Below are 57,671 nucleotides of genomic sequence, written 5' to 3' on the forward strand. Positions count from 1 at the left end.
GTCGCGCCGGCCTTGCCGCCAGTGCGCCGCCACGTCGTACGCAACGCCTGCCGGGGCGAAGTCGAAGGTCGCCGCCGTGTCGGGGGCCAGGGTCAAGGCCAGCAGGTCGAGCAAAGTGCTCTTGCCACAGCCGCTGGGGCCGACGATGGCCAGCGCCTGGCCGGCGCTCAGGTGCAACCGCTCGACCTGCAAAGTGAAGCGCTGCTCGCCGTCGCCGCGGCGCTTGCCCAACTGGCGCACGGCGATCATGGCAAGGTCGACAACGGCACGCGGTACAAGGCATCGCCCGGTGCCGCGTTACCGAAACGGACCCAGTTGCCGAGGTCGTTGTGGAAGGTTTCGTACAGACGAATCTTCGAGTCGAGCTCGTCGATGAAGTCCTCCTGTTCGGCCACCGACAGCGACAGCCACAGCTCCTGGGTCATGCTCAACGACTTGCTGCGGTACGGCAGGCCCTCCAGATACTCGCCCAGCACCCCACTGGCAGCCAGGTTGGCGCCTTGTTTCAGGGCGCCGGGGTCGCGGCTCATGTAGGCGCTGGCACTGGCGATCTCGTTGAAGAAGTCGCCGGGCGAGCTGCGGGTCTTGCGCGCGGCGTCGACGATCAGCTTGAGCGACTGCTGCAAGTCGTTGAGCTGCAGCTTGGTCAGCATCACGCACACTTGCAGGGCCGGCAGCGCCGGGTTGCTCAGGTCGCGGTCGGCGGTCCAGGCGCTGACCAGTTGCGGCGCCTGGCTGGCATGCTGGCGGCCGAGAAAATCCATGTGCATGGCGTAGCCGATGGCCTGGGTCTTGGCTGCCAGGCTCGGCGCGGCGCCCAGTTGCGGCGCGGCTTGCGCCTGGCCTTCGCGCACCTGGTGGGCCAACTCGGCGAAGGTCGAACCGATCTCGCGCACGCGCTCGCCGAACTGCGTCACGTCGCCCCCGGGCACCGACACGTAGAGGTCGCCGATCTGCGGGTTGGCGTCGGCGGTCAGCACCCGGTACTGGGTTTCGGCGCTGGCATGGTTGTTGGCGCCGGCCGGGGTGCGCAGGTGCAGGGCATAGACCTTGATCTGCTTGCTCAGCGCCGCCTGGCGCACCTCGGCTTCGTTCATGTGCGTACTGCTGAATGGATCATTCTTGCGCAGCGCCCCGGCGTCGCTGACCAGCAGCACGATGCGCCCGCCGTAGCCGGACCAGTCCATGCCTTCGACGGCCTGCATGACGCCGGCGAAGGCGTCTTCGTTGAAAGACTGGCTGGACACCGTGGTGGCCTTGACCGTACTGGCCGCGCGCAGGAAGCGCGCCGGATCGCGGCCCTGTTCCAGGCTGACCAGAGTCTTGCTCAGGTATTCCAGGCCCGGTGTGCGCTCTACGCTGTTGCGAAAGCCCACCAGGCCGAAGCTTACGTTGTCCAGCTCGCCACGGGCGGCCAGTTGCCCTTGCAGTTCGCTGACCACCTGGCGGACCCGGTCGATGTAGGGCTGCATCGACACCGAGGTGTCGACCACCAGGACGATGCCGGTGCGGAAGGCATTGTCGCCCGCCGGCGCGGCGCTGACGGCTCTTGCCGTGGCAGCGGGCGCAGGTTCGCGCGTACCGCTGGCGCCGCTGCCAGGGTCGATGGAGGCGATGTTGAGCAATTGCACGGGCTGGCCGTTGGCGTCGAAGCTCTCGCGGAAGTCGAAGATCGGCATCAGGTAGAACTGGCTGGCGGCCACCGCGCTGGTCACAGGCTCCAGGGCCATGACCTCGGGCACTTGCTCGGGCGTGCTCTGCGCCTTGGCCAGCACCGCCTCGGCCTGCTGCGGCGCGTCGAGCAGACGCTGCACGTCGTCGGCCTGGCGCAGGAACATCGACGGCGCGCGCCCGGAGCGCTCGGTGAAGGTCAGCACCAGGCTCTGCTTCCAGTCGCTCAACCGATCGGCGGCGATCCAGCCTTCGCGCTGCCCGTCGCTGGCCGCGCCCACCTGTACCCAAGGCTGGCCGTCGACGGTCTTGCGCTGGTAGACGTACAGCACGGAAAACGCCGGCACGACGCTGCCGTCGCTGGCCCCGGGCGCATCGACCAGGCGTGCGTCGGGCTTGCTCAGCACGCGCTGGAACAGGGTCTTCTTGCCAGGCATCAGCAGCGGGCGGTCGCCTTCGGCATCGGCGTCGGCCAAGGGCGTGGCGGTGCTTTGGGCAGGCTGGGCGGTGCTTGGTGGCGCGGGTTCGGACGTGTCGCGCAGCAGCCAGTAACCGCCGGCGGCCAGGCAGCCCAGCGCGGCGGCGATGGCCAGGCCCAGCAACGCCTTGCGCGCAGGCTTGGGCGCAGCGCTGGCAGGTGCGGGGCCGGACGGCGACGGCGTGCTCCAGTCGGCCGGACCGCGCTTGCCCACCGCGGACGCAAGCGACGCAGGATTTTGCGTGGCGGAGGCATTGCCGGACGGCGCGGCCGGCTTGTCCAGGCTGTATCCGGGTGTCAGCGGTGCAGCCGCGTCGGCTTGAGGCGAATTCGCGGCCATGCCTGCCGAAGCGGCCGCCACCTGCGCCGCCATGCCTTCCGGCGTCAAGGGTGCCAGCGCCTCGTGGGCGCTCAGCGGACGGAACACCGTGGCGCCATCGTCCTGCACCGGCAGACGGTCGAGCGCCGCCAGCAGCGCGGCGGCGTCGCTGAAGCGTTCGTCAGGCGACTTGGCCAGCAGGCGGCTGAGGATCGGCTGGTAGCGGCCATGGCGCACGGGCAGCTCGGGCAGCGGCTCGGTGAGGTGCGCCAGCGCGGTCGACAAAGCGTCCACGCCGGCATAGGGCAGCTCGCCGGCCAGCAGTTCGTAGAGCACCACCCCCAACGCATAGAGGTCGGCACGGCCGTCGATGTCCAGCCCTCGGGCCTGCTCGGGGCTCATGTAGCTCGGCGTGCCGACGGCGAAGCCGGCCTGGGTGAACTGGGTACGGTCGTCCAGCGACTTGGCGATGCCGAAGTCCGACAGCACCGCCGTACCATCGGCGCGGAACAGGATGTTGGCCGGTTTGACGTCGCGGTGCACCAGGCCCTCGCTGTGGGCATAGCCCAGCGCCTGGGCGATCTGACGTACGTACAGCAGCCCTTCTTCAGGGGCCAGGCCGGCGTCCAGACGCTCCTTGAGCGTGCCGCTGGGCAGAAACTCCATGGCCATGTAGTACAGGTCGCCGACGTTGCCGATGTCGTGGATGGTGGCGATGTGCGGATGGGACAAGCGCGCCAGGGTGCGGCCCTCGCGCAGGAAGCGCTCGCAGAAGGTCGGGTCCTGGGCGAGGCTCGCGGCCATGACCTTGAGCGCCACCTTGCGCTGCAAGGAACGCTGGGTCGCCAGGTACACGCTGGCCATGGCGCCTTGGCCGATCTCGCCCTCGATGTCGAAGCCGGGGATGTGCATGTCGGAGGTCATCGGCCGGTGCCTGCCTTGATCACGATGGCGGTGATGTTGTCGGGCGCGCCGCGGGTCAGGCCGAGGTGTACCAGGCTGCGCACCACCTGGTAGGGGTCGGGGTGGCCGAGCACGCCGGCGATCTCGTCGTCTTCGGCGGTGCGGGTAAGGCCGTCGCTGCACAGCAGGTAGGTGTCGTTGCGCTCGATGTGCAGTTCCACGCTCTGCAACTCCAATCGCTCCTGTACGCCGATGGCACGGGTGATGATGTTGCCGCGTGGGTGCTCGCGGGCCTCGGTCTCGCTCAGCAGGCCGCTGTCCTGCAATTCCTGCACGTAGCTGTGGTCGTGGGTGAGGCGCTGCAGGCGGCCACCGCGCAGGCGGTACAAACGACTGTCGCCGGCCCACAGGGCCACACCCCGATCGCCCTGCACGCTCAGCACCACCACGGTGCTGCCCATCAGGCGCACGCCGCGGCGCAGGGTTTCGGCGCGTACCGCGCAGTTGACCTGGGCCAGGCTGTCGCGCAGCGCCTGGGTGCGCGCGTCAAGGTCGTACGCGGTGGGCAGGTGGCGCAGGCTGTCGACCGTCAGGCTGCTGACGTAGTCGCCCGCCGCATGCCCGCCCATGCCGTCGGCCACGGCCCACAGGCCTTCGGCGGTCAGCTCCAGGCAGGCGTCTTCGTTGATCTGGCGAACCATGCCGGTGTGGCTGTAGCTGGCCGCGGTGTACTGCAGGGCGGTCATGTGCACGCTGCCTCTTTACCCAGGATGAACCCGGCGAAATCTTCACTGCGCGGCAACCCCGCGCAACGCATCAACCCCGGCGCGATGCGCGCCGAGCCCTGCCCCCACCACAGGCTCATGCCAATGCAGGCAGCCTCGGCCAGGGCCAGTGTGCGCGTCTGAGGCTGCTCGGCCGGCAGCCGTTCGAGGCCGCCCGGTACTGTCTGCGCAACGATGCGCGCCGGCACGTCGAACACGCCCAGGGCATCCACCGCTGCGATGAAGGCTTCGAAGCTCGCGTCTGATTCGAGGCTGGCGAGCAACAAGGCCTCGGCCCGCTCGAACCAGTCATCGTGGCCACCGACCACGGCGGCCAACGAGGCCTGCGGGCCCAACGATTGCGCTACGGTCAGGGGAAAATAGCGCCCCACCCGGTCGATGCTTGGCATCACCACTCCCACCATCGCCTGCGGCCCACACACGCCAGGCGCCAGGGCGAAACGCCACAACGGGCTGACCAGGTAGGCCTCCAGCCAGGCTTCGCCCAACTGCCGGCGGCAGGTCTGTAGCCCAGCGGCCAACCACTGGTCCCAGGGTTCGATGAAGCTCGCACTCAGGCCGCGGCTGACGAAGTCGCCGCGGCAGGCCAGCTTGCCGTAGAAACCCACTCCGCTCACAAACGCTCCGGCAGGCTGAAGCCGTTCAGCACGCGGGCGCGGAACGGGTTGAAGGCGCTGCTTGCACGCAGCTCGTAGGACACGCTCAGGCCGTCGACCCGCAAGCGCAGATTGAAGCGCTCCGGGGAGCCGGCACTGACCAGGTCGGACTGCTCCAGCAAGCGGAACCAGGCCCATGGCCCCTCCAGCGTCTTGCCCGAGCGGCCGCTGGCCGCAGGCGGGGTGATCGACAAACGCACCACGCCGATGCCGTTGTTGTTCGGCCATTGCACCGCGACCGGCCGGCTGGGGCCGTGGTCGTAGCTGACCTGCTGGCCGTCGAGGTCGAGAAGGAACTGGGTGATGGACGCGTCCATGGCCACCGGCTTGAGCTCGAAGCGCACCAGCGGCTGGGTGCTGCCGGTGTTGCGGAAGAACGCGTCGCGGATGTTCGCCGCACGTTGGAAGGTGCCCAGGACGTTGGCGCTGATGCCCAGCTTCTGCGCCGCACCCGGCTGCCAGCTCCACGGCGAGGTACTGCTGTTGACGTAGGGTTGCAGGTACTTGCGGAAATAGTTGTCCATCACCCCGCCGACCCCGAAGAACAGGCCGAAGTCTTCCAGGGTGGCGTCCTGGCTACTGCCGGGCGCCAGCGGATAACGCCCGCCCAGCGACTGCCGATAGACGTTGACCACCTCGCTCTTCCAGGCCGCATTGAGCTGATTGCGCACGCCGCCCATGACCACCGCGTTGGTCGAACCGACCACCGAGCCGACCATGTCCTGGACCACTTGCGGCTGCCGCGCCGCGCCCGATGAGACGCGCTGCGCCGCGGCCTGGGCTTGGTTCTTGGCCTCGCCCAGCAACGCATCGCCGCTGGCGCCGACCATGGCGCTGACCTGCACGTACAGGGCGTTGAGGTCGGTGAGCAGACCGTCGATGGGCACCGCCCCGCCTTCGCCGCCCTCGACCAATGCGGCCAGCGGCGCGAAGTGCTCGGTGACCGGGTCACGGGGCGCCACCTGGGCCGGCGCATCGGCAGCCGGTGCCTCGCCGAGCAGACCGCCCAAGCGCTGGCGCAACTGATCGACCCCGGCCTCTTCGACCTTGGTCTTGGCTTTGTCGAGGGCGTCGGGCTGTTGCAGGTTGGTTTCCACGGCCACCGTCTGCAACAGCTTCTTCAGCGGCGAGGCCGGGCCGGAGAGCACGCGCAGCACGTCGGCGGCCTGCGCGACGCTGGTCACCGGCACTACGTCGAGATCGGCCAGCAAGGCGTCCCACTGGCGGATGTAGTCCTGGTAATAGAGTTGGCGCACATCGTCGGCCAGGCGCTTGGCATCGCCGGCATCGCTGATCTCGCGGCCCAGCACCCAGCGCTCTTCGGCCAGGGTGGTGCTCTGCGCCAGGCTGGCGGCGAGAAACGCCTGGCGGTAGCCCTTGACCGTGAACAGCCCCGGCAACGGCTCGCCCAGAGGCTTGCCGCTCTTGCGCCGCAGCACCAGAGCGGCATCGCGCCCGGCCGCTTCGCTCAGGCGCACATCGCTCACCCCAGGCGGTAACGGCTGGCGCTTGACCCGGTCGTACACGCGCTGGGCCACCGGCAGTTGCTGCAACTGCCGGCGCACATCGTCGATCAGATGCTGGTCGAGCCGTGCATTGGGCGGGCGCCGCTCGAACAGCGCATCGAGGTGCCGTTGCAGGTCCTGGCGTTGTTCGGGGGCCAGGTCGCGCGGCAAGGCGCGCTCCCAGTCCAGCAGCACCCAGGCCCTGATGAAGTCGGCGTCGTAATGGTCGCTGTCGGCGAGCATCAGATAGGCCTTGAGGCCTTCGTAGAGGTAGTCCGACGACTGCGCGCCGTACAGTTGCTCTTCGATGCGCGTCACCAGACGCGGCGCGAACACCGCGATCAGCAGCTTGCGGTAGACGCTGGCCGATTCGCTTTCGAGCATGTCGCCCTGATACAAGCCCAGCCCCTTGGCCCAGGCCGGCGGATCGTCGGCCAGGTGGCGCGCGGCGTTGAGCAGCGGCAACACGTCGAGCACGCTGCGCTGCGCCGGGCTCAGGGCCTGCACGCTCTGCCCCACCGGTTGCAGACGCTGTTCGACTTGGGCGATGTAGGCTTGGTTGGCGCGGTAGCTCAAGGCCCACAAGGTGCCGACCACCAGCACCAGCAGCACGCTCAAGGCCAGCGCGCCACGGGTCAGCCAACGTCGCCTGCGCTCGACCTTGGGGTTGCTGCCGGCAAGGCCACGCTCGGCGAAGGCGACGTCACTGAACAGGCGCTGGATGAAATAGCTGCGTCCGCTGCCGCTCTGGCGCGCCAGTTGCGCGCGGTCCAGGCCCATGCTCTGCGCCATGCTGCCGATCAGCCGGTCGATGGGGCTGCCTTCCTGGGTGCCGCTGGTGAAGTACACGCCGCGCAGCAGCGCGCGGGTTTCGAAGGCGTTGGGCTTGAACACGCCGTCGAGCAAGCGTTCCAGGCTGCCGCGCAAGGCCGCGAACTGTTGGGCGAAGCCGTATACCAGATCGCGTCGGCTGGGGTCGCGCTCCTGCTGCAGGCGCTCGATCAGGCGCTGGTTGAGGCGTTGTTCGAGCAAGGCGAACTCGCCGGCGAACTGCCCCAGCGGGCCTTCGCCCTTTCCGCCGTCGTCGTCGAGGGCAAAGGTCATGCCCCAGACCTGGGCGCGCTCTTCCTTGCCCAGGTTGTCGAAGAACTCCATGAAGCCGGGTACCAGGTCGAGCTTGGTCAGCATCAGGTAGATGGGGAAGCGCACTCCCAGCCGTTCGTACAATTCCTGGATGCGGGCGCGGATCGCCGCGGCATGGGCAGCGCGCTCGGCCTCGCTGGCCAACAGCAGGTCGGACAGGCTGATGGCAATGAACGCGCCGTCGATGGGCCGGCGCGAGCGCTGTTGGCGCAGCAGGTCGAGAAAGCCCAGCCAGGCTGCCTTGTCGACCTGGGCATGGCTGTCCTGGGTGGTGTAGCGCCCGGCGGTGTCGAGCAGCACGGCCTGGTCGGTGAACCACCAGTCGCAGTTGCGGGTGCCGCCCACGCCGCGGATGGCACCTTCGCCCAGTTGCGCGGCAAGGGGGAAATGCAGGCCGGAATTGACCAGCGCGGTGGTCTTGCCCGAACCCGGCGGGCCGATGATCACGTACCACGGCAGCTCGTACAGGTTGCGCCGCTCATCGCCGCCCAGGCGCGCCTTCTTCAGCAGCGCCAGAGCCTCGTCCATGCGCTGGCGCAGAGTGCTCAGCTCTTGGGCAGTGGCCGCGCTGGCAGGGTCTGGCGGGGTCTGTGCAGCCAGGCTTTGCAACACCTTGGCCGCCTGCCGCCGGGCTTTGACGATGGCGTAGACACGCCAGGCCAGCCAAGCGGCGAACAGCAGGCCGATCAGCGTCCAGCGCGCCGCAGGGCTGGCCAGCACGTCGAACAGCGGGCCGACGAACCAAATGAGCAGGCTCAGCGCCACCAGACCCAGCAGGGGCACGAGCCAACGCACCACGAATCCGAACAACGCCTTCACTCCACACCCTCCGCCAGAACAGTGATTTCAACCCGGCGGTTCTTCGCCCGCCCTTGCGCGGTAGCGTTGGAGGCCAAAGGTTCGGTGTCGCTCAAGCCCTTCGCGGTGAAGCGTTCGGGCTGCCCGGTGCGCGCGGCGAGCATGGCCCGCACTTCCTCGGCGCGAGCTTGGGACAGTGCCCAGTTGGACGGGAAACGCAGCGTGGCGATCGGCTGGTTGTCGCTGTGGCCGGTGATGCGCACGTCGCCCTTGACCTTGTCCACTGCGGCGGCGATACGCGTCAGCAAAGCTTGGTAGTCGCCCTTGATGCTGGCGCTGGCGCTGGCGAACAGTTCGTCGCCACGGATGGTCACCACCGAGCGGTCGACCGCGTCTTCCACGGCTACCCGGCCGGCCTTGATGTCCTCGGCCAGGAAGCCGGCCAGGCGCGGCCGTTCGATCGGCTTGGGCTGGGTCACCGGGCGGTCCATGGCCTGTACCGGAATCTCGCCCAAGGCGTGGATGCCACGGAACACCGGCTCGGCGTCGGAGGCCAGCATCAGGCGCAGACCGAGCAGTGCCAGCAGCAGCAAGGCCAGGGCGCTGGCCAGCGCGACCCAGGCCGGCACGAACTGCGCCAGCCGATCGCGCTTGGCCATCACGCCGCGCCAATGCGGCGACAGCTCGCGCTCGGCCTCGCCACGGGCACCGCGGATCGCCGCCGCAGTGCGCTCGCGCAGGGCGTCGAGCTGGGCGCGGCCACCGGGCATGACCCGGTAACGGCCTTCGAAGCCGAGGCTGGTGCACAGGTACAGCAATTCGAGCAGGTTGAGCCGCTCACGCGGGCTTTGCAGGCAGTGCTCGAGCAGCTGAAACACTTTTTCGCCGCCCCAGGCCTCGTTGTGCACGGTGATCAGCAGGCTCTGCTTGCCCCAGTCGCTGCTGCTGCCCCAAGGCGTGCTCAGCACCGCTTCGTCGAGCGCGGTGCACAGCGCATAGCGCGCCAGCAGCACTTCGTTGCGCGGCACCCCGGCTGCTTCGGCGCGGGCTTCGAACTCGCGCAGGTAGGCCAGCAACTGCGCGCGCAGGCTGGCCGGGGCCGGATGGGCCAGGGTGTTGCGCAACCGCGTGAGCAGGCTCAGCAGCGGGCCGGCTGCCTGCTCCAGCGGGTTGAGGCCTTCGCCCTGGCCGGGCGCCAGCGGCTCGCCGGGCATGCTCAGGGGCACGGCCGGCGCGGCGTGGGCCGGTTGCGGCGCACGGCCACCGGGGCGCGGCATGAACTGGGTGCGGTCGTTGCCGCTCGGCTCGTCGGGCTGCATCGGTGCTTATCCTCGGATGGCCCAGAAGGCCAGGCTCAAACCTGGGAAATCGCCTGCCACGTAGAAGGCGAAGCCACCACTGTTCTGCAGCATCTGCCAGTGCTCGCTGCCACGGTCGAGCTCGAAGTAGGTGGAGCCGGCATGGAACGGAATCTGCCGTGGCGCCACCGGCAGCGGCAGCAGGCCGATGCCCGGCAGTTGCAGGTTGACCAGATCGCGGATGCTTTCCACCGCACCGATCTTGCTCTGCTGGCCGAAGCGGCTGCGTAGGGTTTCGCTGGGCACGTCGGCACGCACCACGAGGATGAAACTGGCGCTGTCGAGCAGGCTGCGGTCGGCCAGCATCGCCACGTGGATGCCGTAGGCCTTTTCGACGATGGGGATGGCCACTGCCTTGCTGTCGATCAGCATCGACAGGGCTTCGCGCAGCGCGGTCATGACCGGCGTGAAGGTGGCCAGCAGGTCGTCGTGCTGGTACATCGGGAAACTGTCCGGGCGCCGTGCGTCGCGGGTGAAGGTGGCGAACTCCCCGGCCAGCGCCAGCAGTTCGCTGTACAAGCGTTCCGGGTGCACCGGGCTCAACTGGTTGAGGTGCTCGATCAGCGGCTGGGCGCGGTTGACCAGTTGCAGCAGCATGAAGTCGGCGATTTCCGAGGCGCCGCCATTGGCCGAGGCCACCACGCGGCCGGCCAGTGCCTCGCCACGCTGGTGCAGCAAGCCCAGCAGCTCGCTGCGAAAGCCCGACAACTGGGTGTTGGCGGCCACGTCGAGCAACGGTGGAATGTAGCGCTCGTCGAGCACCAGGGCACGGTCGGCGCGGCGTTCGCGGATGCGCACCACACCGAGCGCGGCGTGGTCGCTCAGGCCGTCTTCCTCGCGCAGCAGGCGCAGGGCGCGGCTGCCCAGGGCTAGGGCGGCACGGTTCTCGAATGGCGCATTGTCGTCGCGCACTTCGCTGACGCGGCTGACGTAACGCGCACCTTCCATCGGCTCGCCGGCCTCGACGGTGTCGCGCGCGCCGGCGCGCTTGAGCGCCAGGCCCAGGTACACCACACCGTCGCGCAGGTCTTCGGGAATCTCCAGAGGCGGCGGCGGCAGGTCGTCGCGGGGGATGTCGAAGGGCGTGCCGTCCGGCAGCAGGCCGCGGGCGCTGAGGATGGCCAGCTTGCCCTGGCTCAGCAGGCCCTGGTCGACGAGCAGCTCGGAAAAGCCCCAGGCCGCCGCCTGCAAGGGCCGGCTGCGGGCATCGACGAAGTTCTCCAGGTAGCGGTCCTGCTGCTGGAAATGCTGAGTGGTGACGAACATGCCTTCCGACCAGACGACACGATTGTTCCAGGACATGAGAGCTCCGGTGGCCTAACGGGCAGGCGCAGGTTGGGGGGCGGCTTCGGCGCTGCGCACGGCGCGCACATCGAGGCTGATCTGATAATCGCGCGGCGGCACGGGCAAGACGCTGCGCCATTGGGCGCGGTCGATCTCGCGATAGCCCACCACCAGCCCGACCTGACGCGTGGCCGGGTCCAACGGGCGGCGCAGGTGCATTTGCTGGCCGGGGCGTAGCAGCACTTCGTCCTGGTCGATGAGGTCGGCGCCGAGGGTGGCCTGGGCGCGCTCGGCCAGGGCGAAATAGTCGGCGCGCTCGAAGGCGGCGGCGTTCTTCAACTCGAACAGGCGCACGCGCACCGGGGCCGGCTCGCCACCGCCGCCGGGGTTGAGCCCGGCGGCGGCGCTGAAGTACAGGCTCACGTCGGACGCGGCGGGTGCCGTAACCTCGGCTTGCGAAGCGTCCTTGCTGCACGCGGCGAGCAGCGACAAGCCCGCAATGGCGGCCCAGCGGGTGAGGTGCATCTTGGTAGTGGTCACGGGGTGGGGATCATCCTGATCGGCAGGCTCGTTCAATCGCGCGCTGGGCGAGTGGTATGGGCTTCGTAGGCGCGACTGAATTCGCGGCCGAACAAATCGTGGAAATCGTCTTCGGCTTCACGGGACATCTGCTCGTACAGCGCGGTGAACTGTTGCCAGCAGTGGGCCTGGCGCGAGCCGCCGAAGACCTTGGCCAGGCCCGAGGGCGGGGCCAGGCGTGCTTCCAACTGGCCGGGCTCGAAGCGCGCCAGCAGGTGCTCGATGGCCGCCTGCATACCGGCCATGACCGCCAATTGGTGGGCGCGCAGGTCGTCGAAACTGTCGCGCACTGCCTGGTCCGGGGCCATGAACGCGGCATTGCCGTGACGCAGCAGCAACAGCAGCGCTTCGTCGGCGTTGGGGGCGAACTTCAGCGGGTTGTTCTGCACCGGGGCGATGCTGGTCTGTTGCAGGCGGAACTCGCCTTTAAGGCTGCTGCGCGCGCGCAGCACGTCGATCAGGCCCTCGACCATCAGCCGGTAGCTGCGGCCCAGCGCTTCCATCTGCGCCTGGGCCTGGGCGGCGTCGATGCGCAGGTGTTCGATGCCTGCGCCGCGCAGGAAGGCGGTGAGTAGGTCGTCCGGGTTGGCGGTGGCCGGCGCGGCCGGTACGGGGGCCGGCTGTGGGTTCGACGCGGTGGCTGGCGCTGGCTCGGGCTGTGGACTCGACATGACGACCGGCGCTGGCTCGGGCGGCGCTTCGGGGACGGACGGCGGCTGTGGCGTCGGTGCCGTCCACGGCTCGGGGCCAGCGGTGGCCGATGCGGGCGGCGTGGCGACGTCGGGCGGCGCGATGTCGGGCATGGGCGCAGGTGCAGTATCGAGCTCGGTCGCAGGTATTGCAGGCGCGGCGGCAGGTGCCAGCGCATCCCAGTCTGCCGGAATCAAACCAAGCGGTCCGGGCGCGGAGACGACAGGTGCCGGCGGCTCGACGATCGGCGCAGACGCAGGGAGCGGCGTAGGCGGCCGGAAATCGTGCTGCTGGGCCGGCACATGGTCGGGTTGGCTAGGCGCGGGCACGCTGGAAGGGCCGAGGAAGTCGAACAGGTCGGGCAAGGTCTGATGGCTGCGGGCGCTTGGCGCGAACGCTGCGGCGGGTGTCGCAGCGACCCCTGCCTGATGAGCCATGAGGGCCTCGAAACTGGCTGGCTCGGCCTGTCCCGGCAACGCGCCAGCCGGCGCTGAATCGATTCTGGCTTGTATCTCGTAATCACCGATACGAATAACTTCGCCATGTTGCAACGGCTCGCTGTTTCCGCGTCGCAATTTGACGCCGGCATTCACCAGTTCGCTGCCGTTGGTACTGTCATCAGTCAAGTAATACCGCCCGTCGCGGTATTGGATGGTGCAATGCCGCGACGACACTAAACGCTCCGGATCTGGCAAAACCCAGTCGTTGTCCGAGTTTCTGCCGATCGTGATAGCACGCTCGCCCACCGTGAACTCCGAGGTTTGTCCCGGGGTTATCTTGTGGTAACTGGTGATGGTAAGGCAAAGTGCCATCGCGCCTCCTGCATGCGATTCAATATACCGTCCGCCAATGGGTGCGAATCAGCTACAAGGCCAAGAAATACTTAGCTCGGTATTTAACCAGCCGGTTAAAGGTTAGCGAGTGACATCAATGAGTACGGCGCTGAAACTAACCTGTGACACCGCCCCCGGTAATGCCCCAAAAGCGTTACGCAATTTTTAAAGGCGCGTCGGGCCGCGCTAGCTTACCTTGACAGCATTTACGAAATAAACCATAAATGCGCAACTTCACCACCGCGGCATGATATCACTTGGATATCATTTTGCTTTAATTAATCGAACTGCGCACACGTTCACAAAAAATCCATCTAGCACTTCAAAAACCTTCATCACGAACTGACAAGGACGGCGTTCTTCGGTGAATAACTCGCAGCTCTTGGCGCCTGTTTCCGATGACTTCCCGTGCGGAACAGACCTCGAATACGACGCACAATTCCTTCAGCTCGAGCGGGATGCGCAAGGCCGCCCCGAGCGCGTCATGGGCGATGCCGTGCAGCCTGCCGAACCGCCCGACTGGCGCCAGATCGAGCAAGCCTGCCAGGCGCTGCTCGAACGCAGCAAAGACCTGCGCATCACCCACTTCCTGACCCAAGCGCGCCTGGCCCTGCACGGCGTGCCGGGACTGGCCGCCGGCCTGGAACTGATCCGCGCACTGCTCGCCGACTACTGGCTGCACCTGCATCCGCAGCTCGATGCCGACGACAGCAACGATCCCACCGTGCGCATCAATGCGCTGGCCGGCCTGACCAGCGACAACACCCTGAGCCTGCTGCGCGACGCCGTGCTGGCCCGTTCGCGCACCTTCGGCCAGGTCAGCTTGCGTGGCGCCGTACAGGCCGCCGGTTTCCAGGCCGGGGCGCAAGCGCCTCTGAGCGTCGAGGAACTGAGCGCCGCCCTGCGCGACACCGACCCGGCCCTGCTGGCGCAGACCCGCGATGCCCTGGATACGGCCCTGAACGCCTGCGAGGCCATCGAGCAACGGGTCAACGAGCAGGTCGGTTCGGCCAGCGGCGTCGACCTTACCCCGCTCAGCCAGTTGCTGCGCCAAGGCCGCCAGGTGCTGCTCGACTACGCCAACCTCGATGCCCCCGGCCCCGACCACGCTCCGGCCGCCGTCCAAGCGGCCGACGCGCCTGGCGCCGATGCCCCGGCCGCTGCCCGCCCCGCCGCCCGCGCCGGCGAGATCAACAGCCGCCAGGACGTGCGCGCCAGCCTCGACAAGCTGCTGCAGTACTACGCCCGCCACGAGCCCTCCAGCCCCCTGCCGGTGCTGTTGCGCCGCGCGCAGAACCTGGTGGACGCCGACTTCGCCACCATCGTGCGCGACCTGATCCCCGATGGCCTGTCGCAGTTCGAGAACCTTCGTGGCCCCGAGCCCGACTAATACCAGCCAACCCCATTGCGTAACGCCCGCACCCACACCACACCGCCTCGAAGGCGACCAGGAGGAACAACGTGGCGAAAGACAGCTCCCAGAAGTTCATTGCGCGCAACCGTGCGCCGCGGGTGCAGATCGAATACGACGTCGAACTGTACGGCGCCGAGAAGAAGGTCCAGCTGCCGTTCGTCATGGGCGTGCTGGCCGACCTCGCTGGCAAGCCGGCCGAGCCGCTGCCGGCGATCGAGGAGCGCAAGTTCCTGGAGATCGACGTCGACAACTTCGACGCGCGCCTCAAGGCCATGCAGCCGCGGGTGGCCTTCAACGTGCCGAACGCGCTGACCGGCGAAGGCAACCTGAGCCTGGACCTGACCTTCGAAAGCATGGACGACTTCAGCCCCGCCGCCGTGGCGCGCAAGGTCGACGCGCTGAACCAACTGCTCGAGGCACGCACCCAACTGGCCAACCTGCTGACCTACATGGACGGCAAGACCGGTGCCGAAGACATCATTCTCAAAGCCATCAAGGACCCTGCCCTGCTGCAGGCCCTGGCCAGCGCGCCCAAGCCCGCTGACACCGAGCCCAAGGCCTGAGGAGCCCCGCCATGAACGACGCCCAGCGCGACAACCAGGCCCAGCCGGCCAGCACCGAACAGACCAGCGACTTCGCAGCCTTGTTGCTGCAGGAGTTCAAGCCCAAGACCGAACGCGCCAAGGAAGCCGTCGAGAGCGCCGTGCGCACCCTCGCCGAGCAGGCCCTGGCGCAGACCAACCTGGTCTCGGACGATGCCATCGGTTCGATCGAACAGATCATCGCTGCCATCGACGCCAAGCTCACTGCCCAGGTCAACCAGGTCATCCACCACCCCGACTTCCAGCAGCTGGAAAGCGCCTGGCGCGGCCTGCACTACCTGGTCAACAACACCGAGAGCGACGAGCAGCTGAAGATTCGCGTGCTCAATGTGTCGAAGAAAGACCTGCACCGCACCCTGAAGAAATTCAAGGGCACCGCCTGGGACCAGAGTCCGGTGTTCAAGAAGCTCTACGAGGAAGAGTACGGCCAGTTCGGCGGCGAACCCTATGGCTGCCTGGTGGGCGACTACTACTTCGACCAGTCGCCGCCCGACGTCGAACTGCTCGGTGAGATGGCCAAGGTCTGCGCCTCGATGCACGCGCCGTTCATCTCGGCCGCCGCGCCGACCGTGCTGGGCATGGGTTCGTGGCAGGAGCTGTCCAACCCGCGCGACCTCAGCAAGATCTTCACCACCCCCGAGTACGCCGGCTGGCGTTCGCTGCGCGAATCGGAAGACGCCCGCTACATCGGCCTGACCATGCCGCGTTTCCTCGCCCGTCTGCCCTACGGCGCCAAGACCGATCCGGTTGAGGCCTTCGATTTCGAGGAAGACACCGACGGCGCCGACAGCAGCAAGTACACCTGGGCCAACGCCGCCTACGCCATGGCCGTCAACATCAACCGCTCGTTCAAGCACTACGGCTGGTGCTCGCGCATCCGCGGCGTGGAATCGGGTGGTGAAGTGCAGGGCCTGCCGGCGCACACCTTCCCCACCGATGACGGTGGCGTGGACATGAAGTGCCCAACCGAAATCGCCATTTCCGACCGTCGCGAGGCGGAGCTGGCGAAGAACGGCTTCATGCCGCTGCTGCACAAGAAGAACACCGATTTCGCCGCGTTCATCGGTGCGCAGTCGTTGCAAAAGCCCGCCGAATACGACGATGCCGACGCCACTGCCAACGCCAATCTGGCGGCGCGCCTGCCGTACCTGTTCGCCACCTGCCGCTTCGCCCACTACCTCAAGTGCATCGTTCGCGACAAAGTCGGCTCTTTCAAGGAAAAGGACGAGATGCAGCGCTGGCTGCAGGACTGGATCCTCAACTACGTCGACGGCGATCCGGCGCACTCCACCGAAACCACCAAGGCCCAGCACCCGCTGGCCGCCGCCGAGGTCGTGGTCGAGGACGTCGAGAACAACCCCGGTTACTACAACTCGCGCTTCTACCTGCGCCCGCACTACCAGCTCGAAGGGCTGACCGTGTCGCTGCGCCTGGTATCGAAGCTGCCTTCGGCCAAGGGCGCCTGAGGCATCCCCCCGGCCGGCGCGGCCACATCCGCACCGGCCTAATGCACCCCGAGACGAAACGCTGGAGACATCATGGCAGTAGACATTTTCATCAAGATCGGTGACATCAAGGGCGAGTCCATGGACAAGACCCACAAGGACGAGATCGACGTGCTGAACTGGCACTGGGGCATGGCCCAGTCCGGCAACATGCACTTGGGCGGCGGCGGCGGTGCCGGCAAGGTGAACATCCAGGACCTGTCGCTGACCAAGTACGTCGACAAGTCCAGCCCCAACCTGATGGCGCACTGCTCAAGCGGCAAGCACATCGACAAGGTCAAGCTGACCGTGCGCAAGGCGGGCGGCGAAAGCCAGGTCGAATACCTGGTCATCAACCTCGAAGAAGTGCTGATCAGCTCGCTGAGCACTGGCGGTTCGGGCGGCGACGATCGTCTGACCGAGAACATCAGCCTGAACTTCGCCAAGGTCACGGTCGACTACCAGCCACAGAAAGCCGATGGCAGCAAAGACGGCGGCGCGATCAAGTACGGCTGGAACGTACGCCAGAACGTGAAGATCTGACCTTCCGTTTCGCCGGTCGCCCCGCCTGCGTAGGCGCGGGCAGCCGGCGCTCCGATCCACCCGCCAAGGCCCCCACGCACACCGCCGCCTCGCCAAAGGACTTCCTCCGTGCTCACCGACCTCGCCGCGCGTGACCGCCTGCAACCCTCGCTGCTCGATCGTCTGACCGACGACGACCCCGGCAATCCGCAGGAAGCTCCCGACAAGCGCGTGCTGTCGCTGCAGCAACTCAAGGCGTCGGTGCTGCGCGACCTGACCTGGCTGCTCAACACCACCGCCCTGCTCGACGCCGACACCACCCTCGGCACGCCCGCAGGCGCCTCGGTGCTCAACTACGGCCTGCCGGCACTGGCCGGCAACAGTGCCTCGAGCATCGACATCGGCCTGCTGGAACAGATCATCCACCAGGCCATCGTCACCTACGAACCGCGCATCCTCGCCCATACCCTGCGCGTGCGCGCCCAGGCCGCGCCCGGCGAGATGAACGCCAACGCCCTGAGCTTCGAAATCGAAGGCGACCTGTGGGCGCAACCCGCCGCCCTGCCTTTGCTGTTGCAGACCGACCTCGACCTGGAGTCGGGTCAGGTCCGCGTGGCGCCGCTGCTGCGCAGGAGGCGCGCATGAACCCACGTCTGCTGGAGCTGTACAACCAGGAGTTGCAGCACATCCGCGAAGGCGCGGCAGAGTTCGCCAAGGAATACCCCAAGATCGCCGGGCGCCTGACCCTGTCGGGCATCGACTGCGCCGATCCTTATGTGGAGCGCCTGCTCGAAGGCTTCGCCTACCTCACCGCGCGGGTGCAGCTCAAGCTCGACGCCGAGTACCCGACCTTCACCCACAACCTGCTGGAAATCGCCTACCCGCACTACCTGGCCCCGACCCCGTCGATGACCGTGGTGCAGTTGCAGACCGACCCCAACGAAGGCTCGCTCGGCGAAGGCTTCCCATTGCCGCGCGGCAGCACCCTGCGCGCCAACCTCGGCCGCGACTCGCAGACCCCGTGCGAGTTTCGCAGCACCCAGGACGTTACCCTGTGGCCGCTGGAAGTGGCCCGCGCGCAGTATTTCGGCAACCCCGGCGCGGTGCTCGGCCGCCTGGCCAGCAGCGCGCCCACGGCCCGTGCCGGCCTGCGCCTGACCCTGCGCAGCGGCGCCGAGATGCCGTTCGCCAGCCTGCCGCTCACGCATTTGCCGCTGTACCTGCACGGCAACGACGAGACCCCCTATCGCCTCTACGAGCAACTGCTGGGCACCGCCTGCGCGGTGTTCGTGCGTCAGCCGGGCGCCGATTGGGTGGAACGTCTCGACCCGCAACAGGCCCTGCGCCCGTGTGGCTTCGACGACCGCGAAGCGGCGCTGCCGGTGGTGCCGCAGGCGTTCCAGGGTTACCGGCTGTTGCAGGAATACTTCGCCCTGCCGCAGCGTTTCCTGTTCGTCGACTTCGCCGGCCTTGGCGCCGCCGTGCAGCGCTGCGACGGCCATGAGCTGGAAGTGCTGGTGCTGTTCGAGCGCTTCGACGCCAGCCTGGAAAGCGGCGTCGGCAGCCAGCAGTTCGTACCCTTCTGCACCCCGGCGATCAACCTCTTCCCACGGCGCCTGGACCGCATCCACCTGAGCGACAAGGTCAACGAACACCACGTGGTCGCCGACCGTACCCGGCCGGTGGACTTCGAGATCCATTCTCTGCAAGAGGTCACCGGCCACGGCACCGGCCCGCAGCAACCGTTCCTGCCCTTCTATGCCGTGCGCGACCCGTCGCGCTACGGCCGCGACCAGGCCTATTACGTGGTGCGCCGCGAGCCGCGGGTGCTGTCGAGCGAGCAACGGCGCAACGGCACACGCTCCAGTTACGTGGGCAGTGAAACCTTCATCAGCCTGGTCGATGGCCAGCAGGCGCCCTACCGGCACGACCTGCGCCAACTGGGCCTGAGCGCGCTGTGCAGCAACCGCGACCTGCCGCTGTTCATGGCCGTGGGCGATGCGCGCAGCGACTTCAGCCTGGCCGACAGCGCGCCGGTCAGCGCCATCCGCTGCCTGGCCGGGCCCAGCCGGCCGCGGGCCAGCCATGCCCACGACAACCGTGCCTGGCGCCTGATCAGCCAGCTGTCGCTCAACTACCTGTCGCTGACCGAGCAGGGCCAGGGCGCGGCGGCGCTGCGCGAACTGCTGCGCCTGTACGGCGACAGCCAGGACAGCGCGCTGCAATTGCAGATCGAAGGCCTGCGCGAAGTCAGCTGCACGCCCTGCACGCGGCGCCTGCCGATGCCCGGGCCGATCGTCTTCGGCCGCGGCCTGGAGATCGTCCTGACCTTCGACGAGAACGCCTTCCGCGGCACCGGCGTGTTCCTGCTGGGTGCGGTGTTCGAGCGTTTCCTGACCCGCTACGTGTCGATCAACAGCTTCACCGAAACCGTGCTGCGCACCACCGAGCGCGGCGAGATCATGCGCTGGACGGCCAAGCCCGGCCGCAGGCCCACCCTGTGAGCGGCCAAGCCGAGCGTGATGCGGCGGGCACGTTGGAGGCCATGCAGGCCGAGCCCTGGCAGTACGATTTCTTCCAGGCCCTGCGCCGCCTTGAGAACGAGCACCGCCACCTGCCGCGCTTCGGCCATTCGCGGCGCCTGGCCGACGAGCCGGTGCGCCTCGGGCAGCGCCTGGACTGCGCCTTCGCCCCGGCCACCCTGGCCGCGGTGACGCCCGCCGCGGTAACGACCGCCGGCGAACATGCGCCGGCACGCCTGGAACAGTTCTTTTTCGGCCTCGGCGGCCCCAACGGCCCGCTGCCGCTGCACCTTACCGAGTACGCCCGCGAGCGCCAGCGCAACCATGCAGACGCCACCAGCAAGGCCTTCATGGACGTGTTCCATCACCGCCTGCTGAGCCTGTTCTACCGCGCCTGGGCCGAGGCCCGGCCGACCGTCAGCCACGACCGCCCCGAAGACGACTATTGGGCCACGCGCCTGGCCGCTCTGAGCGGTCGCGGGCAACCTGCGCTGCAAGGCCAGGGGCCGCTGCCGGATACCGCAAAGCTGCACTATTCCGGGCACCTGGCCGCGCAGACGCGCTACCCCGACGGCCTGTGCGGCATCCTGTCGAACTACTTCGGCGTGCCGGTGCGCCTGGAGGAGTACGTCGGCCAATGGCTGGCGCTGCCCGAACGCAGCCAGCTCGGTGTGCGCGCCAGCCGCCTGGGCGCCGATCTGTGCCTGGGCCGCCACGTGTGGGACCGCCAGCACAAGTTCCGCCTGTGCCTCGGCCCGCTGACCCTGGCCCAGTACCACGCGCTGCTGCCCGGCGGCCGGGCCTTCGTCGAGCTGGTGGCCTGGGTCGCCGAGTATGTCGGCCAGGAACTGGACTGGGACGTCGAGCTGACTCTGCAACGTGAACAGGTGCCGGCGCTGCGATTGGGCAGCGGTCGGCGCCTGGGTTTCGACACCTGGCTCGGCGAGGTCCGCCGCGACGCCAGCGACCTCAAGCTTGCCCACCACTACGCCACGCTGCCCGTCCCCGACACAAGGAGTCCACACCATGGGTGAAATCAGTCGCGCCGCGCTGTTCGGCAAACTCAACCCGCTCGCCTACAAGGCCATCGAGGCCGCCACGGTGTTCTGCAAGCTGCGCGGCAACCCCTATGTGGAGCTGGTGCATTGGCTGCACCAACTGCTGCAACTGCAAGACAGCGACCTGCACCGGCTGATCCGCCAGTTCGACCTCGAGCCGGCGCGCCTGGCCGCCGACCTCACCGCCGCACTGGACCGCCTGCCGCGCGGCTCGACCTCCATCACCGACCTGTCCTCGCAGGTCGAAGAAGCGGTCGAGCGTGGCTGGGTGTACGGCAGCCTGATGTTCGGCGAAAGCCAGGTGCGCAGCGGCTACCTGCTGCTCGGCGTGCTGAAGACGCCCAGCCTGCGCAATGCCCTGCTGGGCCTCTCCGGCGAGTTCGCCAAGCTCAAGGTCGAGGCCCTGAGCGAGCGCTTCGCCGAGTACGTGGGCGACTCGCCGGAAAACAACTTGGCCGCCAGCGACGGCTTCAGCGCCGGCGCGCCGGGCGAAGCCAGCGGCGCCGTGGCTCCGGCCGCACTGGGCAAGCAGGAGGCCTTGCAGCGCTATACGGTCGATCTGACCGAACAGGCGCGCAGCGGCAAGCTCGACCCCATCGTCGGGCGCGACGAGGAAATTCGCCAACTGGTCGACATTCTCATGCGTCGCCGGCAGAACAACCCGATCCTCACCGGCGAGGCTGGCGTGGGCAAGACCGCCGTGGTGGAAGGTTTCGCCCTGCGCATCGTCGCCGGCGATGTGCCACCGGCGCTCAAGGACGTCGAGCTGCGCAGCCTGGACGTCGGTCTGTTGCAGGCCGGAGCCAGCATGAAGGGCGAATTCGAACAGCGCCTGCGCCAGGTGATCGAGGATGTGCAAGCCTCGCCCAAGCCGATCATCCTGTTCATCGACGAAGCCCATACCTTGGTCGGCGCCGGCGGCGCGGCCGGCACGGGCGATGCCGCCAACCTGCTCAAGCCGGCCCTGGCACGTGGCAGCCTGCGTACGGTGGCCGCCACGACCTGGGCCGAATACAAGCAGCACATCGAGAAGGACCCAGCCCTGACCCGCCGCTTCCAGGTGGTGCAAGTGGCCGAGCCGAGCGAAGCCAAGGCGTTGCTGATGATGCGCGGGGTGGCTTCGACCATGGAACGGCATCACCAGGTGCAGATCCTCGACGAGGCGCTGGAAGCGGCGGTCAAGCTGTCGCACCGCTACATTCCGGCGCGCCAGTTGCCCGACAAGTCGGTCAGCCTGCTCGACACCGCCTGCGCCCGTGTGGCCATCAGCCTGCACGCAGTGCCGGCCGAGGTCGACGACAGTCGCCGCCGCATCGAAGCCTTGCAGGTGGAGTCGCAGATCATCGCCCGCGAACACAGCATCGGCGTCGCCATCGGCCAGCGCCAGGCGCACACCGAACAGGCCCTGGCCGATGAGCGATCGCGTCTGCAGCAGCTGGAACAGCGCTGGGCCGACGAGAAAGCCCTGGTCGAGCAGCTGCTCGCCATCCGCGCCCAACTGCGCGAGCGTTGCGGCGAGGTCGAGCAGGCCGACGACGCCCTGCGCGACACCCTGACCGATCTGCAACGGCGCCTGAGCGCGCTGCAAGGCGAAACGCCGCTGATTCTGCCCACCGTCGACTACCAGGCCGTGGCCTCGGTGGTGGCCGACTGGACCGGCATCCCGGTGGGGCGCATGGCGCGTAACGAGATCGAGACCGTGCTCAACCTCGACCGCCACCTGGCCCAGCGCATCATCGGCCAGGACCATGCCCTGCAAATGATCGCCAAGCGCATCCAGACCTCGCGCGCCGGGCTCGACAACCCCAACAAGCCCATCGGCGTGTTCATGCTCGCCGGCACCTCCGGGGTGGGCAAGACCGAGACTGCCCTGGCCCTGGCCGAAGCGCTGTACGGTGGCGAGCAGAACCTGATCACCATCAACATGAGCGAATTCCAGGAACCGCACACCGTCTCCACCCTCAAAGGCGCGCCGCCCGGCTATGTGGGTTACGGCCAAGGCGGAGTGCTGACCGAAGCGGTACGCCGGCGTCCGTACAGCGTGGTGCTGCTCGACGAAGTGGAAAAGGCCCACCCCGACGTGCACGAGCTGTTCTTCCAGGTGTTCGACAAGGGCGTGATGGAAGACGGTGAAGGCCGCCAGATCGATTTCCGCAACACGCTGATCCTGCTCACCACCAACGCCGGCACCGATTTGCTCGCCCAGCTGTGCAAGGACCCGGCCGCCCTGCCCGACCCCGACAGCGTGGCGCGCCAGCTGCGCGGCCCGCTGTTGGAGATCTTCCCGCCCGCCTTGCTCGGCCGCCTCGTGACCATCCCCTACTACCCGCTCAGCGACGCCATGCTCAAGGCCATCACCCGCCTGCAGCTCGAACGTATCCGCGCACGGGTCGAGCACACGCACAAGGTGGCGCTCAGCTACGACGAGGCCGTGGTCGATCTGATCGTCTCGCGCTGCAGCGAAACCGAAAGCGGCGGCCGGATGATCGACGCCATCCTCACCAACGGCCTGCTGCCGGACATGAGCCGCGAATTCCTCACGCGCCTGCTCGACGGCCATCCGCTGGGCAACGTGCACATCGGCTGCCGCGACAACGCGCTGCACTATGATTTCCGTGCACTGTGATTTCCGTGCCGCCTGACAGGACCTGACATGCTGTTCACGCAAATCACCCGCCTGGCGCAGGTCACCAGCCCCCTGGGAGCCAATGCGCTGATCCTCGCCGAGATGACCGGCAGCGAAGAGCTGGGCCGGCTGTTCGAGTTCGAGCTGCAACTGACCAGCGACGACCCGGCCATCGACCTCAACCAACTGCTCGGCAAACCCATGTGCCTGAGCGTGCAGTTGGGCGTGGGCGCGCAGCGCTACTTCCACGGCCTGGTGGCGCGTTGCAGCCAGTCGGTCGACCGTGGCCAGTTCGCCAGCTACCGCGTTACCCTGCGCCCCTGGCTGTGGCTGCTCACGCGCACCAGCGACTGCCGCATCTTCCAGAAGCAGAGCGTCCCGACCATCGTCAAACAGGTGTTTCGCGACCTCGGCTTTTCGGACTTCGAAGAGCAACTGAGCCGCAGCTACCGCGAGCGCGAGTACTGCGTGCAGTACCGCGAGACCAGCTTCGACTTCGTCAGCCGTCTGCTCGAAGAAGAAGGCATCTACTACTTCTTCCGCCACGAACAGGACCGCCACGTGCTGGTGCTGGCCGACGCCTACGGCGCCCATCAGCGCGTGCCGGGCTACGAAACGGTGCCGTTTTTCCCGCCCGACGGCCAGCACCGCGAGCGCGACCACATCAACGACTGGTATCTGGCCCAGGAAGTCCAGTCGGGCTCGCTGGAGCTGAACGACTACGACTTCCAGCGCCCCAGCGCGCGCATCAACGTGCGCTCGGCCATGCCGCGGCCCCATGAAGCCGGCGACTACCCGCTGTTCGACTACCCCGGCGAATACGAACAGGCCGAGCATGGCGAGCACTACGCCCGGACGCGCCTGGAGGCCTTGCAGACCCAGCACGAACGGGTCGAACTCAGCGGCAACGCCCGCGGCCTGGGCAGCGGCCACCTGTTCAACCTCAGCGGTTTCACCCGCACCGACCAGAACCGCGAATACCTGATCCTGGCCGCGCGCTACCACGTGTTCCAGGAGCGTCTAGAGACCGGAGGCGGCAGTGGCAGCGCGCAGTTCCACAGCAACCTCAGCTGCATCGACGCGCAGCAGAGCTTCCGTCCCCTGGCCAGCACCCACCGGCCGCAGGTACGCGGTCCGCAGACGGCCATCGTGGTGGGGCCGGCCGGCGAAGAGATCTGGACCGACCAGTATGGGCGGATCAAGGTGCACTTCTATTGGGACCGCCACGACCAGTCGAACGAGAACAGTTCGTGCTGGATTCGCGTCTCGCAGGCCTGGGCCGGCAAGAACTGGGGCTCGATGCAGATTCCGCGCATCGGCCAGGAGGTGATCGTCAGCTTCCTCGAGGGCGACCCCGACCGGCCGATCGTCACCGGCCGGGTGTACAACGCCGAGCAGACCGTGCCCTACGACCTGCCCGGCAGCGCCACCCAGAGCGGCATGAAGAGCCGTTCGAGCAAAGGCGGTTCGCCGGCCAACTTCAACGAAATCCGCATGGAAGACAAAAAGGGCGAAGAGCAGCTGTACGTGCATGCCGAACGCAACATGGACAGCGTGGTGGAGCAGAACGAAACCCTGTCGGTGGGCGCCAACCGCACCCAGTCGGTGGGCCAGATGGAGCAGATCACCATCGGCGCCAGCCGCCTGCGCGCGGTGCGTTTCGACGACGTGACGCTGGTCGGTGCGAGCAAGTCCGACAGCGTCGGCGTCAGCTACCTGCTGGAAGTCGGCAACGTGCTGCGCCTGGTGTGCGGCAAGAGCGTCATCGAGCTCAACGCCAGCGGGCAGATCAACATCAGTTGCGAGCAGTTCAGCTTCCATGCCAAGCAGGACGCCGAGATCAATACCGGCGGCACCCTGGACCTCAACCTCGGCGGCGAAGCGCAGACCAGCGCCGAAGGCCAGGGCGTCCAGAAAGACATCGAAGCCGCGGTCAAGGGCTTGTTCCCCGATAGCGGCCAGTGACGAGACCCCCATGACCTACCGCCTCAACGAGTTCCGCTTCGACCTGCCCGATGCCACGTGCCATGACACCAGCATCAACATCCTGCGTTTCGACGCCCTGGGCACATCGTTGATCGTCAGCCGCAGCCTGCTGGGCGAGGACGAAACCCTGCAAAGCAATTTCGACGGCCAGTTGCAGCGCCTGCAGCAACAGGTCAAGGACCTGCGCTTGCAGCCCGTCACCGCAATCAAGGTCGGCCAGGCCCAGGACGTCGACGCCCTGGAACTGGGCAGCCAGTTCAGCAAGGGTACGGACAAGGTCTACCAGTACCAGCTGGCCTTGCTGCTGCCCGGCACGCGCAAGTTGTTCGCCTTGAGCTACGTCAAGGCCCAGCCGTTGGGCGACGTCGAGGCCGCGCATTGGGCGCAGATCAAGCGTTCGCTCGACTTCGACAATCTGAGCTGACGAGCACGCCGATGTCCGACGCATTCTGGGCCGCCCGCGAAGGCGATGCGCTGCTGCACACCTCGATGCTGGCCGACGTCGTCGGTGGCGTGCTGGAAATCGCCGCCACCGCCGCCATCGGCGCCCTGGCGACCGCCGCCGTGGCCGCCGCGTTCGGCCTGACGGTGGCCACCGGCGGGCTGGGCTGTTTCGTGCTCGGTGCGGTGGTGGGTGTGGTGGTCGGTGTGGCGATGGCCAAGACCGGCGCCGACACCGGGCTCAGTCGATTATGCGAAGGCATCGGCAATGCCCTGTCGCCGCCGACCGTCCAGGCCACCATCGCCACCGGCTCGCGCGACACCCACATCAACGGCAAGCCCGCCGCACGCGCCGCCGGCATCGTGCTGGCGCCGCTCACGCCGCTGCAGAACGAGCAGGCCGTCGACCAGGCCCAGGCCAATACAGAGGAGGAAACCTTCCTCGACATGGCCAAAGGCTTTTTCTCGCAGCTGTGGCGCCCCACCGTCGCCAGCCCCGCGCCCAACACCCAGGAAGCCAACGACGACAAGGTCCTGTGCAGCAAGCACCCGCCCATGCCGCCGCAATACCTGGCCGAAGGTTCGAGCAAAGTCATGATCAACGGCCACCCCGCCGTGCGCAGTGGCGACCGCAGCACCTGCGAGGCGGTGGTGGCGGACGGCGGGCTGGTCTCGGACAACGTGCGCATCGGCGGGGAGCCGATCGTGGTGCGCGAGATCCGCAGCGGCAAGACGCCGGGGGTGGGGCTGGCGGTGTCGGCGTTGATGCTGTTGCGTGGGCGGGGGAGCAAGTTCTTCAGCCGCTTCGGCTGCATGGCGATCGGCGGTGCGACCAGCTACGTCACCGGGCAGGTCAGCGGCGCGCTGACCCGCGCCATGAGCGCTTCGCCCAATCCGGTGCACGCCGCCACCGGGGCCAAGGTGCTGTGTGGCGACGACGACCTGGACTTCAGCGTGCAAGCGCTGATGCCCATCGACTGGCAGCGCCTCTACAACAGCCTCGACGAGCGTGCAGACACCCTGTTCGGCAAAGGCTGGAGCACGGCCTATGAAGTCGGCATCGTCATCGCCCACGACGCAGACGGAAACGAACTGCTGACCCTGCACGACGAACAGGGCCGTGAGGTCGACATGGGCGCCATCGCGCCGGGCGAAGCGGTGTTCAGCGCCGGCGAGGGCCTGAGCGTGCGGCGCGACGTTGGCGGCGACGTGCTGACCGAAAGCCGCGACGGCCTGTACCAGCTGTTCCAGCCCACGCCCGGCCAGCCGAACGTCCTGCGCTTGAGCCAGATGGGCGACCGCAACGACAACCGCATCCACCTCGACTACGACGACCACCAACGTCTGAGCCAACTGCGCGACCGCTTCGACACCGTCTGCGTGCGGCTGCACTACAGCGCGCAATGGCCACGCCGGGTCGCGGAGGTGGTCGAGTGCGTCGCCTCGCAGGTGCCGCGGCGGCTGGTCGGCTATGGCTACGACCAGGCCGGCAACCTGGCCCAGGTGGTCGATGGCCAAGGCCAGGTGCTGCGCACGTTTGCCTACGACGCCGCCCAGCGCCTGAGCGAACACCGCACCCGCAGCGGCCTGCGCTGCTTCTACGAATGGGCGCCGTGTGGCGACCGTGCGCGGGTGGTGCGGCACTGGACCGATGCCGGCGACAGCTACCGGATCGAGTACGACACCCAGGCCGGCACCACCACGGTCACCGACGGCCTGCAACGCACCAGCGTGCACACCTGGAACGCGCAGTACCAGATCACCTCGCACATCAACGCGCTCGGCCAGTGCTGGCGCTTCGAATGGGACGAAGAGCGCCAGTTGCTCGGCGCCATCGACCCGGGCGAAGGTATGTGGCGTTTCGCCTATGACACGGCGGGCAACCTGCTCGAACGTCTTGACCCGCTCGGGCGCAGCGACGCCACGACCTGGCTGGAACACTGGTCGTTGCCGCGCACGCAGACCGATGCTGCCGGCAACGTCCAGCGCTTCGCCTACGACCAGCGCGGCAACTGCATCGCGCACACCGACCCACTGGGCGGCAAGACGCTGTACCGCTTCGACGCCCAAGGCTGCGTCACCCAGATCATCGATGCCCTGGGCGCGCGGCAGACCCTGGAATGGGACCTGCGCGGCCTGCTGCTGCGCCAGACCGATTGCTCCGGCCATGCCACGCGGCTACGCCATGACGCCAACGGGCATCTGCTGAGCATCACCAATGCTCTAGGCGAAACCACCCTCTACCAGCACGACCCCTCGGGTCGGCTGTTGCAGATCACCCAAGCGGATGGGCGCATCGAGCGGTACCAGCACGATGCGGCGAACCATCGGCTGCGCTACGTCGATCCTGCCGGGCACGTCACCGCCAACACTTACGACCGCCGTGGACAGCTGCTGACCTCGCGCGATGCGTTCGGGCACTGCGTGGAGCATCGCTACGACGACTACGGCCGGCTGATCGCGACCCGCAACGAAAACGGCCAGGCCTATCGCTTCGAGTGGGACGCCGCCGACCGGTTGATCGTCGAGCACAACCTCGACGCCAGTTGCCGGCGCTACGCCTACGATCTGCAAGACAACCTGGTGCGCGTCGACTTCCTGCCCGTCCCCGGCAGCCCCGACGCGCCCATCGTGCACGAGATGCGTTTCGATGCCGCAGGCCGGTTGCTGGCACGCACCACGTCCGATGGCTGTACCGAATACGCCTATGACCCCCTCGACAACCTGTTGCGCCTGCGCTTCACCGACAAGCATGGCGTCAGCCAGCCGTTGGCGTTCAGCTACGACGCCCTGGGCCAGGTGCTCGAAGAACGGGCCGCCTCCGGCACCCTCGTCCACGAATACGACGCGGTGGGCAACCTGGCGCGTACCGGGCTGGCGGACGGGCGCTGGATCAATCGGCTGTACTACGGCAGCGGGCACCTGCACCAGGTGAACGTCGACGGCAGGCTGGTCAGCGACTTCGAGCGCGACCGCTTGCACCGCGAAACGCTGCGCACCCAGGGTGCCCTGGTTACCCACAGCGAGTACGACAATGCAGGCCGCCTGCGCGCACGGCTACGGCGCACCGCCGGGCAGCCGGTGCAGCGCCTGCCGGTGGCCGAACGACGCTGGGCCTACGACCTGCTGGACAATCTGGCCTCGCGCTACACCCGCAACGGCGCCGGCGACGCCTGGAAAACCCTCAACCACGATGCCACTGGCCGTATCGTCGCCTGCGAAGAGACCCGCCGGGGCCGCCCCGAACACCTGCGTTACGACCCGGCTGGCAACCTGCTCGACCCTGCGCAACCGGGCGCGGGCCGAGTACAGGACGATCGCCTGCTGGCCTTCGAAGACAAACGCTACCGCTACGATGGCTTCGGCCGGCTCAGCGAAAAGCGCAGCCGCCAGTACGGCATCCAGCACTTCGAGTACGACGCCGAACACCGGCTGATTCGCATACGGACCCTGCAACCGGGCCGCGAGCGGCTGCTGCACCTGCGCTACGACCCCATGGGCCGGCGCATCGCCAAGACCGAAACGACGCTCGACGGGCTGGTGCTCGGGCACACCGACTTCGTCTGGGACGGGCTGCGCTTGATCGCCGAGCGGCGCAACGGCCACTTCACGCTGTATCTGTACGTCGACGACGGCCATGCGCCGTTGGCACGCATCGATGGCATAGGTGCCCACCAATGTCTGCGCCACTACCACACCGACCTCAACGGCCTGCCCGAGCAACTCACCGACGATCAGGGCGAGGAGCAGTGGCGCGCCAGCTATGCCACCTGGGGCCGCAGCTACGAAGAACACCGCGCGGCGGGCTTCGCCGACGAGCAGAACCTGCGCTTCCAAGGGCAGTACCTGGATCGGGAAAGCGGGCTGCATTACAACCTGTTCCGCTACTACGACCCGGATGTGGGCAGGTTCACGCAGCCTGATCCGATCGGCTTGGCGGGTGGCTTGAACCTGTATGCGTATGCGCCGAACCCGTTCACCTGGATCGATCCGTGGGGGTTGCTCAACGAGGGGGAGACAGCGGGGTATGGGGCCAAGGCGCACAGGAACGATGGGCGTGACGCGCATGAGGTCATGCGCAACAAATTCCTCGAGGACAAGGGCCTCATCAAGAAAAAACGGCGTATGCGTGGCAATCCCTCCATTGCCCTCAGCCCGGCGAATCACAAGGACGTACATAAGGAAGAGCATCGCTTGCGCGGACTGATGGGGCTCAAACCCAACCAAATGCTACGCAGTGGCAAACTTGAGATCAGGCTCATGTCCCAAGCGATTTACAACTCCATGGTCTTGACCAACAAGATGACCACTCAACAACTACGAACCGCCAGGCGGTACGCCACGTCATTCGCTAAAAGCAAGGGGTGCTATTGAATACCAACGCCAACAAGATCGTATGGTCCGACCAGGATGCCGGTTTCGGCCAAGTCGGCGGAGGCGCTTTTCTAGAAGACATCGCGCTGTGGCCGCTGGCGCCATCTTCAGGAAAGATGATGACGCCATTGATCACGCTCAGAGAAAATTTTCTACCTGTCCGGTTTCTTCCCGAAGGCATGGCGCTGACGGTGTTCATTGCGGTGGATGCACGCGATGGCACATTCGATTCGTCCATCCAGCACCGCTATACCGTCAACCTGCAAAGCGAACTGGAAGCGGTTCGCCAAGGGGGTTACTCGCGTGTCCTTTTACACAAGCTGAGTGAGCAGGCTCTTTGGCCAACCTCGGACACAGTGGTCATACCCCCTAAGTTCATTGACTTCGTGGAGATGACTGATACAGAGGTTGAGGCCGATCTGGTAGATGACCGTAACGGTCTTTGCATCAGCAGGCCGGTGGGTCGTCGCTTCTGGCTCCAGGAAGCGATTGGCGAGTCGAGTCGATACAGCTTTCTCATGCAATTGATGGAATACGACATCGCTGAGTGGAGCCCTGTGCATGCCGGCCTGATCGGTAGGGGCATCGGCTATTTGTACGTGGACCGACAAGCCCGCCGTGGAAAACAAGGCGACGAAGGCGGTTATTTCTTCATCCAGCCTGCGCTGGAGAACTGTCCGACCCGCCCAGAGTTTTCTTCGGGCCGGGACCAGCATCTTTCCGCTATTCCTGCCTACCAGCGACCCTATCCGGTCATCTACCAGGACCGGTCGATGCCTGAAATCCTGAACCCCAACAAGATCGTCTTTTCCGATCAAGACGCCGGACTCGGTCAGGTCGGCGGCGGTGCTTTCCTCGAAGACATCGCGCTCTGGCCGCGGGTGCCCGACACTGGCCAGTTGATGACGCCGCTGATGACGTTGGGCGCACGCTTCCTACCGGAAGACTTCGTGCCCAAGGGCATGGCCATTTCAGTCTTCATTGCGGTCAAGGAAAACGACGGCTATTTCAACGAGTCGGTGCAACGACGCTATACCGCACACCAGCAAAGCGAATTGAAAGAGGTAATAGAGCGCGGTTACTCGCGTGTCATTCTGCACACATTGAGCGAAGAGGCATTATTGCCGCCCTCCGAGACGATGATCCTGCCCAGCCGGTTCATCCACTTCCAGGCCATGAGCGAGGAAGAACTCGCAGAAGAAGTGCAAGAAGAAGACTGCGGCCTGGAACTGAGCAAACCCCAAGGCCGCGCTGGCTGGTTGCAAGATCCGATCTTCCCACCTGAGCATCACAGCCTGTTAATGCAGTTGGCGGAATACGACATCGCGCAGTCAAGCCCGGCGCTCGAAGGGCTGTTCGTCGATGGCATCGGCTACTTATATCTCGACGACCGCGTGCGGCAGGGTCAGCAAGGCGATGAAGCCGGTTACTTCTTCATCCAGTTCACCTGAGCGCCTGCTTTGCGCTTGAAACGAAACAGCCCCGGCATTTACCGGGGCTGTTTACGTATCGCCTGAACGCCTATCAGAAAATGCTGATCGGATACTCGACGAACACGCGCACTTCGTTGCCGTCGTCGTTGTAGCCGTTCTGGCGCACGCTCTCGGACGTACGCAGGATCGAGCTGCGCAGTTTCACCGAGAGGTCCTTGGCCGGGCCTTCCTGGACCACGTAGCGCACCTGGTTGAAGAATTCGCGTTCCTTGCCTTCGCCGAAGCCGTGGGTGTTGATGTTGTCGCCACGCACGTAGGCCACTTTGTAGGTCAGGCCGGGGACGCCCAGCTCGGCGAAGTTCAGGTCGTAGGACACCTGCCAGGAGCGCTCGTCTTCGGCGTTGAAGTCCGACCAGTAGGAGTTGGCCAGGTAGATGCTCGACCCGCCGTCGCCGACGCCGCCGCGGTTCTGGTACCAGCCGTAGTTGTAGCCGGTGCTGCCAGTGCTGCGCTGGTGCGCCAGGGTCAGGGCGTGCGGGCCGAAGGCCCAGGTGGCGGCCAGGCTCCAGATGGTGTTGCGATCGCCCGTCAGGCCGGCGGCGTTGACGTAGCGGTTGTTGATGTCGCTCTTGTAGCCGTTGAAGTCCAGGGTCAGGGACTGGTCGTCGGCCAGGGGGTGCACGTAGTTCAGGCCCAGGTAGTGCTTGCGCAGCACGTCTTCGACTTGCGAGGTGTACAGCGAGCCGGTCAGGCGATCGTTGAAGTGGTAGGTGCCGCCGAGCACGTCGATCGACTTCAGGCCACCGCTGTCACGGCCTTCCATGCTCTTGCGCGCTTCCTGGGTGAAGTGGCCGGCGTTGACTTCCAGGCCTTCGATTTCCTTGGAGGTGATCAGCGTGCCGGTGAAGCTTTCCGGCAGCAGGCGGGCGTCGTCGTGTTGCAGTACCGGCAGCGACGGCATCTGGTCGCCGTACTTGAGCACGGTGTTGGAAACACGGAATTTCACGGCGGCACCACCGCGCGCCAGGTTGTGCGGCGAACGACCCGAGCCGTCTTCGCTGGGCTTGAAGAAATCGATGCCGGCGCCGCCGTTGCGGCCACGGCCGCCGTCCAGGCGCAGTGCGTACAGGCCGAAGGCGTCGACACCGACGCCGACGGTGCCTTGGGTGAACCCGGAGGAGAAGGTGCCGATGAACGCCTGGCCCCACTCGGCCTGATCGGAGCTGCCGTGCTTCTTGTCACGGTTGATGTAGGCGTTGCGCAGCAGCACCTTGGCGTGGCTGTCCTCGACGAAGCCGGCGCTGTTGGCCTGGTCGTTGGCCTGGGCCTGGGTGGCGCCGAGCAGGGCCAGGGCGAGAAGGCTGATCCGGGTATTGAACATGGTGTTTTTATCCTTAATCACGAACAAGACAGGCTGTGCCCGACAGGCCGGCATCGAGACCTGCGCGAAAGCATGGCAGCGCAACGAACGACAGGCTGGACCGACTCGGCCATCCAAGAGGGGTGGCATCCTAGGCCAGGGTTATCGGGAATGTCAAAAAATCGTGAAAAGCATAACTTTATAACCAGATAGCGTTAGGCGGGCAGTGGATTTGAATGGGAAAAGGACTTGGAATGGGTAATTTTCTCCAGTGGAGAATTCCGAAAGCAGGGTAGGAAGCTTCGGAACGATAAGTAGGGCTTAGGCAGTGGCGTACGAATTGACCCGCTGATGGCCCGCACAGCGGCGCTTCTCGGGCAGCGATCGTAGTGCAGGTGCGACTGCCTTGCCTGCGGCGGGCGGTTGCGCGGCGGATGCGTGGAAAGCACAACGCCGGCTACCCATCGCTACAGGCAGCCGGCGTTGCAGATTGCGAAACGGCTAGCGACTCAGCGCTTCACCGGTGCCGGCTGCTGCTGCGTCAGGCAGTGGATGTTGCCGCCGCCCAGCAGCAATTCACGCCCCGGGATCATCACCACCTCGTGGTCCGGGAACAGCGCGGTGAGGATTTCCAGCGCCTTGTCGTCCGCCGGATCGTCGAAGCGCGGGGCGATGATGCCGCCGTTGACGATCAGGAAGTTCACGTAGGAGCCGGCCAGGCGCACCGACGGATCGCGCTCTTGGCTGCCGACCACTTGATCGACGCCTGCGCACTCTTCTTCGGTGGCGAACAGCGGCCCCGGAATCGGCATTTTGTGCACCAGCAAAGGCCGGCCCTTGGCGTCGCGGCTGTTCTCCAGCACCTGCAGGGCGGCCTGGCAGCGTGGGTAGTTGGGGTTCTCGGGATCGTCGGTCCAGGCCAGCAGCACCTCGCCGGGGCGCACATAGCAGCAGAAGTTGTCCACGTGGCCGTCGGTTTCGTCGTTGTACAGGCCGTCGGGCAGCCAGATCACCCGCTCCACCGCCAACTGTTCGGCGAGCACCGCTTCGATCTGCTCGCGGGTCAGGTGCGGATTGCGGTTGCGGTTGAGCAGGCACTCTTCGGTGGTGATCAGCGTGCCCTCGCCATCGACGTGGATCGAGCCGCCTTCGAGCACGAAGCCTTCGGTGTGGTAGCGCTGGCAGCGCTCCATCTCCAGCACCTTGGTGGCCAGTTCCGAATCGCGGTTCCACGGTGCGTACAGGCCGCCGTCGAAGCCGCCCCAGGCGTTGAAGTCCCAGTCCACACCGCGCACTTCGCCGTGGTCGTCGATGACGAAGGTCGGGCCGGTGTCGCGCACCCAGGCGTCGTCGCTGCTCATTTCCACCACACGGATGTTGGGCAGGTCGAGCTGACGCTGGGCATTGCGGTATTGCGCGGCCGACACGGCCACGGTCACCGGCTCGAAGCGGGCGATGGCCTTGGCCAGGGTGACGTGGGCGGTCTGCGCCGGCTTGCCGCCCAGGCGCCAGTTGTCGGGGCGCTCCGGCCAGACCATCCAGACCTGGGTTTGCGGCGCCCATTCGGCAGGCATGTGGAAACCATCGGCGCGCGGCGTTGTGATGCGGGTTTTCATGGGTGACCTCTGCAATGCCGGCGCCTTGGCCCCGGAAGGATGAGTGAAGTGAGCCACTTTATAGTCGATAAATATCTGCTTTTGAAGCCTGCATATCGATTACTGGAGAGTCGATCCAAAATCCTGTTCGATTTTTATCGATCGGTGCTGATGTTGGACCTATTGGGCTAGAGCGGCTTTCTCCAGCATTCGATCCATTCGGTCGACGAAAACCGTTTCCCTGGCCCGTGTACCCACAGCAGCGGCGAGATTCGAGGTGCGCAACGAAGTGGCGCATAATGGCCGCCTCTTTGACTGGCAAACCTGGCGATGATTTCCACCTCTACCTCTCCCCGTCGCCCACGCTGGCGCAGCCTGGCCCTGCTGGCCCTGTGCCTGGCGCCGCTGCTGTGGCCGCTGCACCACTTGGCCGAGCGTTATTACCAGGACCAGCTCGCCTCGCAGAACCGCCAGACCCTCGACCTCTACGTCGCCAACCTGCTCGGCACCCTGCACCGCTACGAAACCCTGCCGCAGATCCTCAGCGAACTGCCGGCGCTGCGCGGCGTGCTGGACGACCCCTTCCGCCTGGAATCGGTGACCAACGCCAACCGCCTGCTCAAGGAGATCGCGCAGCAGACCGGCGCCGAAGTGATGTACCTGATGGATGTCAGCGGCAACACCCTGGCCGCCTCCAACTGGGACAAGCGCGACACGTTCGTGGGCCGCAACTTCGCCTTCCGCCCGTACTTCATCGAGGCCATGCAGGGCAATCTGGGGCGCTTCTTCGGCCAGGGCACCACCTCGGCCAAGCGCGGCTATTTCTTCGCCGCCGCCGTGCGCGAACGCGGCCGGGCGGTCGGCGTGCTGGTGGTCAAGGTCGACCTGGACCACACCGAAACCCTATGGGGCCGCACGCCTGAACAACTGCTGCTGACCGACCAGAACGGCGTGGTGGTGCTGACCTCGCGCCCGGACTGGCGCTTCCGCGCCACGCGCCCCCTGAGCGAAGCCGAGCGCCAGGCCATCGTCGCCATCCAGCCCTACCCGACCCAGGCGCCGCAGCCGCTGGTGCTGGGCCCCGGTACCTGGATCAGCCAGACCCGCGACATCCGCGAGACGGGCTGGCAGGTCAGCATCCTGGCGCCGCAGCAATTGGTCGACCGTTCGGTGCAGACGGTGATGGCCATCGGTGGCGCGGCCTTGCTGGTGCTGATGCTGCTGGCCGGATTGGTGATGCAGCGGCGGCGCCACTACATCGATCGCATCGGCTTCGAGGCCCATGCCCGGCAGGAGCTGGAAAAGCGCGTGATCGAACGCACCGCCGCCCTCGAAGGGCTCAACACCCGGCTCAAGAGCGCAGTGCTGGAGCGCGAGAACGCCCAGCAGGAGCTGGTCCAGGCCCAGGACGAGTTGGTCCAGGCCGGCAAGCTGTCGGTGCTCGGCACCATGTCGGCGAGCATCAGCCACGAGCTCAACCAGCCGCTGGCGGCGATCCGCAGCTATGCCGAAAACGCCGAGGTGCTGCTCGACCACCAACGCACCGAGGATGCGCGCGGCAACCTCAAGCTGATCGGCGAGCTGACCGGGCGCATGGCCTCGATCATCGCCCACCTGCGCGCCTTCGCCCGGCGCGACCGCCATGCCCCGGAAAGCGTGGCCCTGCAACCGGCCCTGGACGATGCCCTGGCGTTGCTGGCCAAGCGCCGGCGGGCGATGGCGGTGGAACTGGTGCGCGACCTGCCCGACGCCACGCTGTGGGTGCAGGCCGGGGAAACGCGTCTGCGCCAGGTGCTGGGCAACCTGCTGGCCAATGCGCTGGACGCGCTCACCGAAAAGGCCAACCCACGCACGCTGTGGTTGAGTGCCGAAACACGGGAAGAGCACGTCCATCTACTGATCCGCGACAATGGTCCGGGCTTCAGCAGCCAGGCCCTGGCCCACGCGCGCGAACCTTTCTTCACCACCAAGACCCGTACCCAGGGCCTGGGCCTGGGCCTGGCGATCTGCGACAGCCTGATGCGCACCCTGGGCGGCGAGCTGCTGCTGGCCAACCATCCCGAGGGCGGTGCGTTGTTGACCCTGCGCCTGCGTGTCGCCCCAGCGGGCGTGAACCTGCAATCTTCGGAGGACCCTTCGGCATGACCGACCCGATCGACAGCCAGACCCAGGTGATCCTGGTCGACGATGACCCGCACCTGCGCCAGGCCCTGAGCCAGACCCTGGACTTGGCCGGGCTCAAGGTCACCGCGCTGAGCGACGCCCAGGGCCTGGCCGAGCGCATTGCCGCCGACTGGCCGGGAGTGGTGGTCAGCGACATCCGCATGCCGGGCATCGATGGCCTGCAGCTGCTGGAGCAATTGCACGGTCGCGACCCGGAGCTGCCGGTGCTGCTGATCACCGGCCACGGCGACGTGCCGCTGGCAGTGCAAGCCATGCGCGCCGGGGCCTACGACTTTCTGGAAAAGCCCTTCGCCAGCGACGCTTTGCTCGACAGCGTGCGCCGCGCCCTGGCCCTGCGCCGGCTGGTGCTCGACAACCGCAGCCTGCGCCTGGCCCTGAGCGACCGCCAGCAGTTGTCGACGCGCCTGCTCGGGCAGTCGCCGACCATGCTGCGCCTGCACGAGCAGATCGGCGCCCTGGCCGGCACCCGCGCCGACGTGCTGATCCTCGGCGAGACCGGCGCGGGCAAGGAGGTGGTGGCACGCGCGCTGCACGACCTGTCGGGCCGCCGCGATGGGCCGTTCGTGGCGATCAACGCCGGTGCCCTGGCCGAGTCGGTGGTCGAGAGCGAGCTGTTCGGCCATGAGCCGGGCGCCTTCACCGGCGCGCAGAAGCGGCGCATCGGCAAGTTCGAGTTCGCCAATGGTGGCACGCTGTTCCTCGATGAGATCGAGAGCATGAGCCTGGACGTGCAGGTCAAGCTGCTTCGCCTGTTGCAGGAACGGGTGGTCGAGCGTCTGGGCGGCAACCAGCTGATCCCGCTGGACATCCGCATCGTCGCCGCGACCAAGGAAGGCCTGCGCCAGGCCGCCGACCAAGGACGTTTCCGCGCCGACCTCTACTACCGGCTGAACGTGGCGTCGCTGCGTATCGCGCCCTTGCGCGAGCGCGGCGACGACATCCTGCTGCTGTTCCAGCACTTCGCCGATGCCGCCAGCCAGCGCCATGGCCTGCCCGTCCACGGCCTGCAACCGGCACAGCGGGCGATGCTGCTGCGCCACGACTGGCCGGGCAACGTGCGCGAGCTGCAGAACGCCGCCGAGCGTTTCGCCCTGGGTCTGGAACTGGCCTTGGACAACCCGCCCGCCGCGCCCGCCAGCGCCGTTCCGGTGCTGCGCAGCGGCCCGCTCAGCGAGCAGGTCGAGCAGTTCGAGCGCTCGCTGATCGCCGCCGAACTGGGCCAGCCGCACAGCTCCATGCGCAGCCTGGCCGAAGCCTTGGGCATGCCGCGCAAGACCTTGCACGACAAGCTGCGCAAACACGGCCTGAGCTTCGAAGGCAGCAGCGGCCACGACGACCACGAGGAGCCGCGCCCATGAGCCAGCCCGCGTACGACTTGCAGCAGGTGCTGCACCACGACATTCCGCTGACCCGCGAGATGGGCCTGGAGGTGCTCGACTGGCAGGCCGGCGTCCTGCGCTTGCAGCTACCGCTGGCGGCCAACGTCAACCACAAGCACACCATGTTCGGCGGCAGCCTGTATTGCGCGGCGGTGCTGGTGGGCTGGGGATGGCTGCACGTGAGGCTGCGCGAGGCAGGCATCGACGACGGGCACATCGTCATCCAGCAAGGGCAGATCGACTACCCCTTGCCGGTGACCACGACAGCGGTGGCCCACTGCGACGCTCCGGACGAGGCTTCGTGGCAGCGCTTCGTGGCGATGTACCAGCGCCGTGGCCGGGCGCGGCTGACGCTGCACACCACCGTCGCCAATGCCGGCAGCGAGACTGCGGCGGTGGAATTCACAGGGCAGTACGTGTTGCACCGTTGATGCCGATCCGAGCGCGGATTGGTACGGGTGCGGTGAGGGGTAGCCTTTGGGCCGGCGTTGCCGGCCATCGCGACTGATCGGGGCGCCGCATCAATTCTGGATAGTTCGGGTTGAGTCTAGCGGGCCGGCGTTGCCGGCCATCGCACCTAGCCGGAACGGCAAACCAGCGTCCCTCATACCGTCGACGCCAACCTCACCAGCGCCTCACGCCAACCCGCCGCCGCCGGCAAGGCCAGGAAGAACGGATTGAGCAGCGAGTCGCGTGCGGGGTAGGTCAAGGGCAGGCCGTCCAGGCCCAGCACCACGCCGCCAGCGCCTTCCACCACGCCCTGCGCCGCTGCCGTGTCCCACTGCGAGGTGGGCGCCAGGCGCGGGTAGCAGTCGGCGCTGCCTTCGGCCAAGAGACAGAATTTCAGCGAGCTGCCGATGTTGGCCAAGGTCAGCGCGCCGACGGCGTCGGACAAGCCATCGAGCAGTATCTGCTGCTGTGGGCTGCTGTGCCGGCGGCTGGCGACCACGGTGAAGCGTTCGCCCACGTTCGGCATGCCACGCACGGCGATGGGTTGCGCTTGCTCGCCGGCATCGGCGCGCCAGGCGCCGAAGGCCAGGCCGCCGAAATAGCAGCGGCCGCTGGTAGGCATCGCGACCACGCCGAACACCACCTCGCCGCGCTCGATCAGCGCGATGTTGACGGTGAACTCTTCGCTGCCGGCGATGAATTCCTTGGTGCCGTCCAGCGGATCGACCAGCCACCAGCGCTGCCAGCGCGCGCGTTCTTCCAGGGCGATGCCGCAGTCTTCCTCGGACAGCACCGGAATGTCCGGCACCAGCGCCTTGAGGCCGTCGAGGATGACGTGGTGGGCGGCGAGGTCTGCCGCGGTGACCGGCGAATCGTCGGGCTTGGCGCTGACCGCCACCTCGGTGCGCCAGAACGGCAGGATCGCCTCGCCCGCCACACGGGCGAGCACCACGACTTTATGCATCAATTGGGTATCGTTCATGCGCTGAGCAGCCCTCGCTGGGTGAGCAGATCACGTACCAGGTACAGCGCCGCCAGGGCGCGGCCTTCGGAGAACTGCGGATGGACGGCGAGCGCGGACAGCTCGCGCAGGTTGACGGTGTCGACGCGCATCGGCTCGGGCTCGTCGCCCTCCAGCCGCTCTTCGAAGAGGTCGGTGGCCAGCACCACTTGGATCTTCTGACTCATGTAGCCCGGCGACAGCGACAGCTCGGTGAGGTGTTCCAGCTCGCGGGCGCCGTAGCCGGCCTCTTCCTTGAGCTCGCGGTTGGCGGCGGCCAGCACGTCTTCGCCCGGCTCGATCAGACCCTTGGGCAGCGACAGCTCATAGGCGTCGGTGCCGCCGCAATACTCCTCCACCAATAGCGCACGCTCGGCGTCGAGCATGGCCACGATCATCACCGCGCCACGGCCGGTGCCGCTGCCGACCAAGCGCTCGTACGTGCGCTCGACGCCGTTGCTGAAACGGAGCGCCACGGACTCGACACGGAACAGACGGCTGCTGGCGACGATCTCGCGGCTCAGCACGGTGGGTTTCTGGCGCATGGGAGGCTCCTTGAGATGAACGGGTTACTATACCGTGGCTGGCCTACCCTACGAGAGTTTCCCATGGCACTTCTTCCCTGGTCCGACATCGACACCGTGCTGCTCGACATGGACGGCACCCTGCTCGACCTGCACTACGACAACCATTTCTGGTTGCAGCACCTGCCACAACGCTATGCAGAGTTGCATGGGGTGAGCCGGGCGATGGCCGAACTGGAGCTGCAACCGCTGTTCGAACGCAATGCCGGCACCTTGAACTGGTACTGCCTGGACTTCTGGAGTCGCGAGCTGAAGCTGCCGATCCGCGAGCTGAAGCAGGAGCTGGCCGAACTCATCGCACTGCGCCCCGATGCGCCGGCGTTTCTGACGGCGATCCGCGATGCCGGCAAGCGCGTGGTGCTGATCACCAACGCGCACCGCGATTCGCTGTCGCTGAAGCTGGAGCGGGTCGAGCTGGCGCCGTATTTCGAGCGGCTGATCAGCTCCCACGACTATGGCTACCCCAAGGAAAGCCCGCAGTTCTGGGACGCCTTGCACGCCGATTTGAATTTCGACCCGGCGCGCAGCCTGTTCATCGACGACACCCTGGCGATCCTGCGCAGCGCGCGACGCTTCGGCGTGGCGCATCTGCTGGCGGTGCTCAGGCCCGACAGCAAAGCGGCGGTGCGCGACACTCAGGAGTTCGCGGCGGTGGACGACTACCACACGCTGTTGCAGGGCCTTTGATCGCCTATGGTTCGGCGCCCCGATCAACCGCGCTGGACCGCAGTGCAGCCCCGTTTGGGGCGCAGCTCACTGACCTGTAGGAGCGGCTTCAGCCGCGATGGGCCGCGACGCGGCCCCACTGTCTGCAATCGCATTCCGTCAAGCCCAACGCATCGCCCGACCCGAGCCGTCTCCGGCCAGTGCGGCCACCCCGAAGCGCCACCCGGCACCCCTTACCGGCGCAACAACCGCAAACCGTTGAACACCACCAGCAAACTCACGCCCATGTCGGCGAACACCGCCATCCACAAGGTCGCCATTCCGGCGAAGGTGATCGCCAGGAAAATCGCTTTGATGCCCAGGGCCAGGACGATGTTCTGCACCAGAATCGCACGGGCCTGGCGCGACAGCCGCACGAACGCCGGGATCTTGCGCAGGTCGTCGTCCATCAACGCCACGTCGGCGGTTTCGATGGCGCTGTCGCTGCCCGCCGCGGCCATGGCGAAGCCGATTTCGGCGCGGGCCAGAGCCGGGGCATCGTTGATGCCGTCGCCGACCATGCCGACGCGATGCCCTTGGGCGTACAGCCCTTCGATGGCTTTCAGTTTGTCTTCCGGCAGCAGATTACCCTCGGCGCGGTCGATGCCCACCTGAGCGGCGATGGCCTCGGCCGTGTGCGGGTTGTCGCCGGTCAGCATGAGGGTCTTAATACCTAGCGCGTGCAGCTCGGCGATCGCCTCGCGGCTGCTGGGCTTGAGCGTGTCGGCCACGGCGAACAGCGCCAGCGGGCCGCGCTCGTCGAGCAGCAGCACCACGGTTTTGCCCTGCCGCTCCAGAACGTCGAGGCTCGCCTCAAGCGTAGGCGAGCACAGGCCCAGCTCTTCCACCAGACGATGGTTGCCCAGGTGATAGCGCTGGCCGCCGATCTCGCCGCGCACCCCGCGCCCGCCAAGGGCTTCGAACTGCAGCACTTCCTGCACGGGCAGGCCCTGCTGCTCGCCGGACTGGGCGATGGCACGCGACACCGGGTGATCGGAACGCGCACCGAGGCTGGCCGCGAGTGCCTGGGCCTGGTGTTCGAAGGCTGGATCGAGCACTTGGAAGTCGGTCTGCACCGGTTTGCCGTGGGTCAGCGTGCCAGTCTTGTCCAGCGCCAGGATGTCGAGCTTGCGCCCGCCTTCGAGGTACACCCCGCCCTTGATCAGGATGCCTTTGCGCGCCGCCGCGGCCAGGCCGCTGACGATGGTTACCGGGGTGGAGATCACCAGCGCGCACGGGCAGGCCACCACCAGCAGCACCAGTGCGCGGTAGATCCAGTCGAACCAGGCCGCGCCGCCGAACAGCGGCGGCAGCACGGCGATGGCCAGCGCCAAGGCGAACACCACCGGGGTATACACGCGCGAGAAGCGGTCGACGAAGCGCTGGGTCGGCGCACGGCTGCCCTGGGCCTGCTCGACCGCCTTGATGATGCGCGCCAGGGTCGACTGCCCGGCCAGTGCCGTGACCCGGTACTCCAGCGCGCCGGCCTGGTTGATGGTGCCGGCGAACAGCGTATCGCCCACGCCCTTCTCCACCGGCAGGCTTTCGCCGGTGATAGGCGCCTGATCGACGCTCGATTGGCCGCTGAGTACCTGACCGTCCAGGCCGATGCGCTCGCCGGGCTTGACCCGCACCCGCGCCTCGAGCGCCACCTCGCGCACGTCCACCTCGCGCCATTGGCCGTCGGGCTGCTGCACCGTGGCGCGGTCGGGGCTCAGTTGCAGCAAACCGCCGATGGCGTTGCGCGCGCGGTCCAGCGAGCGCGCTTCGATCAGCTCGGCGACACTGAACAGCACCATGACCATGGCCGCTTCCGGCCATTGCCCGATCAGCACCGCACCGGTGACGGCGATGCTCATCAGCGCGTTGATGTTTAGGTTGCGATTCTTCAGGGCGATCCAGCCCTTCTTGTAGGTGCCCAGACCACAACCGAGGATCGCCGCCAGCGCCAGCAGCGCCACCAGCCATTCGGGAGCGGTGCCGGTGAAGTGCAGCAACTCCGCCGCCAGCGCCGCCACGCCCGATAGCGCCAACGGCCACCAGGGGGTGCGCGGGATGGCGCCCATGGCGGCGCCCTCGTCGCTGTCCGCCAGGGGTTCGGCGTGCATGCCCAGGCTGGCGATGGCGCTCTCGATGGCGGCCGTGTCGGCAAGGGTGTGGCGTACGCCGAGGATGCGGTTGATCAGGTTGAACTCCAGTTGCTCGACGCCGGGCAGCTTGGCGAGCTTGTCCTGGATCAGGGTCTGTTCGGTGGGGCAGTCCATGGCTTGGATGCGGAAGCGGCTGAGCTGGGCATCGTCGCTGGTGCGCTCGGTCAAGCGGACCTGGGCGGGAGCTGACGAGGCGGCGCAGGTATCTACGCCGTGGCCATGAGCGTGCCCGTGGCCATGGCCATCGAATTCGGCAGGTACCTCGCGCGCCGCTGACGACCGGCTGCCGCAGCAAGCTGTCGCCGTCTGTAAGGAATCGGCGCCAGTGTGCTCGTGCGTGGCAGTCGATTGGGTACCGTCACCGCCGCAGCGCTTGGCTGCGGTGTGATCATGGCCAGGCTTGGCGTGGTCGTGGTCGTGGTCGTGGCGATGCTGGGGCTGGTTGGGCAGGCTCATTCAGGGGTCCTCAAGGGCGCTTGTTGCCAAGTGGACACCCTGTAGCCACTATAGGGTCAAGCCTTACAGGAGAATGTCGATGAAGATCGGTGAACTGGCCAAGCTGACCGACTGCGCGGTCGAGACCATCCGCTACTACGAGCGCGAGCGCCTGCTCCCCGAGCCCGCGCGCAGCGAAGGCAACTACCGGCAATACACCCAGGCCCACGCCGAACGCCTGACCTTCATCCGCAACTGCCGCACCCTGGACATGACCCTCGACGAAATCCGCAGCCTGCTGAACCTGCGCGACAGCCCCGAAGGCCAGTGCGGCAGCGTCAATGCGCTGATCGACGAGCACATCGAGCATGTGCAGGCGCGTATCGATGGGCTGCAGGCGCTGCAGCGGCAATTGGTTGAACTGCGCCAGCGCTGCAGTGAGCAAGGCGCGGAATGCGCGATCCTGCAGCGGTTGGAGGTCAACGGGGCGGTGACGGCGCCGGAGGGGGAGCCTTCGCATGTGGGGCGTAGCCATGGGCATTGAAGGTATCTCTCAGGCCTGACGATCATCGCCTCGACGGGTGCGCAAGAATTTCTCCAAAGACCTCATCTCCCTCCTCCTTAGTGATCCCTGCCGGCCCCGGCGCGCCAAGGCTTCAAGCGAATCGAGCATAAACCTGCTCGCCATTGCGCAAGGTGTTGCGCGTTTTCGTTCGGGTTTTTTCTGCAAACGCCCAGGCGTAGACATTCGAGCGCCCGTCCTCCGTGCTCCCGGCCACCCTGGCACGCTCCTTGATAAAGCTCCTTTCGAAAGCTTCTTGAGAACGCTCACTGCCAGTACGCCTGACGGCTCTGAATTAGAGCACCCTGCTGGCGGTGAGCGCGACGCGTGCGCAAGCACCTGTCAGAACCCGCCTGAGCACACTCGTCGAGCACCGGCCCACTGCCCTCTCGCCCCACGCTCAGCGGGCAAGGACTCAGCACCCTCAAGCCGACAAGGACGTGCCATGCCTCACCCTACAACCGGGAATTATTGACCACTACACATATCACCTAGCGTTGCCTAGCCTATGCAGCGCGCCTCCAATCACAGCACCAGAAGCACTTGCCTAGCCCGGTCGACAGTCAAGCCGACTGCAGGGATGTTCACCTTCCCGGCTCACCTCCCCACCTCTAGCTCTTCAAGCCGAAAGTAACGATCCCCTGATTTCAGCGCCGTATAGATCTCGCATTCAGCATACGGCTCACTATATTGGACGTTTCGTCCCTGGATGTTGAAAACCTGCTGGCGAGCTCTCCCGTAGCCTTGTGCGTACTTGAGCTCATCAAGTGAATCAGGCGCTTCGCCATTCTCCTCAGAGCTCCGGATAACCACCTGGCGTACGGTGGCAGGTTCGTCATCTGACACTTCTGCCAGCAGCTCAAACCTTCTCCCGAAGCCCCTAGCCACCCCGGTACGGCCAACAGTGCCAATGTGGTTCAGCTTAATGCGTACGATCGTAACTACTTCGATCCCCGTCTCCTTGATGATTCATCTCTTCAGATATGCGGTGCAGCCAGACGTAGATTGTAGACCTCACATCTGATCGACCTGCGGCTTTGGAAATTGATGGTGCAGGCCTTAAGATCCATAAAGCCCAGATTGCCCAGGAGTACCTGCTGTGCCGAAATTATTCTTCTCGTACTGCCATGTTGATGAGCCACTGCGTGACCAGCTGGAAATACAACTTGCGATGCTCAAACGGCAAGGCGTTATCGAGACGTGGCATGACCGCAGGATTGGCGCCGGGCAGGAAATCGACGCCAGCATCGATGAACACATCAACAGCGACGAGATAATCCTGCTGCTGGTCAGCCCCGATTTCATCGCCTCCAACTACTGCTATGACATCGAAATAAAGCGTTCCATGGAGCGACACGACGCCAAAGAGGCGATTGTCATTCCTGTGATCCTTCGACCCTGTGACTGGCACCATGCGCCTTTCGGGAAAATCTTGGGCACACCGAGAGACGGAAAGCCAGTGACCCTCTGGCCTGACCGAGACGAAGCATTTCTGCAGGTTGCCAAGGAGGTTCGCAAGGCGGCTGAACGCTGGGTTTCTAGTCATCCAGCCAACCCATCGGAACCACGTTCAGCCGTTGCTCCCGCGTCGATGTTTGGCACACCATCGATCACTTCTCAGCTGCCGCGGACTTTGGCTGTACCTAGCCCGCGCTCAAGCAATCTTCGAGTGGCGAAAAGCTTCACTCAGCGCGATAAAGACCGGTTCCAGGTCGAAACCTTCGAGTACATCGCTCGCTACTTTGAAAACTCGCTTAGGGAGCTTCAGGATCGAAACGAGGGATACGAGGGTGTGTTTCGCCAGATCGATGCCAACCGTTTCTCGTCCACCATCTATAGAGATGGTAACGATGTCGCTAGAGCTACGGTGTACACGGGATCGACCGTGGGGGCCGGCGTCTATTACAGCCAGGGTAACGACTACAGCACCAGCTCTTTCAACGAAGCGCTCACAGTCCAGGCGGACGAGCAATCGCTGTACCTCACGACCTATGGGATGTCATTTCAGTCACGCTCAGGCCACAAGCTAACCCAAGAGGGAGCCGCCGAGACCTTTTGGGCTATGCTGATAGCCCCCCTACAAAGCCGAAGGTGATGCCAGGACACAGTGGTCGGGAGTAGGCGCCTACCAATCCTTCAGTCTTCTTTGGGTGTGTCCAGATCACCTTGCCCCAAGCACTTGGCGACTCAAGCCACACCCTAAACTCGCCGGGCCGCAGCCGCTGGTCGCCTTCAGTGACATATTGCACACAAACCTCTGCATGGCCCTCTGATATCATCCATTGGCATGCACAGTTGAGAAACGCCCTCAGGCCCTGAAGAGCGCCTCAATTGACTAACACCTCCAGCAAGGGAAGAGCGTAGGGAAGGATGCAGAAAAGCTCAGCAAATCCAGCATCGGCACCAGGCCAATACTATGGATACTCCATCCAGCCCACGCGCCAATGCCTGCGTCTACTTCTTGCCCCTGCAGGCTCAGTCGTCGCCTTGGAGGTGCTAGATGATGTCGACGTCGCTCAGCCTGACGGCAAGGTAACTGCAGAGCAGGCAAAGAGCGGTATCGCAACAAACCCGATCTCGGACTGGTCGGTCGATCTCTGGAAAACCTTTGCCAACTGGATTGATGCGATTAAAAAAGGCCTCCTTGAACTTTCATGCACCAGCTTCCACCTGTATGTCGTGCAGAAGAAAAAGGGGGCGATCGCTGATAAGCTGAAGTATGCGCACACGCAAGAAATCGCTATGAAGGCTGTCGCCGAAATCAGGGCTGAATACGAGGCGCAAGGGCCTACTGGCTGTAAGAGCTACATAGAGAAGTTTCTCTCTTACGAGCCAGAGAAACTGGGACAGCTGATTTGCCAGTTCGACTATGAGGCCGGTGACAGTGATCCGGTAAAGCCGATCGCAGACTACCTTCGGGCTACAGTGCCTGACGTCTTCCTAGAGAACGCCTGCGTTGCAGCTATAGGCTGGGTGAAGACCCGATCTGACGCATTGATTGGTGCTGGAAAGCACCCTGGCATCCAGAGGGACGAGTTTTCAGACTGGCTATCAACCTTCTGCTCTGCGATCGACTATGACCATTTGTTGACCTATTCAGCGGCTGCACCAAAACAGACAGATGTAGAGTCCAATATATTTGAATTCCCTGTGATGATGCGTCAACTCGATATTATCGAAAGAAGGTATCGGGATAAAGTAAAAGCCCTGACCGACTTCCTGCAGACCAAGGCAACCAAGATCAAATGGGCTGAGAAGGGATTGATCGTAGAAGACCAATTCAAAGAATTTGAATATAGCCTTCTGGATCACTGGGAGCTCAATAGCTTAAAACTAAAGACGCAGAACAATCTTACAGATGTTGATAAGGGCCAGACACTTTTTCTTGAATGCAGTTTGCTCTCACCAAAAATCAACGGAAAAGAGATACCGCCGCACTTTACAAATGGAACTTTCCAGCACTTATCGAACAACAAGATAATTGGCTGGCATCCAAAATACAAAGAGCTTCTCTAGCATTTAGAATGCCAATTTAGCACTAGACAAATAAAGACCAACAGATTAAGAGCCGTCGAATGGAAGCGAGCACAAGGCGATCTACTCAAGATCCTAGTGAGGATATATATCTAGTCCAAAATCCAGCGCTAGGTGCAGCGCTCGTATGGCGGTTTGTTGAGGCTTACGCGCCTAAGGCCGCAGGCAAACTTCCGGTACTACCACTCTTATTCCTAGTCCTCCCAATTGTTTACCGAAAGGAGCTGCGGGATGTAGCGGTAAGTACTCAGATTTCGTCAGGACTAAGACTATTTGCAGGAAAGTTCAAAAAAGAACAGGAAGTACTTTATGGAATCCAAAGTAGGATGCTGCGCCTAAAAAAGCTAAGTCTATCGTCAATTTCCATTGCATTACATTGCGGACTAATCAGTATAAATACTGAATCTGCTGAAATTTCATCGTTGCGACAAAAGGCGCCCAAGCACGATGACGACGATATCAAACACATGATGAGGACTGCCGAGAAACTTGGCCATTGGTGTAAAGAACTGACACTACCGGAAGTGCAAGCGATTTTAAGGATAAAACTCTAATGAAGCTTCAGGTTCTTAGACTCATTCTGTGGCCCCGAAACGGGGGTAAGTATCGTGACGTCGAGTTCACGCCAGGAAAAGTCAACATCATCAGTGGATCTTCGAAGGCTGGTAAATCGGCAGTTATCCCTATCATTGATTATTGCCTTGCATCTGACAGTTGCGCCATACCTGTAGGTACCATCCGTAAAACGTGTGCGTGGTTCGGCATACTTATAGATACTGAAGAGGGCAAGAAGCTGATTGCCAGAGCGGAGCCTGGCGATCAGAAGTCGACCAATGATATGTTCATCGTTGAGGGGCGAGAGATTGAGATTCCGCAGAGGATTGACAGAAAGAACACAACGCGTGACGCAGTAAAAGAAAAGCTAAGTCTCTTATCGGGCTTGCCCAATATTGGCTTCGGTGAAGACACCGGTGAGTTTGGATTCAAAACCAGGCCTAGCTTTAGAGATCTGATGGCGTTCTGTTTTCAGCCTCAGAATATCGTGGCCAACCCGGACGTCCTTTTCTACAAGGCGGATAGCTATGGCAACCGCGAAAAGTTGAAAAGTATCTTCCCCTTTATCCTGGGGGCCATTGACTCCGATTCGCTGTTAATTGTTTGGGAGCTGAAGGAGCTACGTAAGCAACTCAAGATATTGCTGGCTGAGCAGGCTGCGGTGACGGCAGTTTCCAAGCGCTGGCAAGCCGAAGCCAACGTCTTGTTCTATCGCTCCCGAGAATACGGGCTGATCGACACGAGTGCTCAGCCTGGGGGCGAATGGCCAAAGCTGCTGGCTCAGCTAAGCCAGATCGCGGTCAAGAGCTCCAGGGATGCGTCGGTCACACCAGCAGCGGTGGAGTCTAACTCTGCGGTTCTGGAAGCGCTTCGCGCACGGGAGGCTGTCATCGCCGAAAATCTTTTCATAGCCAAGCAGAAGCTAGAGGAGCTCAAAGGCGTCAAACAGGAAGCTGAGCTGTACGCTAGCTCCCTCCGCAGTACCGCTCAGCGACTGTCACTCTCAAGCTGGCTCAACGAGCTGGCACAGGAGAGCCAAACTGCAAACCCACTGGCCTTCCCAACACTAAGTGCATCGATACAGCTCAATGAGCTATGCATAGCGCTGGCCAAGATTGAGCAGGTGGCGGCAGAAACGCCAGTGGTATCAGCGTCCATCCAGAGTGAGGTCATTCGTCTCCGGGAGCTCATTCGCAAGGATAGTGAGACGCTCACTGCCATTCAGACTGAGATCAAGGGCATTGAGGCAAGGGACGCGTTGGCTGCCCAGCAGGCGTTAAAAATGACAGACATCGACCGCTTCCTAGGTGGCCTCCAGCAGTCACTCAACACTTATGCTGAGGCACAAAAGGACTCAGATCTTGCAGAGCGTATTAAAGCGCTGCAGGAACGGATCGGCCAACTAGAACCAAAAATTTCGGACGAGGCAGTCAAGCAAAAGACGGCTCAGATCCTGAGCTCTATCACCAAAGTCTGTACCCGCATTACTCCTCATCTAGACGCGGAGTGGGCAGATGCAGAGATCGCTCTGTCGATCCAAGACCTCGCCATCAAGGTTCGCCACGAGGGAAGAGATGATTTCCTATGGGAGATCGGAAGCGGTGCAAATTGGCTGGCGTATCACATCGCTATGCTTCTGGCGCTGCAGCTTTTCTTTCTCAAGTCTAAAAATCACGCGGTACCTCACCTACTGATTTTCGACCAGCCCAGCCAGGTCTACTTTCCAATCAAGCGTGCTACAAAACGAAGCGATGAAGACGCAGTAGAGGATGAACCAGGCTTGGATGACGAAGATCGCAATGCTGTTCGCAAGGTCTTTAACGTTCTTGCAAGGGCAGTCAATGGGTCAAAGGGCCGCCTGCAGATCATCGTTCTTGACCATGCAGGTGACGAGGTCTGGGATGGCATTGAAGGCGTAGTGCTCTCGGAGGAATGGCGCAATGGTCTGAAACTCGTTCCCCCAAGGTTCGAGGCGTGATCGTGACAGGCATGCGTCACTGAAGCACGTCACCACTGGGCACCTTGTTAGAACGGTGCCTAGGTGTATGGTCCCGGAACGAGATGGTGCGGCTTGATAGTGAATCGCTATCGGCTTTTCGTCCAGGCTTCACAGATCACCTCGAATGGAGTGCGCCATCGCAAGGCCTTGAGGTGTCTGGCGAAGTTGTACGCCGTTACGAAAGCCATTACGTGCGCCTTCAGTGCGGCGAAGTCGGGGTAGTGGAATGCCTTGATAGCGGCGTCTTTAATCGTACGGTCATACGCTCGACTTGGCCGTTGGTCCATGGGTGGTAAGCCTTGGTAAGTCGATTTTTTATGCCGTGCTCGTAGCAAACGCGATCAAAAATGTGCCCCCCGAACCTGTTGGTAGCCCCGTTGCGATACCGGGCCTGGTCGGTGAACGCTGCACCGTTGTCAGTCCGGACGGTGATCTTGTAGGGGAAAGCCTGCACGACCTGACGCAGAAACTCAGCGCCATTGCGCTTGGTAGCGGCGTCGAAGAACGCGGCGTAGATAAACTTCGTAACGCGATCAACCGCTACGAACGGTGCTGCTTGCCCGTTTCAAGGCGTAGCTCACAGCTATCGATGTGCAGATAGCCCATCTCTGTTTTGTCGAATTTACCGCGCTTGGCTGCGGTTGCGCTTTTGGGTGCTTGGCTGATCCCATGACGCATCAGGCAGCGGTGCAAGGCACTGCGGGTCAGTTGCGGAAAGTCATCGAGTAGGTGTCCCAGCATGTTGTCCAGAGGCATCATCGTGCGCCGCCGAAACTCCACTACCATAGCCTCTTCGGAGGCTGTTAGTTTGGCACTGCGCGGGTTGGCAGGCCCCATGCGAGCGTCCTGCGTCGTGGTTCTTGCCCGCCACTTGGCGACAGTCTTCACGTTCAACCGGTAGCGGGCGGCAAGCTTTCGATTCGACTCTTTCGATGCTTGGAGCTCGGCTCGAATTCGCGGCGTTGTACGGGCTGAACCATGGATACGTCCTTCCAAAATGCATTCTCCTCCTGAGGGGTTAAGGATGCACCATGACTTTCTGGGACTGAACACCTAAGCTGAAGTTGGTCAGGCCCTGGTGTAGAAACCACGGTCTCGCCGCACACACTTCAGACACAGCGTTACCATCACCTCCCATCACGCTCCCATTCGCGGCATGAATGTAGCCAAGGAGCGCCAACAGGCCGCCCCTGCATCAGCTCAGACCGCCATTGGCGCCGTCAACGGCGGATGGTGCTCATAGCCTTCAAGCGTGAAATCGCTCGGTTCGATCTTCTCCAGCCACTCGGGTTCGTACTTGCCCGTCTCGGCGAACGCCGGCACGCGGTCGCTGATGCGCAGCGTCGGTGCCGGCAGCGGTTCGCGGGTGAACTGCTCGTTGAGCATGTCCAGGTGGTTTTCATAGACGTGCGCGTCGCCGATGAAATAGGTGAACCAGCGCGGCGTGTAGCCGGTCAGGCGCGCGAACAGCGACAGCAGCGCCGCGCCTTCGGTGAGGTTGAAGGGTGTGCCCAGGCCCAGGTCGTTCGAGCGGATGTACAAGGTCAGCGAGAGCTCGCGCTTCGCCACGTCCGGGTGGAACTGGTACAGCAGGTGGCACGGCGGCAAGGCCATTTCGTCGAGCTGCGCGCAGTTCCAGCCGTGGAACAGGATGCGCCGGCTGCCGGGGTCGTTGACGATGGTGTCCAGGCACTGGCGCACCTGGTCGATGGCCTTGTAGAGGATGACGAACGCCTGGCCGTCTTCTTCGTCTTGGGCGATCTGGCGATAGCCTTGGGTCTCGGCCATGGCGATGGCGTCGGGGTTGCTCAGCGCGATGCGCTTGTAGCCCGGCCATTGCCGCCATTGCACGCCGTAGATCTCCCCGAGGTCGTCTTCGCCCTGACGGAACGGGTTGGCCAGCCACTGCGCGTTCTCGTTGGCGTTCTGGTCCCAGACCTTGCAGCCCAGATCGCGGAACTGACCGGCGTTCTTCACGCCGCGCAGAAAGCCGACCATCTCGCCGATGGCCGATTTGAAGGCCAGGCGGCGGGTGGTGATGGCGGGGAAGCCTTGCTGCAGATCGAAGCGCAGCATGGCGCCAGGTCGGCTGATGGTGCGCGTGCCGGTGCGGTTTTCCTGCAGCGTGCCGTTGTCGATGACGTCACGCACCAGGTCTAGATACTCTTTCATGGCTTACCCGTAGCAAAGCGGCCGGGACATGGCCCGGCCGCGGGAATCATTTGACGGCCGTTGCCGTGGGCTGGCGATTATACGCCCACCAGATCAGCCCCAGACCGCCGATGATCATCGGCACGCACAGCACCTGACCCATGGTCAGCCAACCGAACGCCAGATAGCCGAGCTGGGCGTCGGGCACGCGCACGAATTCGACGATGAAGCGGAAGATGCCATAGAACAACGCGAACATGCCGGAGACGGCCATGGTCGGGCGCGGCTTGCGCGAGTACAGCCAGAGGATGGCGAACAGCGCCACGCCTTCGAGGGCGAACTGGTACAGCTGCGAAGGGTGGCGCGGCAATTGCGCGGGGTCGCTGTAGGGTGGGAAGACCATGGCCCATGGCACGTCAGTCGGTTTGCCCCACAGTTCGGCGTTGATGAAGTTGCCGATGCGCCCGGCGCCCAGGCCGATCGGCACCATGGGCGCGACGAAGTCCATCAGTTCGAAGAACGACTTGTCATGCCGTTTGCCGAACCACACCGCAGCGAGCATCACACCGATGAAACCACCGTGGAACGACATGCCGCCTTTCCATACTTCGAAGATCAGCAACGGATTGGCGATATAGGCTTCCAGGTCGTAGAACAGCACATAGCCGAGCCGCCCACCGACGATCACGCCCATCGACAGCCAGAACACCAGGTCGGAAAGCTTTTCGCGGCTCCAGGTGGGGTCGAAGCGGTTCAGTCGGCTCGCGGCCAGTAGCCAGGCGCCGCCGATGCCCACCAGGTACATCAAGCCGTACCAGTGGATTTTCAGCGGCCCGATGGCCAGGGCCACGGGGTCGATCTGCGGGTAAGGCAGCATGGTGATTCCTCTTGATTCAAATCGAAAGGCCGACGCCGGCGAAGGCTCGGCAGGCGGCAAGGCCGCCACTGGACAGCACAGCACAGCACAGCACAGCACAGCACGTAGAGTGCGAACGCCAAACGGCGTTCCCTGGGGAAATCAGTGCGGCATGGTAGCGGAAGGCGGCCCTGTCGCTCCAGGCCTGGCGGCAAATGTGCCGGCGTCGGAGATGGCCCGTACCCGGCAGGCTGGGTAGAGTGGTGCAAACCCTTGGAGGCGACCCATGTGCCTGATCGTATTCGCCTGGCGGCCGGGGCATGCCCTGCCGCTGATCGTGGCGGCCAACCGCGACGAATTCTATGCCCGCCCTACCCAGCCACTGGCCGCCTGGCGCGACGCGCCGGGGGTGTACGCCGGGCGCGACCTGCAAGCCGGCGGCAGCTGGCTGGGCGTAGGGCCCGACGGCCGCTTCGCCGCGCTGACCAACATCCGCGACCCCGACCAGCCCCCCGGGCTGCGCTCGCGGGGCGAACTGGTGGCGGGCTTTCTGCGTGGCCATGACCCGGTGCCCAACGCCCTGGCGCGGTTGGCCGAACAGCACCGTGAATACGCGGGGTTCAACCTGCTGCTGGGCGATAGGCAGCACCTGGGCTACCTCAACGCGCAGCAGGCGCAGCCGCAGCTATTGGAACCGGGCGTGTATGGCCTGTCCAACGCGTGCCTGGACACGCCCTGGCCCAAGCTGACCAAAGCACGCGAACGTCTACGCGCGCAACTGCACGCCCCCGACCCGGCGCAACTAATGGCGCTGCTGGCGGACGCGCAAGTCGCAGGCGACGGAGAATTGCCCGAAACGGGCGTAGGTCTCGAAACGGAGCGCCTGCTGTCGAGCGTCTTTATCGCCAGCCCGCATTACGGCACCCGCGCCAGCACCGTGCTGATCGTCGACGCACAGGGTAATCGGCGCATGGTCGAGCGCAGTTTCGGGCCTTATGGCGGGCATTTGGGGGATGTCGTGCTGGAAATGGGCGGGGTTTGAATCTGGCTGAGCGAGCCGACGAGGCCGGCCCGCGCCCAGCCTTCCACTCAGCAATCCATGGAAAACGCCTACAGCGGTGTCTTCGCCCCTGGCGCGATCATGCGCGACAAGCCCAGGTTCTTCAGCGCCAGTTGCAAGGCGCTGTGGGTCAGCTGCGGGTTGTCGTGACTCATGGCGTCGGCCAGCAACTCGCGGGCCTTCTCCAAACTGACCTGGCGCAGCATCCACTTGACCTTGGGCAGGTTGGTGGCATTCATCGACAGGCTGTCGAAGCCCATGGCCATGAGCAGGATGGCTGCGGCCGGATCGCCCGCCATCTCGCCGCAGATGCTCACCGGGCGGCCTTCGCCATGGGCGTCGCGCACCACCGTCTGCAAGGCCTGCAACACCGCCGGGTGCAGATAGTCGTAGAGGTCGGCGACGCGCGGATTGTTGCGGTCCACCGCTAGCAGGTACTGGGTCAGGTCGTTGGAGCCGACCGAAAGGAAATCGACCTGGCGCGCCAGCTCGCGGGTCTGGTACACGGCGGCCGGAATCTCGACCATCACCCCCACCGGCGGCATCGGCACGTCGGTGCCTTCGTCGCGCACCTCGCCCCAGGCCCTGTGGATAAGGTGCAGCGCCTCTTCCAGCTCATGGATGCCGGAGATCATCGGCAGCAGGATGCGCAGATTGTTCAGACCCTCGCTGGCCTTGAGCATGGCGCGGGTCTGCACCAGGAAGATTTCCGGATGGTCGAGGGTGACGCGGATGCCGCGCCAGCCGAGGAAGGGGTTCTCTTCCTTGATCGGGAAGTACGACAGCGCCTTGTCGCCGCCGATGTCGAGGGTACGCATGGTCACCGGCAGCGGATGGAAGGCCTGCAACTGCTCGCGGTAGATCGCCAACTGCTCCTTCTCGCTGGGGAAGCGCTGGTTGATCATGAACGGCACTTCGGTGCGGTACAGCCCCACCCCTTCGGCGCCACGCTGCTGGGCGCGGGCCACGTCGGCCAGCAGGCCGGTGTTGACCCACAGCGGCATGCGGTGGCCATCGGGGGTCACGCAGGGCAGTTCACGCAAGGCGTCGAGGCCCTGGGCCAGCTGCCGCTCCTCCTCCACCACTTCGCTGTACTGTTTGCGCAGCACTTCGCTGGGGTTGGTAAAGACTTCGCCCTTGTAGCCGTCGACGATCAGCTCGATGCCGTCGACCTTCGAATACGGCAGGTCGACCAGCCCCATGACCGTGGGGATGCCCATGGCCCGGGCCAGGATCGCCACATGGGAGTTGCCCGAGCCCAGCACCGAGACCAGCCCGACCAGCTTGCCCTCGGGCACCTCGCCGAGCATGGCCGGAGTCAGCTCCTCGCTGACCAGGATGGTGTTGTCGGCGTATACCAGCGACAGCGACCGGGCTTCTTGCAGATAGGCCAGCAGGCGTCGACCGAGGTCCTTGACGTCGGAGGCGCGTTCGCGCAGGTAGTCGTCGTCCATCAGTTCGAAGCGGTTGACGTGCTCGGTAACCACTTGGCGCAGCGCGCCCTGGGCCCACTGGCCGGACTTGATGACGGCGACCACTTCGCCACCGAGGGCGGCGTCTTCGAGCATCATCAGGTACACGTCGAACAGCGCTCGTTCTTCGGGGCGCAACTGGGTGGCGAGCTTGGCCGAGAGCTTGCGCATGTCGGCGCGTACGCCTTCGAGCGCATTGCTGAACAGCGCCAGCTCGGCGTCGATGTCTTCGACGGTCTTGTCCGGTACCACGTCCAGGTCCGCCGGCGGCAGCATCACCACCGCACGGCCGACCGCCGCACCGGGCGACCCCGGCACGCCGACGAAGCGCGCTTCCTGGATGCCTTTGCCCTGGCGCCCCAGGCCACGGATCGAGCCGGTGGCCTCGGCATGGGCGATGACCCCGGCCAGTTGCGCGCTCATGGTGACCAGGAAGGCCTCTTCACCTTCGTCGAACTGGCGGCGCTCCTTCTGCTGGATGACCAGCACGCCGACCACCCGGCGATGGTGGATGATCGGGGTACCGAGGAAGGAGGCGAAACGTTCTTCACCGGTTTCGGCGAAATAGCGGTAGCGCGGGTGGACGGCGGCGTCTTCGAGATTGAGCGGCTCCTCACGGGTGCCGACCAGGCCGACCAGGCCCTCGTTGGGCGCCATGCTGACCTTGCCGATGGAGCGCTTGTTCAGGCCCTCGGTGGCCATCAGCACGAAGCGGTTGCTGTCCGGGTCGAGCAGGTACACCGAGCAGACCTGGCTGGCCATGGCTTCCTTGACGCGCAAGACGATGATACCCAGCGCCGTCTTGAGATCTTTGGCGGAGTTCACTTCCTGGACGATCTTGCGCAGCGTATTGAGCATGGCTCGGGGTCGGACTCCGTGGTCAGTCGCGCATCAGCAAGCGCGGGGCAAGCTCTTTTAACGCGCGGCGGTAAACCTCGCGCTTGAATGTCACCACCTGGCCCAGCGGATACCAGTAGCTGACCCAGCGCCAGCCGTCGAACTCCGGTTTTCCGGTCAGGTCCATGCGCACCCGCTGCTCGTTGGTGACCAAACGCAGCAGGAACCATTTCTGCTTCTGGCCGATGCACAGCGGTTGGCTGTGGGTCCGCACCAGACGTTGCGGTAGACGATAACGCAGCCAGCCGCGCGTGCAGGCAAGGATTTCCACGTCATCACGGTCCAGGCCGACTTCTTCATTCAGCTCGCGGTACAGGGCATCTTCCGGCGTTTCGTCAGGGTTGATGCCGCCCTGAGGAAATTGCCAGGCATCCTGGTTGATCCGCCGAGCCCATAGCACCTGTCCGACATCATTCGTAAGAATGATCCCGACATTGGGACGAAAACCATCCGGGTCGATCACGGCCGCAACCTCGAAAACGCATGTCGCCGCATTGTTCCACAAAGCTTGCGAGCGCAGCAACGCGCCCGCTGCGCTTATCTGCGGCAAGCTCGATGGCGAGCGATTGGAGGCCTGAGCGCCGGCTTGCGCGCGTCGGGCGGCTACCCGTCGAGCGGGGCTGCGGTACATCTATAGCCCCTGTCGATGAACGCCCGATGACAACGCCTCAGAGCGGCTTGATACCCATCAATGCGGCGATGCCCAGCAGGCAGGCGCCGCTAAAGACGGCCAGGGCCAGGGTCAGGCGCGACCGGCGGACTTGGACACGGCGCAGGCGCAGCGCGAGCCAGGCCAAGGCGAACAGGGCCAGGCCATACAGCACGCTGGAAGCCAGCAGCCAGGTCTGCCCCAGTGGCCAGCCGATCAGATGCACCAGCCACCAGCCACTGACCGGCAGGCTGAGCAGGCACAGCCCCAGCCCCAGGCCGGCCCACCACTGTGGCCTGCGCAGCGCCGGGGCTGGTGCCGCCGCAGGCGCGCGCCAGGCCCACAGCGCCAGCCCGAGGGCGAGGCCCAGGGTCAGCAGCGCGGCCAGCAGGTGCAGAGCCTTGATCGTGCTCAGATGCTCCATGGCCAGCCCGCCTTCTAGCCCAGGAACAGACGGTAGGCCGGATTCTCGGTCTCGTCCCAGTACGGATAGCCGATCTTGGCCAGCGCCGCCGGCACCAGGTGGCGCTCGTCTTCGGGCACCTGCAGACCGGCGACCACCCGACCGTCGGCCGCGCCGTGGTTACGGTAGTGGAACATGGAAATGTTCCAGCGCCCGCCCAGTTTGGT

Annotated in this window: 42 protein-coding genes and 1 pseudogene (2 of these 43 only partly in view); 22 read left to right on the top strand and 21 right to left on the bottom strand. The window is 65.0% G+C overall.

Annotated elements, in window-relative coordinates; genetic code table 11:
• The 9 genes in view from AA0Z93_RS06255 to tagH are tightly spaced (at most 47 nt apart) and all read right to left on the bottom strand, a layout consistent with a single transcriptional unit that may run on beyond the window.
• Positions 1-249, bottom strand: the 5' end (the start) of a protein-coding gene (locus tag AA0Z93_RS06255) for an ABC transporter ATP-binding protein (RefSeq protein ID WP_413045918.1). 468 nt of this gene lie to the left of the window's left edge; 249 of the gene's 717 nt are visible here — the first part of the coding sequence; it begins with the start codon at positions 247-249; its stop codon lies beyond the left edge, outside the window.
• Complete coding sequence (locus AA0Z93_RS06260; protein ID WP_413045917.1) at positions 246-3,392, bottom strand: serine/threonine-protein kinase; 3,147 nt, start codon at positions 3,390-3,392, stop codon at positions 246-248. The genes AA0Z93_RS06255 and AA0Z93_RS06260 overlap by 4 nt, the downstream gene beginning before the upstream one ends.
• The gene (locus tag AA0Z93_RS06265) at positions 3,389-4,117 is read right to left on the bottom strand and encodes a PP2C family protein-serine/threonine phosphatase (RefSeq protein ID WP_413045916.1); all 729 of its coding nucleotides are present in this window, start codon (positions 4,115-4,117) and stop codon (positions 3,389-3,391) included. The genes AA0Z93_RS06260 and AA0Z93_RS06265 overlap by 4 nt, the downstream gene beginning before the upstream one ends.
• Positions 4,114-4,773 carry a type VI secretion system-associated protein TagF gene (gene tagF, locus AA0Z93_RS06270; RefSeq protein WP_413045915.1) on the bottom strand — a complete coding sequence of 220 codons (660 nt, stop codon included), beginning with the start codon at positions 4,771-4,773 and terminating at the stop codon, positions 4,114-4,116. Before tagF ends, AA0Z93_RS06265 begins: the two co-directional genes overlap by 4 nt.
• Positions 4,770-8,279 carry a type VI secretion system membrane subunit TssM gene (gene tssM / locus AA0Z93_RS06275; protein WP_413045914.1) on the bottom strand — a complete coding sequence of 1,170 codons (3,510 nt, stop codon included), beginning with the start codon at positions 8,277-8,279 and terminating at the stop codon, positions 4,770-4,772. Before tssM ends, tagF begins: the two co-directional genes overlap by 4 nt.
• The gene (locus AA0Z93_RS06280; RefSeq protein ID WP_413045913.1) at positions 8,276-9,577 is read right to left on the bottom strand and encodes a DotU family type VI secretion system protein; all 1,302 of its coding nucleotides are present in this window, start codon (positions 9,575-9,577) and stop codon (positions 8,276-8,278) included. Before AA0Z93_RS06280 ends, tssM begins: the two co-directional genes overlap by 4 nt.
• 6 nt (positions 9,578-9,583) lie before the next feature.
• Positions 9,584-10,918 (bottom strand): type VI secretion system baseplate subunit TssK, encoded by a 1,335-nt coding sequence (tssK, locus tag AA0Z93_RS06285; RefSeq protein WP_413045912.1) that lies wholly within the window; start codon positions 10,916-10,918, stop codon positions 9,584-9,586.
• A 15-nt stretch (positions 10,919-10,933) separates the two neighbouring features.
• On the bottom strand, positions 10,934-11,425 hold the full coding sequence (tssJ, locus tag AA0Z93_RS06290; RefSeq protein ID WP_413048336.1) for a type VI secretion system lipoprotein TssJ: 492 nt from the start codon (positions 11,423-11,425) through the stop codon (positions 10,934-10,936).
• Positions 11,426-11,472: 47 nt separating this feature from the next.
• Positions 11,473-12,981: a type VI secretion system-associated FHA domain protein TagH gene (tagH, locus tag AA0Z93_RS06295; protein ID WP_413045911.1), complete on the bottom strand. Its 1,509-nt coding sequence runs from the start codon at positions 12,979-12,981 to the stop codon at positions 11,473-11,475.
• A 385-nt stretch (positions 12,982-13,366) separates the two neighbouring features.
• Between tagH and tssA the strand changes: the two genes are divergently transcribed.
• The 12 genes from tssA to AA0Z93_RS06355 all read left to right on the top strand — a co-directional run bounded on the left by tssA (position 13,367) and on the right by AA0Z93_RS06355 (position 31,482).
• Complete coding sequence (tssA, locus tag AA0Z93_RS06300) at positions 13,367-14,392, top strand: type VI secretion system protein TssA (RefSeq protein WP_413045910.1); 1,026 nt, start codon at positions 13,367-13,369, stop codon at positions 14,390-14,392.
• A gap of 71 nt (positions 14,393-14,463) precedes the next feature.
• Positions 14,464-14,979: a type VI secretion system contractile sheath small subunit gene (gene tssB, locus AA0Z93_RS06305; protein WP_296266614.1), complete on the top strand. Its 516-nt coding sequence runs from the start codon at positions 14,464-14,466 to the stop codon at positions 14,977-14,979.
• A gap of 11 nt (positions 14,980-14,990) precedes the next feature.
• Positions 14,991-16,484, top strand: a complete 1,494-nt coding sequence (gene tssC, locus AA0Z93_RS06310) for a type VI secretion system contractile sheath large subunit (RefSeq protein ID WP_413045909.1) — start codon at positions 14,991-14,993, stop codon at positions 16,482-16,484.
• A gap of 72 nt (positions 16,485-16,556) precedes the next feature.
• A complete protein-coding gene (locus AA0Z93_RS06315; RefSeq protein WP_413045908.1) occupies positions 16,557-17,045 on the top strand; it encodes an Hcp family type VI secretion system effector in 489 nt (162 codons plus the stop codon).
• 108 nt (positions 17,046-17,153) lie between these two features.
• Entirely contained in the window at positions 17,154-17,669 is a 516-nt protein-coding gene (gene tssE / locus AA0Z93_RS06320) for a type VI secretion system baseplate subunit TssE (protein ID WP_413045907.1), read from the top strand.
• Positions 17,666-19,528, top strand: coding sequence for a type VI secretion system baseplate subunit TssF (tssF, locus tag AA0Z93_RS06325; protein ID WP_413045906.1), 1,863 nt, complete (start codon positions 17,666-17,668; stop codon positions 19,526-19,528). Before tssE ends, tssF begins: the two co-directional genes overlap by 4 nt.
• A complete protein-coding gene (gene tssG, locus AA0Z93_RS06330) occupies positions 19,492-20,580 on the top strand; it encodes a type VI secretion system baseplate subunit TssG (protein WP_413048335.1) in 1,089 nt (362 codons plus the stop codon). Before tssF ends, tssG begins: the two co-directional genes overlap by 37 nt.
• The gene (tssH, locus tag AA0Z93_RS06335) at positions 20,573-23,230 is read left to right on the top strand and encodes a type VI secretion system ATPase TssH (RefSeq protein ID WP_413045905.1); all 2,658 of its coding nucleotides are present in this window, start codon (positions 20,573-20,575) and stop codon (positions 23,228-23,230) included. The genes tssG and tssH overlap by 8 nt, the downstream gene beginning before the upstream one ends.
• Positions 23,231-23,257: 27 nt before the next feature.
• Positions 23,258-25,195, top strand: a complete 1,938-nt coding sequence (locus tag AA0Z93_RS06340; RefSeq protein ID WP_413045904.1) for a type VI secretion system tip protein VgrG — start codon at positions 23,258-23,260, stop codon at positions 25,193-25,195.
• Between the two features lie 10 nt (positions 25,196-25,205).
• On the top strand, positions 25,206-25,640 hold the full coding sequence (locus AA0Z93_RS06345) for a DcrB-related protein (RefSeq protein ID WP_413045903.1): 435 nt from the start codon (positions 25,206-25,208) through the stop codon (positions 25,638-25,640).
• A gap of 11 nt (positions 25,641-25,651) precedes the next feature.
• Positions 25,652-30,031, top strand: coding sequence for an RHS repeat-associated core domain-containing protein (locus tag AA0Z93_RS06350; RefSeq protein ID WP_413045902.1), 4,380 nt, complete (start codon positions 25,652-25,654; stop codon positions 30,029-30,031).
• Positions 30,028-31,482, top strand: coding sequence for a hypothetical protein (locus tag AA0Z93_RS06355; protein ID WP_413045901.1), 1,455 nt, complete (start codon positions 30,028-30,030; stop codon positions 31,480-31,482). The genes AA0Z93_RS06350 and AA0Z93_RS06355 overlap by 4 nt, the downstream gene beginning before the upstream one ends.
• Positions 31,483-31,555: 73 nt before the next feature.
• On the opposite strand, the gene AA0Z93_RS06360 is transcribed toward AA0Z93_RS06355, so the two are convergent.
• A complete protein-coding gene (locus AA0Z93_RS06360) occupies positions 31,556-32,845 on the bottom strand; it encodes an OprD family porin (RefSeq protein WP_413045900.1) in 1,290 nt (429 codons plus the stop codon).
• 488 nt (positions 32,846-33,333) lie between these two features.
• A complete protein-coding gene (aguA, locus tag AA0Z93_RS06365) occupies positions 33,334-34,440 on the bottom strand; it encodes an agmatine deiminase (protein ID WP_413045899.1) in 1,107 nt (368 codons plus the stop codon).
• Positions 34,441-34,749: 309 nt separating this feature from the next.
• Here aguA and AA0Z93_RS06370 point away from each other — a divergent pair, with 309 nt between their 5' ends.
• The 3 genes from AA0Z93_RS06370 to AA0Z93_RS06380 are packed head-to-tail and all read left to right on the top strand — an operon-like array spanning position 34,750 to position 38,413.
• Positions 34,750-36,564 (top strand): sensor histidine kinase, encoded by a 1,815-nt coding sequence (locus AA0Z93_RS06370; protein WP_413045898.1) that lies wholly within the window; start codon positions 34,750-34,752, stop codon positions 36,562-36,564.
• Entirely contained in the window at positions 36,561-37,961 is a 1,401-nt protein-coding gene (locus tag AA0Z93_RS06375; RefSeq protein ID WP_413045897.1) for a sigma-54-dependent transcriptional regulator, read from the top strand. Before AA0Z93_RS06370 ends, AA0Z93_RS06375 begins: the two co-directional genes overlap by 4 nt.
• On the top strand, positions 37,958-38,413 hold the full coding sequence (locus AA0Z93_RS06380) for a YiiD C-terminal domain-containing protein (protein WP_413045896.1): 456 nt from the start codon (positions 37,958-37,960) through the stop codon (positions 38,411-38,413). The genes AA0Z93_RS06375 and AA0Z93_RS06380 overlap by 4 nt, the downstream gene beginning before the upstream one ends.
• A gap of 173 nt (positions 38,414-38,586) precedes the next feature.
• On the opposite strand, the gene cysQ is transcribed toward AA0Z93_RS06380, so the two are convergent.
• Both cysQ and nudE read right to left on the bottom strand, forming a co-directional pair.
• Entirely contained in the window at positions 38,587-39,414 is an 828-nt protein-coding gene (cysQ, locus tag AA0Z93_RS06385; RefSeq protein WP_413045895.1) for a 3'(2'),5'-bisphosphate nucleotidase CysQ, read from the bottom strand.
• Positions 39,411-39,977 carry an ADP compounds hydrolase NudE gene (nudE, locus tag AA0Z93_RS06390; protein ID WP_413045894.1) on the bottom strand — a complete coding sequence of 189 codons (567 nt, stop codon included), beginning with the start codon at positions 39,975-39,977 and terminating at the stop codon, positions 39,411-39,413. Before nudE ends, cysQ begins: the two co-directional genes overlap by 4 nt.
• Positions 39,978-40,040: 63 nt before the next feature.
• On the opposite strand from nudE, the gene yrfG reads away from it, so the two are divergent.
• The gene (yrfG, locus tag AA0Z93_RS06395) at positions 40,041-40,703 is read left to right on the top strand and encodes a GMP/IMP nucleotidase (protein ID WP_413045893.1); all 663 of its coding nucleotides are present in this window, start codon (positions 40,041-40,043) and stop codon (positions 40,701-40,703) included.
• Positions 40,704-40,915: 212 nt separating this feature from the next.
• On the opposite strand, the gene AA0Z93_RS06400 is transcribed toward yrfG, so the two are convergent.
• The gene (locus AA0Z93_RS06400) at positions 40,916-43,327 is read right to left on the bottom strand and encodes a heavy metal translocating P-type ATPase (RefSeq protein WP_413045892.1); all 2,412 of its coding nucleotides are present in this window, start codon (positions 43,325-43,327) and stop codon (positions 40,916-40,918) included.
• A 79-nt stretch (positions 43,328-43,406) separates the two neighbouring features.
• On the opposite strand from AA0Z93_RS06400, the gene cadR reads away from it, so the two are divergent.
• The 5 genes from cadR (at position 43,407) to AA0Z93_RS06425 (ending at position 49,935) form a co-directional block, all read left to right on the top strand.
• A complete protein-coding gene (gene cadR / locus AA0Z93_RS06405; RefSeq protein WP_413045891.1) occupies positions 43,407-43,850 on the top strand; it encodes a Cd(II)/Pb(II)-responsive transcriptional regulator in 444 nt (147 codons plus the stop codon).
• Between the two features lie 1,117 nt (positions 43,851-44,967).
• On the top strand, positions 44,968-45,963 hold the full coding sequence (locus tag AA0Z93_RS06410) for a TIR domain-containing protein (protein ID WP_413045890.1): 996 nt from the start codon (positions 44,968-44,970) through the stop codon (positions 45,961-45,963).
• 275 nt (positions 45,964-46,238) lie between these two features.
• Complete coding sequence (locus AA0Z93_RS06415) at positions 46,239-47,384, top strand: ABC-three component system protein (protein ID WP_413045889.1); 1,146 nt, start codon at positions 46,239-46,241, stop codon at positions 47,382-47,384.
• Between the two features lie 59 nt (positions 47,385-47,443).
• Positions 47,444-47,956: a three component ABC system middle component gene (locus AA0Z93_RS06420; RefSeq protein ID WP_413045888.1), complete on the top strand. Its 513-nt coding sequence runs from the start codon at positions 47,444-47,446 to the stop codon at positions 47,954-47,956.
• Positions 47,956-49,935: a DUF3732 domain-containing protein gene (locus AA0Z93_RS06425; protein ID WP_413045887.1), complete on the top strand. Its 1,980-nt coding sequence runs from the start codon at positions 47,956-47,958 to the stop codon at positions 49,933-49,935. Before AA0Z93_RS06420 ends, AA0Z93_RS06425 begins: the two co-directional genes overlap by 1 nt.
• Before the next feature lie 107 nt (positions 49,936-50,042).
• Here the strand turns inward: AA0Z93_RS06425 and AA0Z93_RS06430 are convergent.
• From AA0Z93_RS06430 to lgt, 3 genes and pseudogenes are all read right to left on the bottom strand, one after another.
• Positions 50,043-50,952, bottom strand: a pseudogene (locus tag AA0Z93_RS06430) (IS481 family transposase).
• 204 nt (positions 50,953-51,156) lie between these two features.
• Positions 51,157-52,128 (bottom strand): thymidylate synthase, encoded by a 972-nt coding sequence (locus tag AA0Z93_RS06435; protein ID WP_413045886.1) that lies wholly within the window; start codon positions 52,126-52,128, stop codon positions 51,157-51,159.
• A gap of 46 nt (positions 52,129-52,174) precedes the next feature.
• Positions 52,175-52,984, bottom strand: a complete 810-nt coding sequence (gene lgt / locus AA0Z93_RS06440) for a prolipoprotein diacylglyceryl transferase (RefSeq protein WP_413045885.1) — start codon at positions 52,982-52,984, stop codon at positions 52,175-52,177.
• 265 nt (positions 52,985-53,249) lie between these two features.
• Here lgt and AA0Z93_RS06445 point away from each other — a divergent pair, with 265 nt between their 5' ends.
• A complete protein-coding gene (locus tag AA0Z93_RS06445; RefSeq protein WP_413045884.1) occupies positions 53,250-54,005 on the top strand; it encodes an NRDE family protein in 756 nt (251 codons plus the stop codon).
• Positions 54,006-54,073: 68 nt separating this feature from the next.
• Here AA0Z93_RS06445 and ptsP read toward each other — a convergent pair whose 3' ends face one another.
• The 4 genes from ptsP to ilvA form a co-directional block, all read right to left on the bottom strand.
• On the bottom strand, positions 54,074-56,353 hold the full coding sequence (gene ptsP / locus AA0Z93_RS06450; RefSeq protein ID WP_413045883.1) for a phosphoenolpyruvate--protein phosphotransferase: 2,280 nt from the start codon (positions 56,351-56,353) through the stop codon (positions 54,074-54,076).
• Positions 56,354-56,375: 22 nt separating this feature from the next.
• Positions 56,376-56,855: an RNA pyrophosphohydrolase gene (locus AA0Z93_RS06455; RefSeq protein WP_296267315.1), complete on the bottom strand. Its 480-nt coding sequence runs from the start codon at positions 56,853-56,855 to the stop codon at positions 56,376-56,378.
• A 205-nt stretch (positions 56,856-57,060) separates the two neighbouring features.
• Positions 57,061-57,465 (bottom strand): DUF2269 family protein, encoded by a 405-nt coding sequence (locus AA0Z93_RS06460; RefSeq protein WP_413045882.1) that lies wholly within the window; start codon positions 57,463-57,465, stop codon positions 57,061-57,063.
• A gap of 14 nt (positions 57,466-57,479) precedes the next feature.
• Positions 57,480-57,671: the end of a threonine ammonia-lyase, biosynthetic gene (gene ilvA, locus AA0Z93_RS06465; protein WP_413045881.1), read on the bottom strand. 1,323 nt of this gene lie beyond the right edge of the window; 192 of the gene's 1,515 nt are visible here — the last part of the coding sequence; its start codon lies off the right edge, out of view — the gene reads right to left on this strand; the stop codon is at positions 57,480-57,482.

This window comes from Pseudomonas phoenicis (assembly GCF_047302395.1).
In the GTDB taxonomy this organism is placed as follows: domain Bacteria; phylum Pseudomonadota; class Gammaproteobacteria; order Pseudomonadales; family Pseudomonadaceae; genus Aquipseudomonas.

Excerpts from the sequence above, each read along its gene's own strand:
- AA0Z93_RS06420 (WP_413045888.1), top strand. The coding sequence starts at position 47,444 with ATGGAAGCGAGCACAAGGCGATCTACTCAAGATCCTAGTGAGGATATA.
- AA0Z93_RS06350 (WP_413045902.1), top strand. The coding sequence starts at position 25,652 with ATGTCCGACGCATTCTGGGCCGCCCGCGAAGGCGATGCGCTGCTGCAC.
- AA0Z93_RS06445 (WP_413045884.1), top strand. The coding sequence starts at position 53,250 with ATGTGCCTGATCGTATTCGCCTGGCGGCCGGGGCATGCCCTGCCGCTG.
- ptsP (WP_413045883.1), bottom strand. The coding sequence starts at position 56,353 with ATGCTCAATACGCTGCGCAAGATCGTCCAGGAAGTGAACTCCGCCAAA.
- yrfG (WP_413045893.1), top strand. The coding sequence starts at position 40,041 with ATGGCACTTCTTCCCTGGTCCGACATCGACACCGTGCTGCTCGACATG.
- tssJ (WP_413048336.1), bottom strand. The coding sequence starts at position 11,425 with ATGCACCTCACCCGCTGGGCCGCCATTGCGGGCTTGTCGCTGCTCGCC.
- tagH (WP_413045911.1), bottom strand. The coding sequence starts at position 12,981 with ATGGCACTTTGCCTTACCATCACCAGTTACCACAAGATAACCCCGGGA.
- AA0Z93_RS06280 (WP_413045913.1), bottom strand. The coding sequence starts at position 9,577 with ATGCAGCCCGACGAGCCGAGCGGCAACGACCGCACCCAGTTCATGCCG.
- cadR (WP_413045891.1), top strand. The coding sequence starts at position 43,407 with ATGAAGATCGGTGAACTGGCCAAGCTGACCGACTGCGCGGTCGAGACC.
- AA0Z93_RS06425 (WP_413045887.1), top strand. The coding sequence starts at position 47,956 with ATGAAGCTTCAGGTTCTTAGACTCATTCTGTGGCCCCGAAACGGGGGT.
- AA0Z93_RS06380 (WP_413045896.1), top strand. The coding sequence starts at position 37,958 with ATGAGCCAGCCCGCGTACGACTTGCAGCAGGTGCTGCACCACGACATT.
- lgt (WP_413045885.1), bottom strand. The coding sequence starts at position 52,984 with ATGCTGCCTTACCCGCAGATCGACCCCGTGGCCCTGGCCATCGGGCCG.
- tssH (WP_413045905.1), top strand. The coding sequence starts at position 20,573 with ATGGGTGAAATCAGTCGCGCCGCGCTGTTCGGCAAACTCAACCCGCTC.
- AA0Z93_RS06260 (WP_413045917.1), bottom strand. The coding sequence starts at position 3,392 with ATGACCTCCGACATGCACATCCCCGGCTTCGACATCGAGGGCGAGATC.
- AA0Z93_RS06315 (WP_413045908.1), top strand. The coding sequence starts at position 16,557 with ATGGCAGTAGACATTTTCATCAAGATCGGTGACATCAAGGGCGAGTCC.
- AA0Z93_RS06435 (WP_413045886.1), bottom strand. The coding sequence starts at position 52,128 with ATGAAAGAGTATCTAGACCTGGTGCGTGACGTCATCGACAACGGCACG.
- AA0Z93_RS06415 (WP_413045889.1), top strand. The coding sequence starts at position 46,239 with ATGCAGAAAAGCTCAGCAAATCCAGCATCGGCACCAGGCCAATACTAT.
- AA0Z93_RS06265 (WP_413045916.1), bottom strand. The coding sequence starts at position 4,117 with ATGACCGCCCTGCAGTACACCGCGGCCAGCTACAGCCACACCGGCATG.
- AA0Z93_RS06460 (WP_413045882.1), bottom strand. The coding sequence starts at position 57,465 with ATGGAGCATCTGAGCACGATCAAGGCTCTGCACCTGCTGGCCGCGCTG.
- aguA (WP_413045899.1), bottom strand. The coding sequence starts at position 34,440 with ATGAAAACCCGCATCACAACGCCGCGCGCCGATGGTTTCCACATGCCT.
- AA0Z93_RS06375 (WP_413045897.1), top strand. The coding sequence starts at position 36,561 with ATGACCGACCCGATCGACAGCCAGACCCAGGTGATCCTGGTCGACGAT.
- tssK (WP_413045912.1), bottom strand. The coding sequence starts at position 10,918 with ATGTCCTGGAACAATCGTGTCGTCTGGTCGGAAGGCATGTTCGTCACC.
- AA0Z93_RS06340 (WP_413045904.1), top strand. The coding sequence starts at position 23,258 with ATGCTGTTCACGCAAATCACCCGCCTGGCGCAGGTCACCAGCCCCCTG.
- AA0Z93_RS06345 (WP_413045903.1), top strand. The coding sequence starts at position 25,206 with ATGACCTACCGCCTCAACGAGTTCCGCTTCGACCTGCCCGATGCCACG.
- AA0Z93_RS06370 (WP_413045898.1), top strand. The coding sequence starts at position 34,750 with ATGATTTCCACCTCTACCTCTCCCCGTCGCCCACGCTGGCGCAGCCTG.
- AA0Z93_RS06400 (WP_413045892.1), bottom strand. The coding sequence starts at position 43,327 with ATGAGCCTGCCCAACCAGCCCCAGCATCGCCACGACCACGACCACGAC.
- nudE (WP_413045894.1), bottom strand. The coding sequence starts at position 39,977 with ATGCGCCAGAAACCCACCGTGCTGAGCCGCGAGATCGTCGCCAGCAGC.
- tssC (WP_413045909.1), top strand. The coding sequence starts at position 14,991 with ATGAACGACGCCCAGCGCGACAACCAGGCCCAGCCGGCCAGCACCGAA.
- AA0Z93_RS06360 (WP_413045900.1), bottom strand. The coding sequence starts at position 32,845 with ATGTTCAATACCCGGATCAGCCTTCTCGCCCTGGCCCTGCTCGGCGCC.
- tssF (WP_413045906.1), top strand. The coding sequence starts at position 17,666 with ATGAACCCACGTCTGCTGGAGCTGTACAACCAGGAGTTGCAGCACATC.
- cysQ (WP_413045895.1), bottom strand. The coding sequence starts at position 39,414 with ATGAACGATACCCAATTGATGCATAAAGTCGTGGTGCTCGCCCGTGTG.